The sequence below is a fragment of the Shinella sp. GW835-FHT14H05 genome (assembly GCF_058793575.1).
In genome coordinates, this window is the sequence record NZ_JBXAFY010000007.1 from 273,024 (window position 1) to 328,514 (window position 55,491).

Annotated in this window: 54 protein-coding genes (2 of these 54 running past the window's edge); 21 read left to right on the forward strand and 33 right to left on the reverse strand. The window is 64.9% G+C overall.

Annotated features, from left to right (window positions below; translation table 11 throughout):
* Positions 1-1,055: the 5' portion of a trimethylamine methyltransferase family protein gene (locus AC1Q6Z_RS21845; protein WP_492649255.1), read on the reverse strand. It extends 487 nt beyond the left edge of the window; 1,055 of the gene's 1,542 nt are visible here — the first part of the coding sequence; the start codon lies at positions 1,053-1,055; the stop codon falls past the left edge of the window.
* An 88-nt stretch (positions 1,056-1,143) separates the two neighbouring features.
* Here AC1Q6Z_RS21845 and AC1Q6Z_RS21850 point away from each other — a divergent pair, with 88 nt between their 5' ends.
* Positions 1,144-2,070, forward strand: coding sequence for a LysR substrate-binding domain-containing protein (locus AC1Q6Z_RS21850; protein WP_256118514.1), 927 nt, complete (start codon positions 1,144-1,146; stop codon positions 2,068-2,070).
* Here the strand turns inward: AC1Q6Z_RS21850 and AC1Q6Z_RS21855 are convergent.
* The 3 genes from AC1Q6Z_RS21855 to AC1Q6Z_RS21865 form a co-directional block, all read right to left on the reverse strand.
* Positions 2,067-2,402, reverse strand: a complete 336-nt coding sequence (locus AC1Q6Z_RS21855) for a PilZ domain-containing protein (RefSeq protein WP_435267478.1) — start codon at positions 2,400-2,402, stop codon at positions 2,067-2,069. The two genes, AC1Q6Z_RS21850 and AC1Q6Z_RS21855, sit on opposite strands and share 4 nt — an antisense overlap.
* A 112-nt stretch (positions 2,403-2,514) precedes the next feature.
* Positions 2,515-3,873: a putative bifunctional diguanylate cyclase/phosphodiesterase gene (locus AC1Q6Z_RS21860; RefSeq protein WP_492649256.1), complete on the reverse strand. Its 1,359-nt coding sequence runs from the start codon at positions 3,871-3,873 to the stop codon at positions 2,515-2,517.
* Between the two features lie 139 nt (positions 3,874-4,012).
* Positions 4,013-5,710, reverse strand: coding sequence for a response regulator (locus tag AC1Q6Z_RS21865; protein WP_492649257.1), 1,698 nt, complete (start codon positions 5,708-5,710; stop codon positions 4,013-4,015).
* A 308-nt stretch (positions 5,711-6,018) separates the two neighbouring features.
* On the opposite strand from AC1Q6Z_RS21865, the gene mutL reads away from it, so the two are divergent.
* Both mutL and AC1Q6Z_RS21875 read left to right on the forward strand, forming a co-directional pair.
* Positions 6,019-7,821, forward strand: coding sequence for a DNA mismatch repair endonuclease MutL (mutL, locus tag AC1Q6Z_RS21870; RefSeq protein ID WP_492649258.1), 1,803 nt, complete (start codon positions 6,019-6,021; stop codon positions 7,819-7,821).
* Positions 7,822-7,897: 76 nt separating this feature from the next.
* A complete protein-coding gene (locus AC1Q6Z_RS21875) occupies positions 7,898-8,128 on the forward strand; it encodes a DUF2093 domain-containing protein (protein ID WP_256118739.1) in 231 nt (76 codons plus the stop codon).
* A 3-nt stretch (positions 8,129-8,131) separates the two neighbouring features.
* Here AC1Q6Z_RS21875 and lpxK read toward each other — a convergent pair whose 3' ends face one another.
* The 6 genes from lpxK to AC1Q6Z_RS21905 all read right to left on the reverse strand — a co-directional run bounded on the left by lpxK (position 8,132) and on the right by AC1Q6Z_RS21905 (position 14,138).
* Positions 8,132-9,172 (reverse strand): tetraacyldisaccharide 4'-kinase, encoded by a 1,041-nt coding sequence (gene lpxK / locus AC1Q6Z_RS21880; RefSeq protein WP_492649259.1) that lies wholly within the window; start codon positions 9,170-9,172, stop codon positions 8,132-8,134.
* Positions 9,173-9,503: 331 nt separating this feature from the next.
* Positions 9,504-10,238: an HAD family hydrolase gene (locus AC1Q6Z_RS21885; protein WP_492649260.1), complete on the reverse strand. Its 735-nt coding sequence runs from the start codon at positions 10,236-10,238 to the stop codon at positions 9,504-9,506.
* Positions 10,239-10,260: 22 nt separating this feature from the next.
* The gene (waaA, locus tag AC1Q6Z_RS21890) at positions 10,261-11,574 is read right to left on the reverse strand and encodes a lipid IV(A) 3-deoxy-D-manno-octulosonic acid transferase (RefSeq protein ID WP_492649261.1); all 1,314 of its coding nucleotides are present in this window, start codon (positions 11,572-11,574) and stop codon (positions 10,261-10,263) included.
* Positions 11,575-11,684: 110 nt separating this feature from the next.
* Entirely contained in the window at positions 11,685-11,921 is a 237-nt protein-coding gene (locus AC1Q6Z_RS21895; protein ID WP_256118506.1) for a DUF4170 domain-containing protein, read from the reverse strand.
* Between the two features lie 59 nt (positions 11,922-11,980).
* Positions 11,981-12,787: a 3'(2'),5'-bisphosphate nucleotidase CysQ gene (locus tag AC1Q6Z_RS21900; RefSeq protein ID WP_492649262.1), complete on the reverse strand. Its 807-nt coding sequence runs from the start codon at positions 12,785-12,787 to the stop codon at positions 11,981-11,983.
* 4 nt (positions 12,788-12,791) lie between these two features.
* Positions 12,792-14,138, reverse strand: coding sequence for a TldD/PmbA family protein (locus AC1Q6Z_RS21905; protein ID WP_492649263.1), 1,347 nt, complete (start codon positions 14,136-14,138; stop codon positions 12,792-12,794).
* Between the two features lie 108 nt (positions 14,139-14,246).
* Between AC1Q6Z_RS21905 and AC1Q6Z_RS21910 the strand changes: the two genes are divergently transcribed.
* Both AC1Q6Z_RS21910 and AC1Q6Z_RS21915 read left to right on the forward strand, forming a co-directional pair.
* On the forward strand, positions 14,247-16,040 hold the full coding sequence (locus AC1Q6Z_RS21910; RefSeq protein ID WP_492649264.1) for a monovalent cation:proton antiporter-2 (CPA2) family protein: 1,794 nt from the start codon (positions 14,247-14,249) through the stop codon (positions 16,038-16,040).
* 156 nt (positions 16,041-16,196) lie between these two features.
* Complete coding sequence (locus AC1Q6Z_RS21915; protein ID WP_492649265.1) at positions 16,197-16,574, forward strand: hypothetical protein; 378 nt, start codon at positions 16,197-16,199, stop codon at positions 16,572-16,574.
* Between the two features lie 5 nt (positions 16,575-16,579).
* On the opposite strand, the gene AC1Q6Z_RS21920 is transcribed toward AC1Q6Z_RS21915, so the two are convergent.
* The 3 genes from AC1Q6Z_RS21920 to AC1Q6Z_RS21930 form a co-directional block, all read right to left on the reverse strand.
* The gene (locus tag AC1Q6Z_RS21920) at positions 16,580-17,455 is read right to left on the reverse strand and encodes a patatin-like phospholipase family protein (protein WP_492649266.1); all 876 of its coding nucleotides are present in this window, start codon (positions 17,453-17,455) and stop codon (positions 16,580-16,582) included.
* A gap of 85 nt (positions 17,456-17,540) precedes the next feature.
* Positions 17,541-18,101 carry a 16S rRNA (guanine(966)-N(2))-methyltransferase RsmD gene (gene rsmD / locus AC1Q6Z_RS21925; RefSeq protein ID WP_256118501.1) on the reverse strand — a complete coding sequence of 187 codons (561 nt, stop codon included), beginning with the start codon at positions 18,099-18,101 and terminating at the stop codon, positions 17,541-17,543.
* Between the two features lie 6 nt (positions 18,102-18,107).
* Positions 18,108-20,033: a pseudouridine synthase gene (locus AC1Q6Z_RS21930; protein ID WP_492649267.1), complete on the reverse strand. Its 1,926-nt coding sequence runs from the start codon at positions 20,031-20,033 to the stop codon at positions 18,108-18,110.
* A 70-nt stretch (positions 20,034-20,103) separates the two neighbouring features.
* Between AC1Q6Z_RS21930 and AC1Q6Z_RS21935 the strand changes: the two genes are divergently transcribed.
* On the forward strand, positions 20,104-20,547 hold the full coding sequence (locus tag AC1Q6Z_RS21935) for a nucleoside deaminase (protein WP_492649304.1): 444 nt from the start codon (positions 20,104-20,106) through the stop codon (positions 20,545-20,547).
* On the opposite strand, the gene AC1Q6Z_RS21940 is transcribed toward AC1Q6Z_RS21935, so the two are convergent.
* The 5 genes from AC1Q6Z_RS21940 to AC1Q6Z_RS21960 form a co-directional block, all read right to left on the reverse strand.
* Positions 20,548-21,033 (reverse strand): GNAT family N-acetyltransferase, encoded by a 486-nt coding sequence (locus AC1Q6Z_RS21940; RefSeq protein ID WP_492649268.1) that lies wholly within the window; start codon positions 21,031-21,033, stop codon positions 20,548-20,550.
* 4 nt (positions 21,034-21,037) lie between these two features.
* Complete coding sequence (locus tag AC1Q6Z_RS21945; protein WP_435268639.1) at positions 21,038-21,652, reverse strand: hypothetical protein; 615 nt, start codon at positions 21,650-21,652, stop codon at positions 21,038-21,040.
* Positions 21,653-21,824: 172 nt separating this feature from the next.
* Positions 21,825-24,716, reverse strand: a complete 2,892-nt coding sequence (gene ileS / locus AC1Q6Z_RS21950; RefSeq protein WP_492649269.1) for an isoleucine--tRNA ligase — start codon at positions 24,714-24,716, stop codon at positions 21,825-21,827.
* Between the two features lie 234 nt (positions 24,717-24,950).
* A complete protein-coding gene (locus AC1Q6Z_RS21955; RefSeq protein WP_492649270.1) occupies positions 24,951-25,931 on the reverse strand; it encodes a bifunctional riboflavin kinase/FAD synthetase in 981 nt (326 codons plus the stop codon).
* Between the two features lie 14 nt (positions 25,932-25,945).
* Positions 25,946-26,794: a TIGR01459 family HAD-type hydrolase gene (locus AC1Q6Z_RS21960; RefSeq protein WP_492649271.1), complete on the reverse strand. Its 849-nt coding sequence runs from the start codon at positions 26,792-26,794 to the stop codon at positions 25,946-25,948.
* 318 nt (positions 26,795-27,112) lie between these two features.
* On the opposite strand from AC1Q6Z_RS21960, the gene groES reads away from it, so the two are divergent.
* The 3 genes from groES to AC1Q6Z_RS21975 all read left to right on the forward strand — a co-directional run bounded on the left by groES (position 27,113) and on the right by AC1Q6Z_RS21975 (position 30,068).
* Positions 27,113-27,409: a co-chaperone GroES gene (groES, locus tag AC1Q6Z_RS21965; RefSeq protein ID WP_256118493.1), complete on the forward strand. Its 297-nt coding sequence runs from the start codon at positions 27,113-27,115 to the stop codon at positions 27,407-27,409.
* A 56-nt stretch (positions 27,410-27,465) separates the two neighbouring features.
* Positions 27,466-29,106 (forward strand): chaperonin GroEL, encoded by a 1,641-nt coding sequence (gene groL, locus AC1Q6Z_RS21970; protein ID WP_256118492.1) that lies wholly within the window; start codon positions 27,466-27,468, stop codon positions 29,104-29,106.
* Positions 29,107-29,621: 515 nt separating this feature from the next.
* Positions 29,622-30,068 carry a hypothetical protein gene (locus tag AC1Q6Z_RS21975; protein ID WP_256118491.1) on the forward strand — a complete coding sequence of 149 codons (447 nt, stop codon included), beginning with the start codon at positions 29,622-29,624 and terminating at the stop codon, positions 30,066-30,068.
* Positions 30,069-30,074: 6 nt separating this feature from the next.
* On the opposite strand, the gene AC1Q6Z_RS21980 is transcribed toward AC1Q6Z_RS21975, so the two are convergent.
* The 3 genes from AC1Q6Z_RS21980 to AC1Q6Z_RS21990 form a co-directional block, all read right to left on the reverse strand.
* The gene (locus tag AC1Q6Z_RS21980; protein WP_492649272.1) at positions 30,075-32,873 is read right to left on the reverse strand and encodes a bifunctional diguanylate cyclase/phosphodiesterase; all 2,799 of its coding nucleotides are present in this window, start codon (positions 32,871-32,873) and stop codon (positions 30,075-30,077) included.
* 187 nt (positions 32,874-33,060) lie between these two features.
* Positions 33,061-34,278 (reverse strand): NAD(P)/FAD-dependent oxidoreductase, encoded by a 1,218-nt coding sequence (locus AC1Q6Z_RS21985; protein WP_492649273.1) that lies wholly within the window; start codon positions 34,276-34,278, stop codon positions 33,061-33,063.
* Positions 34,279-34,369: 91 nt separating this feature from the next.
* Entirely contained in the window at positions 34,370-35,077 is a 708-nt protein-coding gene (locus AC1Q6Z_RS21990; protein WP_256118488.1) for a glutathione binding-like protein, read from the reverse strand.
* A 95-nt stretch (positions 35,078-35,172) separates the two neighbouring features.
* Here AC1Q6Z_RS21990 and AC1Q6Z_RS21995 point away from each other — a divergent pair, with 95 nt between their 5' ends.
* Complete coding sequence (locus tag AC1Q6Z_RS21995; protein WP_435268631.1) at positions 35,173-35,541, forward strand: VOC family protein; 369 nt, start codon at positions 35,173-35,175, stop codon at positions 35,539-35,541.
* A 3-nt stretch (positions 35,542-35,544) separates the two neighbouring features.
* Here the strand turns inward: AC1Q6Z_RS21995 and hisG are convergent, their stop codons facing one another.
* The 4 genes from hisG to AC1Q6Z_RS22015 form a co-directional block, all read right to left on the reverse strand.
* Positions 35,545-36,240: an ATP phosphoribosyltransferase gene (gene hisG, locus AC1Q6Z_RS22000; RefSeq protein ID WP_256118486.1), complete on the reverse strand. Its 696-nt coding sequence runs from the start codon at positions 36,238-36,240 to the stop codon at positions 35,545-35,547.
* Entirely contained in the window at positions 36,237-37,370 is a 1,134-nt protein-coding gene (locus AC1Q6Z_RS22005) for an ATP phosphoribosyltransferase regulatory subunit (RefSeq protein ID WP_492649274.1), read from the reverse strand. The genes hisG and AC1Q6Z_RS22005 overlap by 4 nt, the downstream gene beginning before the upstream one ends.
* Before the next feature lie 187 nt (positions 37,371-37,557).
* Positions 37,558-39,141 (reverse strand): histidine--tRNA ligase, encoded by a 1,584-nt coding sequence (gene hisS, locus AC1Q6Z_RS22010; RefSeq protein ID WP_492649275.1) that lies wholly within the window; start codon positions 39,139-39,141, stop codon positions 37,558-37,560.
* Between the two features lie 114 nt (positions 39,142-39,255).
* Positions 39,256-39,891 carry a helix-turn-helix domain-containing protein gene (locus AC1Q6Z_RS22015; RefSeq protein WP_439616527.1) on the reverse strand — a complete coding sequence of 212 codons (636 nt, stop codon included), beginning with the start codon at positions 39,889-39,891 and terminating at the stop codon, positions 39,256-39,258.
* A gap of 266 nt (positions 39,892-40,157) precedes the next feature.
* Here AC1Q6Z_RS22015 and AC1Q6Z_RS22020 point away from each other — a divergent pair, with 266 nt between their 5' ends.
* The 3 genes from AC1Q6Z_RS22020 to copM all read left to right on the forward strand — a co-directional run bounded on the left by AC1Q6Z_RS22020 (position 40,158) and on the right by copM (position 41,390).
* Positions 40,158-40,580, forward strand: coding sequence for a hypothetical protein (locus tag AC1Q6Z_RS22020; RefSeq protein ID WP_492649276.1), 423 nt, complete (start codon positions 40,158-40,160; stop codon positions 40,578-40,580).
* Positions 40,581-40,619: 39 nt separating this feature from the next.
* The gene (locus AC1Q6Z_RS22025) at positions 40,620-40,940 is read left to right on the forward strand and encodes a hypothetical protein (RefSeq protein WP_256118481.1); all 321 of its coding nucleotides are present in this window, start codon (positions 40,620-40,622) and stop codon (positions 40,938-40,940) included.
* 69 nt (positions 40,941-41,009) lie between these two features.
* On the forward strand, positions 41,010-41,390 hold the full coding sequence (gene copM, locus AC1Q6Z_RS22030; protein ID WP_492649277.1) for a CopM family metallochaperone: 381 nt from the start codon (positions 41,010-41,012) through the stop codon (positions 41,388-41,390).
* Positions 41,391-41,454: 64 nt separating this feature from the next.
* Here the strand turns inward: copM and AC1Q6Z_RS22035 are convergent, their stop codons facing one another.
* The gene (locus AC1Q6Z_RS22035; protein ID WP_492649278.1) at positions 41,455-41,676 is read right to left on the reverse strand and encodes a hypothetical protein; all 222 of its coding nucleotides are present in this window, start codon (positions 41,674-41,676) and stop codon (positions 41,455-41,457) included.
* Between the two features lie 158 nt (positions 41,677-41,834).
* Entirely contained in the window at positions 41,835-42,464 is a 630-nt protein-coding gene (locus AC1Q6Z_RS22040) for a DNA-3-methyladenine glycosylase I (protein WP_492649279.1), read from the reverse strand.
* A gap of 220 nt (positions 42,465-42,684) precedes the next feature.
* On the opposite strand from AC1Q6Z_RS22040, the gene AC1Q6Z_RS22045 reads away from it, so the two are divergent.
* Positions 42,685-43,428 carry a L,D-transpeptidase gene (locus AC1Q6Z_RS22045; protein ID WP_439616523.1) on the forward strand — a complete coding sequence of 248 codons (744 nt, stop codon included), beginning with the start codon at positions 42,685-42,687 and terminating at the stop codon, positions 43,426-43,428.
* A 199-nt stretch (positions 43,429-43,627) separates the two neighbouring features.
* The gene (locus AC1Q6Z_RS22050; RefSeq protein WP_256118476.1) at positions 43,628-44,338 is read left to right on the forward strand and encodes a L,D-transpeptidase; all 711 of its coding nucleotides are present in this window, start codon (positions 43,628-43,630) and stop codon (positions 44,336-44,338) included.
* A 54-nt stretch (positions 44,339-44,392) separates the two neighbouring features.
* On the opposite strand, the gene AC1Q6Z_RS22055 is transcribed toward AC1Q6Z_RS22050, so the two are convergent.
* From AC1Q6Z_RS22055 to AC1Q6Z_RS22075, 5 genes are read right to left on the reverse strand one after another with little or no spacing between them, the layout of a single operon-like run.
* The gene (locus AC1Q6Z_RS22055; protein WP_492649280.1) at positions 44,393-44,857 is read right to left on the reverse strand and encodes a hypothetical protein; all 465 of its coding nucleotides are present in this window, start codon (positions 44,855-44,857) and stop codon (positions 44,393-44,395) included.
* A gap of 51 nt (positions 44,858-44,908) precedes the next feature.
* Positions 44,909-46,207 (reverse strand): glycolate oxidase subunit GlcF, encoded by a 1,299-nt coding sequence (gene glcF / locus AC1Q6Z_RS22060; protein WP_492649281.1) that lies wholly within the window; start codon positions 46,205-46,207, stop codon positions 44,909-44,911.
* An 11-nt stretch (positions 46,208-46,218) separates the two neighbouring features.
* On the reverse strand, positions 46,219-46,638 hold the full coding sequence (locus AC1Q6Z_RS22065; protein WP_492649282.1) for a hypothetical protein: 420 nt from the start codon (positions 46,636-46,638) through the stop codon (positions 46,219-46,221).
* A gap of 2 nt (positions 46,639-46,640) precedes the next feature.
* Positions 46,641-47,855: an FAD-binding protein gene (locus AC1Q6Z_RS22070; protein WP_492649283.1), complete on the reverse strand. Its 1,215-nt coding sequence runs from the start codon at positions 47,853-47,855 to the stop codon at positions 46,641-46,643.
* Complete coding sequence (locus AC1Q6Z_RS22075; protein WP_492649284.1) at positions 47,852-49,288, reverse strand: FAD-linked oxidase C-terminal domain-containing protein; 1,437 nt, start codon at positions 49,286-49,288, stop codon at positions 47,852-47,854. Before AC1Q6Z_RS22075 ends, AC1Q6Z_RS22070 begins: the two co-directional genes overlap by 4 nt.
* A 106-nt stretch (positions 49,289-49,394) precedes the next feature.
* On the opposite strand from AC1Q6Z_RS22075, the gene AC1Q6Z_RS22080 reads away from it, so the two are divergent.
* Both AC1Q6Z_RS22080 and AC1Q6Z_RS22085 read left to right on the forward strand, forming a co-directional pair.
* On the forward strand, positions 49,395-50,291 hold the full coding sequence (locus AC1Q6Z_RS22080; RefSeq protein WP_435268617.1) for a LysR family transcriptional regulator: 897 nt from the start codon (positions 49,395-49,397) through the stop codon (positions 50,289-50,291).
* A 60-nt stretch (positions 50,292-50,351) separates the two neighbouring features.
* The gene (locus AC1Q6Z_RS22085) at positions 50,352-50,858 is read left to right on the forward strand and encodes a hypothetical protein (RefSeq protein ID WP_492649285.1); all 507 of its coding nucleotides are present in this window, start codon (positions 50,352-50,354) and stop codon (positions 50,856-50,858) included.
* Position 50,859: 1 nt separating this feature from the next.
* On the opposite strand, the gene AC1Q6Z_RS22090 is transcribed toward AC1Q6Z_RS22085, so the two are convergent.
* Positions 50,860-52,137: a DUF3422 family protein gene (locus tag AC1Q6Z_RS22090; RefSeq protein ID WP_256118468.1), complete on the reverse strand. Its 1,278-nt coding sequence runs from the start codon at positions 52,135-52,137 to the stop codon at positions 50,860-50,862.
* 199 nt (positions 52,138-52,336) lie between these two features.
* Between AC1Q6Z_RS22090 and AC1Q6Z_RS22095 the strand changes: the two genes are divergently transcribed.
* The 4 genes from AC1Q6Z_RS22095 to AC1Q6Z_RS22110 form a co-directional block, all read left to right on the forward strand.
* Complete coding sequence (locus AC1Q6Z_RS22095) at positions 52,337-53,131, forward strand: FadR/GntR family transcriptional regulator (RefSeq protein WP_492649286.1); 795 nt, start codon at positions 52,337-52,339, stop codon at positions 53,129-53,131.
* Between the two features lie 81 nt (positions 53,132-53,212).
* Positions 53,213-53,725, forward strand: coding sequence for an NUDIX hydrolase (locus AC1Q6Z_RS22100; protein ID WP_439616684.1), 513 nt, complete (start codon positions 53,213-53,215; stop codon positions 53,723-53,725).
* A 69-nt stretch (positions 53,726-53,794) separates the two neighbouring features.
* Complete coding sequence (locus AC1Q6Z_RS22105; RefSeq protein ID WP_435268613.1) at positions 53,795-55,297, forward strand: inorganic phosphate transporter; 1,503 nt, start codon at positions 53,795-53,797, stop codon at positions 55,295-55,297.
* Between the two features lie 10 nt (positions 55,298-55,307).
* Positions 55,308-55,491, forward strand: the start of a protein-coding gene (locus AC1Q6Z_RS22110; RefSeq protein ID WP_492649287.1) for a 16S rRNA (uracil(1498)-N(3))-methyltransferase. Its footprint extends 554 nt past the window's final position; only the first 184 of its 738 coding nucleotides appear in the window; the start codon lies at positions 55,308-55,310; its stop codon lies beyond the right edge, outside the window.

The window sequence follows — 55,491 nt, forward strand, 5'->3', positions numbered from 1 at the left end:
AGCTTGGAGTTGGAAAAATTGCCGGCGCAGCGCAGCGGCAGTTTCAGGCGGCGCGCAAGCTGGCCGACGACCATGGAGCCGATCGCCGGTTCCGGCGTGCCGAAGGTGGGCGAGCCGGAGCGTAGCGACATCGACGACAGGAAATTGCCGAAGATGACCGGGGCGCCCTTGCGTTCCAGCTGGGTCAGGGCGCAGCCGGCGAGGGTTTCGGCGAAGGATTGCGCGATGGCGCCGGCATTCGTCACCGGGCCCATGGCGCCGCCGAGGATGAAGGGCACGATGACGGCCGCCTGGTTGGCACGGGCATAGGCGCGCAGCGACTTCGTCATGGTGCCGTCCCAGACGAGCGGCGAGTTGACGTTGACATTGCCGAGGATGACGCAGTTTTTATCGACGAAATCGGCGCCGAACAGGATACGCGCCATGTCGATGGAATCCTCCGCGCGCTCCTCCGCGGTGATCGAGCCCATGAAGGGCCGGTCGGAATATTTCATATGGCTGTAGACCATGTCGAGATGGCGCTTGTTCACTGGGATATCGACCGGCTCGCAGATCGTGCCGCCGGAATGGTGCAGCCAGGGGCTCGACTGGGCGAGCTTGATGAAGTTGCGGAAATCTTCCAGCGTCCCGTAGCGCCGGCCCTTGTCGAGATCCATCACGAAGGGCGAGCCATAGGCGGGCGAGAAGACCACCTTGTTGCCGCCGATCTGCACGTTGTTGGCGGGATTGCGGGCATGCTGGGTGAATTCGGCGGGTGCGGAGGAGACGATCTCGCGCAGCATGCCGGGCTCGAAACGCACGAGCAGGCCTTCGACCTTCGCGCCCGCGCGTTTCCAGTGCTCGATCGTCGCGGGATCATCGCGAAATTCGATGCCGACCTCGGCGAGGATGCGGTCCGCGGCACCCTCGATCTTCAGGAGGTTTTCCTCCGACAGCACGTCGTAGGTCGGGATGCCGCGCACGATGTAGGGCACGCCGAGCGGCTTTGCGCTGTTGTCGCGGCGCGTTCCCCTCGTCCGCCGTGCCGGTGCTTCGATCGTCGCTGCCTCGCTCATGCTCGCCTCCATAATTTGAACCGAGGCTAGGCGCGAAAAATCCCGCTGTAACGCTGGAAAAAACTTACCGAGACTATAAGCTAAATTTATGGAAACCCTGCGCCGCCTGCTCCCCTCCGCCTCCAGCCTCATCATCTTCGAGGCCGCCGGGCGGCACCAGAATTTCACCCGCGCCGCAAGCGAGCTCGGCATGACGCAGGCCGCCGTCTCCTATGCGGTGCGCAATCTGGAGGAACAGCTCGGCGTCGCGCTCTTCCACCGCGTCCACCGCGCCGTCGAGCTGACGGACGCCGGCGAGCGTTTCCATGCCGACGTGACGCTCGGCCTGTCGCGCATCCAGAAATCGGCGGAGGATATCCGCGCCAAGGGGCGGGAGGCGAATGTGACGCTCGCCGCCTCCACCGCCTTCACCTCGATGTGGATGCTGCCGCGGCTCGGCAAGCTGCGCGCCGACCTGCCGGACGTCGATCTCAGAATCCAGACCAGCGTGCGCGATCTCGACCTCGACGAGGAGCCGATCCCGCTCGGCATTCGCGGCGGCGATCCGGCAAAATGGCCGCGCTACCACGCCGCGCTGCTGGCGCCGGAGGTGATCACTGCCGTGGCAAGCCCCGCCTTCATCGAAAGCCGGGGGCATCCGAAGACGCCGGAGGAACTGCTGAAACTGCCGCTCATCCATCTGGAGGAGCCGGTCCGGGCCGCCTGCGACTGGCCGGAATGGTTCGCCAGCGCCGGCGTGCGCTATCCGTCACAGGCCCGGCGGCTGTCGATCAACGATTATGTGCTGGTGATCCAGGCGGTGCTGGCGGGGGAAGGTGTGGCGCTCGGCTGGCAGCACCTCATCGAGGGGCAGGTGCGCTCGGGCGCACTCGTCACCGTCGGCGGCCATGTGCTGCGGATGGAGGAAGCGTTCTATGTGGTGTGGCCACGTTCGCGGGAATTGAACGGCCCGGCCCGGCGGGTGCGCGACTGGCTGGTGGAAGAAGGTCGGCAAAGCCGGGCCGGCGAGGCCTAGCGGCGCAGGACCGGGCGCACTTCCTCGTGGAAGAAGCGGAAATAGGAGGTGATCTGCGCCAGCGCATTGGTCGACAGCTTGTACTGGATGCCGAGACGGCCGTTGCGGAACCAGCGGATCGTGCCGCTGAGCCTGCCGAGTTCCTCGCTTTCGATCGTCACGAGCTGGCCCGGTATCGCCTGCACCGGCTTTTCCAGGTCGAGCGCCATGCCGTTTTCCGACAGGTCGACCACACGACCGCGCGTCGACTGGTGCATGACGTTGACCGTCGCAAAAATCCGGACATTGGAACGGTCGGCCGCCCTGACGGGCATGTCCTTGATGGTCGTCATCCGTGGCTCCCTCACGTATTCGTTCTATTGAACCACCATAGCGCGAAGTGTTTGCTATCCCGCTAATCGGAAACGGAGAAGTTTAGCGAATTGGCCTATTTGGGGACGGATCTCAGGCGGTGGCCGCGCGGCCTTCGATGCTGACATAGCGGTCGGAAAGGTAGCGCATGGTGGCGACCGCATCGGCCGGCTTGCCGTAGAAATAGCCCTGCCCCATGCCGCAGCCAAGCGCCTTCAGCTTCAGCGCCTCGGAGAAATCCTCGATGCCCTCGGCGACCACGGCGAGGTCCAGGCCTTCGCACATGGCGACGATGGCCTTGATGATGTGCTCGGAGGCCTTGTCGTTGGAGATGCGCGAGACGAAGGCGCGGTCGATCTTCACCTTGTCGAAGGTGAAATCGCGAAGCCGCCCGAGGCTCGACTGGCCTGTGCCGAAATCGTCGAGCGAAATGCGAACACCGGCAGCACGCAGCTCGCCGACGATCTTCTGGGCCGTGTCGGCGTCGGTCATGACGGCCGTCTCGGTGATTTCCAGCTCCAGCCGGCGCGGGTCGAGCCCGACGCGGTTGAGGATCGCCAGCGTGTTGAAGGCCGTCTTCGGGTCCATCAGCTGGGCGGAGGAGAGGTTGAACGACAGGAACAGTTCGCGCGGCCAGGAAAGCGCCGCTTCCGCTGCCTTGCGCAAGAGCGTGTCCGACAAGGCATCGATGAAGCCACGCTCTTCGGCGAGCGGCACGAAAACGGCGGGCGAAACGTAGCCAAGATCGGCATCGCACCAGCGCGCCAGCGCCTCGAAACCGACCACCGTATCGTCGCGCAGGCTGACGATCGGCTGGAAATGCACGTCCACCTCGTTGGCGATGATGGCATTGCGCAGCGCCTGTTCGAGCTGCGTCGCGCGCTTCATCTCCTGGGCGATTTCCTGCGAATAGACGGTGATCTGGCCGCGCCCGCGGCGCTTCGAACGATAGAGCGCGGTGTCGGCGCTTTTCAAAAGCTCGGTGAAATCCTCGCCGGCGAAGGGATAGATGGAAAAGCCGAAGGAGGCGGAGAGGCGCACGTTGCGGTCGCCGAGATCGAAGGGAGCCGACAGCACCTCGCGCAGCATCTGGCCGATCTTCTCCGCGCCCTTGCGCTCGAAGACCAGCGGCAGCACGAAGGCGAATTCATCACCGCCGTGGCGGGTGACGGTGGCGCCATCCGGAATGCAGGCCTTCAGGCGATGGGCGACCTGGCAGAGGATCTCGTCGCCGGCACGCGGGCCGAACAGGTCGTTGATAGGTTTGAAGCCGTCGAGATTGGCGATGCCGACGGCGAAGGGTGCGGGATCTTCCTCGCGCTCCTTGGCGATCTGGCGGACCTTGTCGCGCAAGCGATAAAGATTGCCGAGCCCGGTCAGCGGGTCGGTATAGGCCATGGCATGGAGGTCAGTCTGGGAAACATCCAGCGCCGCATGATTAGCAGACTTCATCAATGATTTCCCGTACTTGCCTCGACCTCCGACGACCGCTTCACGATGAGGCATGATCGTTAACAAAAGCATATCAAACGATCGTCACTCCTGTCCTCACGCCTCCCCAAATCTGGGGAGTTGACCGGTCCTTTTCAACTTATGCGACAGATTTCTCCAGTTGCGGGATGGCATAGCGCCGATAGATCGCCTCGATCATGTCGGGGCTGACGGGCTTGGTGATATAGTCGTCCATGCCGGCGTCCATGCAGTTCTGCATGTCGACATTAAGCGCCTGGGCGGTGACGGCGACGATCGGGGTGTGGGTGCCGGTCAGCTTCTCGGCGGCGCGGATTTCCATCGCCGCGTCGATGCCGTTCATCACCGGCATGGAGATGTCCATCAGCACGAGGCGCGGCTGGTGCTTGCGCCACAGCATGACCGCCTCCTCGCCGTTTTCGGCGATTCGGTGCGAGATGCCCATGCCTTCGAGGATCTGCGAGAAGACGAACTGGTTGATCTGGTTGTCTTCCGCGACCAGCACCTCGATATCGCCGACGGCGCCGGGCAGCATGGTGGAAATGTCGGTGGCGATGTACCAGTCGTCGGTGAGCGAGACCGGCGTGACGATGTCGCCGAGCGGCGACTGGTTTTCCGAGAGCAGCTCGTGCTGTTCGACAAGCCCGCGCATGAAATCTGGGCCTATGCCATCCGGCGCGATCACCCGCGTGGCGATGCCGCGGCCATTGTCGATGATGGCTTCGTGGTCCGGCATGTTGGCGTCGATCACCACCGCGTCGAGGGTAAAACCCTGGCGGGCGGCAAGGGCGAGGAAGGCATCGTGTTCGCCGACGCTGCGCACCGCACAACAATCGGCACCGCGCGCCTTGAACTCGCCGACGAGGATTTCCTCGATGCGCGGATTGGGGGTCGCGATCAGCACGCGCTTGCCAGAGAGAGCGCGCAGTTCGTCCGGGTTCATCTGGTCGAGCAGCAGGCGGCGTTCGGCGTCGTGCACGGGGTCGAAGCAGTTCTGCGCCTCGACGAAACCGCCGGGCACGCGCAGGAACGCGTCCTCGTCGTCCGAGACGGCCTTGTCGCCGGCAACGAGCGCGCTCACGTCTTCCATGACCGTCACCAGCGCGTGGTGGCCAGGGGCGCCGATGCGGTATTTGCGGGTAAGGACGTAGAGGTCGGAGCCGTCGGCGCGGATGACGTGTTCCGGCACGCTGAAGGGTTCGCCGGTCTCCAGCACGGCGCGGTCGCTGCGCTCGATGCGCTCGGCATTTTCCGCATCGGCGAGATCCCAGACCGTGCGGCCGAGGACGCCGTCGGCATTGACGTCGTAGATGGCGCAGAAGGCCCGGTTTGCCGCGATATAGGCGAGGCTGCGGTCCTTGATGATCACCGGCGACGGCAGGGTCTCGAGGATCTCCTCGGTCAGCGCGATGCGCTCGAGGTCCGAGCGCCACTGCTCTTCCTGCTTCTTCTGTTCGGAAACGTCGACCAGCGTCGTGACATTGTAGCCGTTCGGCAGGCGGCGCTTGCGGAAATGGATCCACCGGTCGCGGCCGAGCCGCTCGACGGCATCGTACTGCTCGCGCCAATGGGCGGAAATGCGGTTGGAAATCCATTCCTCGCGGTTGACCGCCTTGTGGCGCTGTTCTGGCGGAATGCCGTAGCGCACCCCGCTGTCGAAGATCGCGCCGAGCACGTCACGCAGGCGCGTTCCGGCCTTCAGCGTATCGGCGGGGATCGGGAAATAACGGAGAACCTGGCGGCTGGCGAAGACGAGGCAATCGTTCTTGTCGTAGACGATCACGGCGGCGGCGAGGATATCGCACGCGGCTTCAAACATTCCCAGCCGGATGTTCGCGTCTGACGACGCTACATCATTCATAGTGGCAGACCTCGCCTGTCTGGCATTCCCGGTATCATGCTGATCGGTGCGGTTTGCACCTTCGGACGTGCGGGAATGACAGCGGCCAGCGACGCTGAAATTGTCCACCGGAGGACCCGGCCGGCTTGTGTTCATACAAGCGTCTGGGCACGTTCGCAGCATTTTATTAAAGCCTGATTAAACGATTTCAGAAGGCCCTTCGACGCAAGCCGGGATAAGGCAAGTTGGCCCTTCCAAGGCCGCGCCGAATCCGCGAAAATGGCGGCATGACCATCAGGCAGCTTTCCGAAACCCTCATCAACCAGATTGCCGCCGGCGAAGTGATCGAACGGCCGGCAAGCGCTGCCAAGGAATTGATCGAGAACGCGCTGGATGCCGGTGCGACGCGCATCGAGATCGCCACGGCCGGCGGCGGCAAGACGCTGCTGCGCGTCACCGACAATGGCAGCGGCATGGCGCCTGCCGAGCTGGAACTGGCGATCCGCCGGCACTGCACCTCCAAGCTCGAAACGGATCTCCTGGACATCCGCACGCTCGGCTTCCGCGGCGAGGCGTTACCCTCGATCGGCTCCGTCGCGAAACTCTCGCTGCTCAGCCGCACGGCAGAGGCCGGCGAAGGGGCGGAAATCAGCGTGACCGGCGGCAAGGTGCAGCCGGTGCGGCCGGCGGCGGCCAATCGCGGCACCGTGGTCGAGGTGCGCGACCTGTTCTTCGCGACACCCGCGCGCCTCAAGTTCCTGAAGAGCGAGAAAGCCGAGGCGTCGGCGATTTCCGACGTGGTGCGGCGCATGGCGATCGCCTTCCCGCAGGTGCGCTTCGTGCTGTCGGGCTCCGATCGCACGACGCTGGAATTTCCCGCGACCGGCACGGACCGGCTCGCCCGCATCGCCCAGGTGCTCGGCCGCGATTTCCGCGACAATGCCATCGAGATCGATGCGGCGCGCGAGGATGTGCGGCTGACCGGCTTTGCCGGCGTGCCGACCTTCAACCGCGGCAACAGCCTCAACCAGTTCGCCTTCGTCAACGGCCGGCCGGTGCAGGACAAGCTGATCTGGTCGGCGCTGCGCGCAGCCTATGCCGAGACGATCCCGCACGGGCGCTATCCGGTCGCCGTGCTGGCGATCGACATCGATCCCGCGCTTGTCGACGTCAATGTGCATCCGGCAAAATCCGACGTGCGCTTCCGCGATCCCGGCCTGGTGCGCGGCCTGATCATCGGCGCCATCCGCGAGGCGCTTGCCCGCGAGGGCGACCGCGCCGCGACGACGGGCGCCGCCGGCCTGATGCGCGCCTTCCGGCCGGAGGCCGCCCGCCCCGCCGCACCCTGGACGCCGTCCGCCTCGCCTTACCGCCCTTTCGAGACGGCGGGCGCCGCGTCGAACCATTTCCGCGAGCAACAGGCGGGTTTTGCCGATTTCGCCGCGCCCTCGGCGCGCAGCGAGCCGGTCTTCCCCTCGCCGGCAGCGCGGGAGGAGGAGCCGCCGCAGCGCCACCCGCTGGGTGCTGCCCGCGCGCAGCTTCACGCCAACTACATCGTCGCGCAGACCGAGGACGGGCTCGTCATCGTCGACCAGCATGCGGCGCATGAGCGTCTGGTCTTCGAGGAAATGCGCAATGCGCTGCATTCGCGCGCCGTGCCGGCGCAGGCGCTGCTCATTCCCGAGATCGTCGATCTCTCCGAGGACGATTGCGACCGGCTGGTCGCGCATGCCGACGAATTCGCCAAACTCGGCCTCGGCATCGAGCGCTTCGGCCCGGGTGCCGTTGCGGTGCGCGAGACGCCGGCCATGCTCGGCGAGATGGACGCGGCCGGCCTCATCCGCCAGCTTGCCGACGAACTGGCGGAATGGGACACGGCGAGCGGGCTGAAGAACAAGCTGGAATATCTCGCGGCGACCATGGCCTGCCACGGCTCGGTGCGCTCCGGCAGGCGCATGCGGCCGGAGGAGATGAACGCGCTGCTGCGCCAGATGGAGGCGACGCCCGGCTCCGGCCAGTGCAACCACGGACGGCCGACCTATATCGAGCTGAAGCTGTCGGATATCGAGCGGTTGTTCGGGCGAAGCTGAGAGGGAAACCTCTGGAAATTTAGCCTATGCCGAGATATGGCATAGGCGTCACATGAGATGGATATTGAAATCGATGATGAACCGTTTTGAAGGCCGCGGCAGCCGCGAAGCGAAGATCCGCTATCTCGATGGCGATTTCCAGATCCTGATGCCGGGTTCGCACGTCACCTGCGCGATGACCGGCGAGACGATCCCGGTCGATGAACTGCGCTACTGGAGCGTGCTGCGCCAGGAGCCCTACATCAGCTGCGAGGCTTCTCTGGAGGCCGAAAAGCGCGCCGGCGCGCTACCGACGCAGAAGCGCTGAACCTTATTTCTCCGCCAGCCGGTGCAGCTTGCGCCGCCGTGCGCTGGCAATCGCCGCGTCGATGATCGCATCCGGCCCCTTCGGGTCGTCGAAGCGGATTTCCACCTCGATCACCCGGCTTTTCGCCTTCAATTCCTCCGAGCGGCCATGCCCGCCGGCAAGGCGCACGCTGTCCTTCGCCGTCGTGACGAGCTGGTAGCCTAGCCCTTCGGCGTGATCGAGAATATCCGCGGCCTCGTCGTCGCTGAGATAATGATGATCGGGAAAACCGCGCGTGACGTAGAGATGCGCGCCGGTCTCGGTGACGGTGCGGAAGAACTTTTCGTTGTCGGCAATGCCCGACCAAGCCATGACGACCTGGTCGCGTAGGTCGTCCGCGCCGACGGTGGCGAGTGTTGCGGAATGGATCGCCTTGCCGGCGCGGGCCGCCTGGCGGATCAGCCGATCGGCCGCATTGCCGTCGCCGATCGCCAGCAGCGCGTTGGCCTGCCGCATCTGTTCGGCGAGCGGTGCGCGCACCGGGCCGCTCGGCACGAGATAGCCGTTGCCGATGCCGCGGCGGGTGTCGATGACCAAAAGCGCATAATCGAAGGTCAACTGCGCGCTCTGGAAGCCGTCGTCCATGATGATGAGGTCGGCGCCCTCCTCCACCAGTTTCCTCGCCCCTTTGGCGCGGCGGCGCGCGATCACCGTCAATGCCTCGCGGGCGAGCAGCAGCGGCTCGTCGCCGACGGCGCGGGCGCGGTGATGGTGCGGATCGACAATGGTGGTGACATCCAGCGAGCCGCCATAGCCGCGCGACAGGAAACCGGGTTTCAAGCCACGAGCCTTGGCGGCACGGGCAAGCGCGATCGCCGTCGGCGTCTTGCCGGCGCCGCCGACGGTGAAATTCCCGACGCAGATGACGGGCACCGAAATCTCGGCGCGGCGGCCCTTGCGCATGCGCCGGCCGGCGATGAGCCCATAGAGGCGCGAGACGGGCCAGAGCGCATAGGCGCGCCAGTCAGCCTTCGTCCACCAGAAAGGCGGCGCTTCACTTACCATTCAGTCCCCCGCGGGCGTCCCGACCCGGTCGCGTCCAAGAAACGCGAGATGCTGCGGAAAATCAACCGGGGGAATTGCGGGCGTGCGGCTCGCGGTGGCAGCCTATCGCCGCAAAGCGCGCGCGATCGCTTGTGAACGATCGAGAGGTCATGACATAGCCGCATACCCCCCTCTGGCCTGCCGGCCATCTCCCCCTCAAGGGGGGAGATTGGATGAAGCAGCGTTCCGCTCATCTTTGACGTGGCGATTTGAGCGAGGTTCAAGCCTCTTGTCGATCTCCCCCCTTGAGGGGGAGATGGCCGGCAGGCCAGAGGGGGGTAGTTCAACCCGCTCACGCCGCAGGGCGGGCGGTGGCCGCTTCGGGGAAGAGGGGCACGAGTTCGGTGATGTCGTTGAGGCAATAGTCGGAGGCGTCGGCCAGCGACTGGCGGGAGCCGGTGCCCGTCAGCACGGCGACGGTGAGGCCGGCGCCGGCGTTGCGGCCCATGTGCATGTCGTGGTTGTTGTCGCCGACGACAGCGATCTGGTGCGGTTCGAGGCCCGTCGCCGCGCAGAAGCCCATCACCATGCCGGGTTCGGGCTTGGTGCCGAAACCGCTGTCGTAGCCGGCGACATAGTGGAGGTAATCCTCAAAGCCGAAGCGTTTTGCGGTCGCGCGGATCGAGGCCTCGTTGTCGCTGGAGGCGACGCCGAGCCAGTAGCCGCGGGCATGCATGGTGGCGAAGAACTGCGCGAGATCCGTGACGGCGACGGCAAGCTGCGCGGAATTGGCGAAGAGCCCGTCGAGATGGGCGGCGAGCGCCTCCACCGTGAAGGGCGAGCCGGCGGCGACCATGCCTTCCGCAATCTCGACCGTGTTGCCGGCGGCCAGCAGGCTGTCGGGCGTGACATAGCCGGTGTCCGGGTTCATGCCGCCGGCCAGGAGCAGCACGCGGGCCAGGTCCTCGTCGCCGGCGGCGGCGATGCGGGCAAGCTCGTAGTTCACCGGCACCCAGCTCTTGGCATAGTCGAGCAACGTCCCGTCCTTGTCGAAAAGGATGCCGGAGATGGTCTGCGCCTTGGTCATGGCTTGCCTTTTGGTCTGGTTTTCAGGTGGTCTGGCGCGGATGCAGCCGCGCCTTCACGGTGAGCGGATTGATATAGGGTTCCAGCCCCTTGATGGTGGCGCGTAGCGCCCCGCGCATCTCCTGCACGGTCTCCTGCCCCGCCTCGATCATCTGCTTGCGCATGTCGTCGTTCATCATGAGGTAGTGCACGCCCTTGGCCAGCATTTCCACGTCGCGCACCATCTTGGCGCTGCCGTTGCGGGCGAGCTGCTGGTAGGACTCGCGAAAATTCTGCACGTTGCCGCCGGACAGGATGGCGCAGCCGAGCATGGCGGGCTCCAGCGGGTTCTGCCCACCTTCGGCAAAGAGCGAGCGGCCGACGAAGGCGATCTCCGTCATGCGCAGGTAAAGCCCCATCTCGCCGATCGTGTCGCCGAGGAATATGTCGGTATCAGGCGTGAGCGGATCGTTCAGCGTGCGGCGGGCGACCTTGAGGCCGCGCGCCGTCAGCATGTCGGCAATGGCGTCGCCGCGCTCGGGATGGCGCGGCACGACGATGGTGAGCAGGCCGGTCCGCTCTTTCAGGGCGCGGTGCACGTTGCCGGCGGCGGCCTCCTCGCCCTCGAATGTCGAGATCGCCGCCCAGGTGCGCCTGTCGCGGATCTGGTCGAGATAACCCCTGAGCACGGCGGAATCGGCCGGCGGCGCATCCGTGTCGACCTTGAGGTTGCCCGAGACCATGACCGGCAGCGCACCAAGCGTGCGAAAACGGTCGGCATCGAGTTCCGACTGGGCGACGACGAGGGCGAAATTCTCGAAGATCGCATCGGCGATCGACATGCGCCGCTTCCAGCGCGGGAAAGAGCGGTCCGAAATGCGGCCGTTGACCAGGACCTGCGGAATGTGGCGCTTGCCGAGTTCCAGGATGGTCATCGGCCAGATTTCCGATTCCGCCATGATGGCGAGGTCGGGGTGCCAATATTCGAGGAAGCGGCTGATCGCCGGCTTCACATCGAGCGGCACATATTGGTGGATGACATCCGGCCCCAGGCGCTCGCACACCACCTTGGCCGAGGTGATGGTTCCGGTGGTGAGCAGGACGGCGATGCCGCGGCGGCGCACTTCCTTGATGAGCGGAATGACCGCCATCGTCTCGCCGACACTCGCCGCATGGAACCAGACGAGCGGGCCGGTGGGGCGCGCAACGCTGGCAAAACCGTAGCGCTCACGGCGGCGGGAGCGGTCTTCCTTGCCCTTCGCGGCGCGGAAGCCGAGATAGGGGCCGACGATCGGATAGAGCGCGACGCCGCCCCAGCGATACAGCGACAGCGCGAAACGGGCGAGCCGCCTGCTCATGCGCAGGGCACCGTCGTTGTAAGCTTGGGGCTTTTCGGCATCATGGAAGGTCCGGTCTTTCTGTTCGGCGCGGCCTCAGGCCGCGCGGAACGGTGTCGGGGGAACGTGGCTCAGCCGTTCTGCGGGTCCAGAAGGCGATGCATGTGGACGATGAAATAACGCATATGCGCATTGTCGACAGTCAGCTGCGCCTTGCCCTTCCACGCGGTGAGCGCGGATGCATAATCGGGGAAGATTCCGACGATATCGAGATTGTTGAGATCACGGAACTGGGTGTCCGTGAGCGTCTTCAGCTCGCCGCCAAAGACGAGGTGGAGGAGTTGTTTCGGTTCGGTGGTTTCGGTCATGTCTTCTCTCTTTTTCTTACCGATTTCGGCAGGTGGTTTGCGGTATTCCGCACCAAAGGTCAATGGCCGGCAAGGTGCCGGGAGGCGTCCACAAGCCCGGAAAGCCGGGACAAACCGGCGGCCGCCAGCGTCTCGTGGCTGACGGTCGGGCGGTTGTAGAGGAGTGCCTCGCCATCGAGCGTCACGAGCGCGCCGCCGGCGCGCGAAAGGATGAGGTCGGCCGCCGCCAGATCCCAGTCGTGGGCGTTGCGCTTGACCAGCGTCGCATCGATGCGCCCATCCGCCACCATGGCAAGCCTGTAGGCGAGCGACGGCACATGCGAGATGCGGTGCACGCCGCCGGAAAGGCCCCGGTGCAGGTCCTGCGTCATGTCCTCGGGGATCGCCATGCGCGTCGAACGGCTGGCATCCGGCTCGGTGACATGGATGGGCTCGCCGTTCTTCAGCGCCACGCCATCGGCGGCGGCGGTGAACAGTTCGTCGAGGGACGGCGCGAAGAGCACGCCCGCGACGGGGCGGCCCCGGTGCACGACGGCGGCGCTGACGCACCAGATGTCCTTGCCGGCGATGAAGGCGCGCGTGCCGTCGATCGGGTCGATGACAAAAACCGTCTCGCAGTCGAGCCGGCCGGCATCGTCGTCGGTCTCTTCCGACAGCCAGCCATAGTTCGGCCGGGCGGAGAGCAGCTCCTTCTTGAGGATATCGTTGGCCGCGAAATCGGCGGCACTCACCGGCGAGTGGCCGCCGTTCTTCCACCAGACTTCCGGCCCCTTGCGGAAGAAATCGAGCGCGCGCGCCCCCGCCAGCCGGGCCGCGCCGACGAGGAGGTCGAGGTCGGCGGTCCAGGTGTTGGCGGGGTTCGGCATGGTGTCACGTCCCGGCAAGCGTCATGCCTTCGATGGCCAGCGTCGGCGCGGCCACTCCGAACGAGCGGTCGATGTCATTTGCCGGCGTGATGCGCATGAACATATCGACGAGGTTGGAGGCGATGGTGACTTCGGAAACCGCGAAGGTCAGCTCGCCATTCTCGATCCAGTAGCCGGAGGCGCCGCGGCTATATTCGCCCGTCACCATGTTGACCCCCTGGCCGATCAGCTCGGTGACGTAGAAGCCAGTGCCGACGGAGCGGATCAGGTCTTCCGCCGAGATTTCGCCGGGCTCCAGCGCGAGGTTGGTAGAGGCCGGGTTGACCGAAGTGCCGCCGCGCACGCCGCGGCCGTTGGTCTTCAGGCCGAGTTCGTTGGCGGTGGAGGTGGAGAGGAACCAGTGCTGCAACACGCCGTCCTCGATCATCGCGAGGCGCTTGCCGGTGACGCCCTCGCCGTCGAAGGGACGGGAGGAGGAGCCGCGCACGATGAGCGGATCGTCGGTGACCGAAAGCCCGGCCTTCAGCACCTGCTTGCCCATGCGATAGCGCAGGAAGCTCGTCTTGCGGGCGACGGAGGCGCCGTTGATGGCGCCTGCGATGTGGCCGGTCATGCCGCGCGCCACGCGCGGATCGAAGACGACGGTGACGTTCTTGGCCGTCGGCACCTGGCGCGGGTTGAGCCGGCGCACGGCGCGCGCCGCCGCCTCGCGGCCGATCTCTTCGGCATCGCGCAGGTTGGCGAAGTAGAGGCTCGAATCGTAGTCGTAGTCGCGCTCCATCTTCGTGCCTTCGCCGGCAATGACGCTGACGGAGCGGCCGAAGCGGCTGGCGCTGTAGGCGCCGGAAAAGCCATGCGAGGTGGCGAGCACCAGGCCGCCCATGCCGGCAGAAGCACCGCCGCCGCCGGAATTGGTGATACCGGAAACCGCCAGCGCCGCGGCTTCGGCGGCAAGTGCTGCCTCGGTCAGCTGTTCGGCGGAGACTTCGGTCGGGTCGTAGAGTTCGAGATCCGGCCAGTCGCGCGCAAGGTCGGCCTCTGCGGCAAGCGACGCATAGGGGTCTTCCGGCGAGGCCTTGGCCATGGCGACGGCGCGCTCGGCGAGCACCGTGAGGTCGAAGCCGGGATTGGCGGAAACGCTGGCGACGCGCTTGCCGACGAAGACGCGCAGCGAGAAGTCGTCGCTCTCTGACGCTTCCGTGCCCTCAACCTTGCCGAGCCGCACGCTGACGGACGAGGAGCGGCCGCGCACGACGACGGCATCGGCCGCATCCGCCCCCGCCTGTATGGCGCGGTCGATGAGTTCGCCGGCGCGCGCGAGAAGGCTTGCGGAATCGATCGTCTCTGACATGACTTGGCCTTTCTTTGCTGACCCATTTATTGTGCAGTAGCACGAGCATCAAGGGCAGCCGCGCCTTTTTTGCCCTCGCGCCCGCGCCCCTCGAAGAAAGCCTTCCGCATGTCCTATACCCACAGCCCGTATAACGAGGTCCTGCTGATGCTCGGCGGCGCGCTTCTCGCCGCGCCGATCTTCAAGCGGCTGGGGCTCGGCACCATTCTCGGCTACCTCGCGGCCGGCGTGGTGATCGGCCCGATCCTGCACCAGATCCGCGACGGCGAGGAACTGTTGGGCGTCGCGGAACTCGGCGTCGTCTTCCTGCTCTTCCTGATCGGGCTGGAGCTGAAGCCCTCCCGCCTATGGGCGATGCGCCACGACATTTTCGGGCTCGGGCTGGCGCAGGTCGTCGTCACCGGCCTGGTGCTGGCGGGGCTGACTATGCTCTTCGGGCTTGAGGCGTGGGATGGGGCGCTGATCATCGGCTTCGGCCTGGCGCTCTCCTCCACCGCGTTCGCCATGCAGATCCTCGACGAGAAGGGCGACACCAACACGCGCTTCGGCCAGCGCGCCTTTTCCATGCTCTTGTTCCAGGACCTCGCCATCGTGCCGCTGCTGGCGCTGATCCCGCTGCTTGCCGAACAGGCGCCACAGGACACGACGACCGCCTTCCAGGACTTCCTCGTCGCCGTCGCCGCCATTGCGGCACTCTTCGTCGCCGGCCGCTATCTGCTCAATCCGTTGTTCCAGATCATTGCGCGCACCGGCGCGCGCGAGGCGATGATCGCCGCCGCGCTCTTCGTCGTGCTGGCCGCCGCGATGCTGCTGCAGATGGCCGGCCTCTCCATGGCGATGGGCGCCTTCCTTGCCGGCGTGCTGCTGGCCGATTCTTCTTATCGCCATGAATTGCAGGCGGATGTCGAACCGTTCCGCGGTATCCTGCTCGGCCTGTTCTTCATGGCCGTCGGCCTGTCGCTGCATCTCGACGTAATCTTTTCGAGCTGGCTGACCATCCTGATCGCCACGCCGGCCGTCATGCTGGTGAAGGGCTTCGTGATATACGGCCTTTGCCGTTTCACCGGGTCCTCGCACAATGATGCCGTGCGTATCGCACTGCTGCTGCCGCAGGGCGGCGAATTCGGCTTCGTGCTGTTCACCGCTGCCGCCGCCGCCGGCATCTTTTCAGGCGGCCTTGCCTCGCTGCTCATCGCCATCGTGACGACCTCCATGGCGCTGACGCCGATCGCGGCAGCCCTTTCGCGCTTCCTGCTGGTGGCGGATGTCGAGGAGGAGATGGAGGAGGATTTCGAGGGCGCGGGGGCAGACGTGCTGATGATCGGCTTTTCGCGCTTCGGCCAGATCGCCGCGCAGATCCTGCTTGCCGGCGGGCGCGAGGTCACGGTCATCGACCACTCGACCGACCGCGTGCGCCAGGCCGCGAATTTCGGCTTCCGCATCTATTTCGGCGACGGCACGCGCAAGGACGTGCTGCGCGCCGCCGGCATCGAACGCGCCAAGATCGTCGCCGTCTGCACGCAGGGCAAGGCCTCGACGGACCGCATCGTCGATCTCGTACAGTCGGAATATCCCAACGCGACGATCTTCGCGCGCTCCTACGACCGGGTGCACACCCTGTCGCTGCGCGCCCGCGGCGTGCAGCACGACGTGCGCGAAACCTTCGAATCCGCCCTCGTCTTCGGTCGGGAAACGCTGGAGGCGCTCGGCGTCGAGCCGGACGACGCCCTGGCCATCGGCGACGACATCCGCCGCCGCGACGTAGCGCGGCTGGAGTTGCAGGCGGCCGAAGGGATTTCCGCCGGGCGGCACATGCTGCATTCCAAGCCCGTGAAGCCGGAGCCGCTGCTGAAGCCAAGAAAAAAGAGAGAGACAGAAGTCGACGAGGAGGAAGGTGCTTAGATCTGTTATAAGACGCCGACTCGACAAGAAAGGAATTCAGTTGAAGGAAGAAAGCAGTGCGCCGGTCGAGAACGCCAACCGGAACGTCGCCCTCACGGTTGTAGAGCGATCAACCCCACTGGAACTACAAGCGATGTATCAGTGGGCGCAGGGTTGTTGGAAATTCGTGACAAGCCTTCGTCCAAGCTTGACAAAGCAAGACAGGCAATCCGGTTAACGTTGTCTAGCAAGATTATCTGGCCGACTGTAAGAATTCTCGCGAATAGGACTAAAGAAGTTGGCTGGGATAATCGCAGCCGCACAAGCCGCCTCGGCATTGCCGGCGCCGCAATAGGGATCGCTTTATTTGGAGGGCAAAGCGCAGGCATCGCGGCGTTGGGTACCGCTGTGGGCGTCCCGCTATGGATTGTCCTGGGAGCCGGCGCATCATTCGCAAACCTTCTTATTGAAGAAATTGTCAGGCGGCGCCAAGAGACGGATGACTGCACCTTTTCGGTTATTGAGGCAAAACGTGTCGATGTCGAAGACCGCTGATATGTTTACGCAGCATTTCCCTTAATCGCAGCAGACAGCTTTTCATCGAGCGCGCGCTTCAGCTCGTCGCGGATGCCGGCGGAGGTGGCGAGGACTTCGCCGGCCTTGACGAAATCGAGCACCCGGAAGCGGCCGACATCCGGGCGCAGATAGATGTCCGGCGCGCCCTTTTCGAGCTTCAGCGTGACGATGGAGCGCATGGTGAGCTGGGTCGCGCCATAGAGGCTGTCGACGCTGTTGGGCAGTTCCGCGGTGCCGGCCGCCGGCTGGCCGATCACGTCGACGCCGATGGTGATGTCGGCGTGGCCGATGAGGTGGTCGAAGGGCACCGGGTTCCACAGCCCGCCGTCGATCATCACCCGCCCGTTGATCATCACCGGGCGGAAGACGGCCGGCAGTGCGGCGGAGGCGGCGATTGCCGGAAACAGCGGGCCACTCTCGCAGACGCATTCGCATTGTCCATAATAATCCGACGTCACGACCTTCAGCGGGATCGCCAGGTCCTCGAACGTCTCCGGCAGGCGATCCGGCAGGAAGGCCTTCAGCACGCGCTCCAGGTTGAACTGCCCGACGCGGAAGCCGACCTCGGAGAGCCGCGTGGGCCTGAGGCTCCAGAGCCGGTTCATGATGCGGCTCGGATGGCCGATCGCGGCAAGCGTGTGCTCGCGGATTTCCCTGCCCGACATGCCGGCGGCCATGGCGGCACCCAGGATGGCGCCGATCGAGGCGCCCGAGATTAGCACCGGGCGGATGCCGAGTTCGTCCAGCACCTCAATGACATGGATATGGGCAAGGCCGCGCGCGCCGCCGCCGCCTAGCGCGATGGCGACCGTCGGGCCGCCTGGCGGCGATACGTCTGCGGAAACGAGGGCATCGGTCATCGCGGCGGTCTCCTGCTCGCTTTTTGTTTCCGCCGCATTATCCGACGGCGAAGCGATGCCGCTTCCGCTGGACATGCTCTACGGTTCAGCCGGACCGGTAGCGGTAGAAATGCATGCGCGTGTCGCCGAAGGTGCGGACTTCGAGAAGCTCGTAACCATCGACGGCGGCAGGCTGAATATCGGCACGCTCTTCAAGGATGGCAAGGGCGCCATCGACGAGCCAGCCGCCGCGCGCCGCCGCATCGAGCGCCCGCTCGCCAAGCCCCTTGGCGTATGGCGGATCGGCGAAGAGGAAGTCGAATGGCTCCACCGTGCCGACGCTGCCGAGCGCCGTTGCATCGCGCCGGAAAATCTTGGCGCGGCCGATGAGGCCGAGCGTTTCGATGTTGGAATGCAGGAGCCCCCTGCCCTCGACGCTCTGCTCGACGAAGAGCGCCGCGCGCGCACCGCGCGACACCGCCTCCAGGCCGACGGCACCGGTGCCCGCGAAGAGATCGAGCACCCGCGTGCCGTCGAGCGCCTCGGGATAGGCATGCGACAGGATGTTGAACAGGCTTTCGCGCGTGCGGTCCGTCGTCGGACGAATGTCATCCGACTTCGGCGTCGCAAGCGCGCGGCCGCGAAACTCTCCGCCGACGATCCGCACGGGCGCTTACTTGCCCTTGCCGCGCGGACGGCTGCCACCGGCGGGCTTGCCGCCAGCAGGTTTTCCACCCGAGGGGCGTCCACCCCCCGGCTTGCCGCCAAAGGACTTACCGCCGGACGGCTTTGCGCCGAAAGGCTTGCCGCCATCGCGGCGCGGCGGGCGATCGGAGAAGGTGCGTTCGCCCTCGGCACGGGGCTTGCGATCCGTACGATCGCCAAAGGAGCGCTCGCCTTCCGCGCGGGGTTTGCGGTCGCCACGGGCCGGACGGTCACCGAAGGAGCGGTCGCCACGCGGCGGGCGATCACCGAAATCGTGGGGGGCGCGGTCGTCGCCGGCGCCGGAACGCTTGCGACCGAAGCCGCCGCGACCGCCGTCGTCACGATCCTGCTTTTCCGGCTCGGAGGCGCGGATCCACTCGCCGTCCTCGTCGCGCGTCTTCAGCACGCGCAGCTTGTCGGCGCGGTCGTCACCCGGGCGGCCCCGGGCCGGCCCCGCCTTGCGATCGGGATCGAACTTCTTCGCCGTGCGGGTCGGCGCGCCATCGGCGGTGCGGCCGTAGCGCTTGGTCTTCGGCGCCCCTTCCGGCCGTTCGCGCGGCTCGCGCTTCACGCCTTCGGCGGTCTCCGCCTTCTTTTCGGCAACCGGACGGGCGCCGGGCGCCATCCAGACATTGGACTTGCGGGCACGCACGGCGGGCTCGCGCTTCGGCTTGCCTTCGAAACGATCGTCGGTGCGGTCGCGAGGGCCGCCGCGCGGCTTCTCGCCGAAGCGGTCGTCGCGCTTGGTGTCGAGGCGGGCGCGGGCCTTTTCGCGGCGGTCTTCCGGCTTTTCGCGACGGCCGGCGGGCTTTTCGCCCCAGGCGGGCTGCGCGGCCTCACGGGCCTTGGCGGCCGGCTTCTCGTCCGCATCGTCGACCGCGTGGTCGAAGAGTGGCGCATCGAAATTCGCCTTGGCTTCCTCGATGAGGCGGGGGCCGAGCTGGTCGCGCAGCGTGCGGCCGCGGATCTCCTGGGCGTGGCCTTCCGGCAGTTCGCCGAGCTGGAACGGGCCGTAGGAGATGCGGATCAGGCGGTTCACGTCGAGGCCGAGCGCGCCGAGCACGTTCTTGATCTCGCGGTTCTTGCCTTCGCGAAGACCCATGGTGATCCAGACATTGGTGCCCTGCACCTTGTCGAGCGTCGCGTCGATCGCGCCGTAAAGCACGCCGTCGACGGCGAGACCTTCCTTCAGCTTGTCGAGGTCGGCCTGTTCGATCTTGCCGTGGGCGCGCACGCGGTAGCGGCGCAGCCAGCCGGTCGTCGGCAGTTCCAGCATGCGGGCGAGGCCGCCGTCATTGGTCAGCAGCAGCAGGCCTTCGGTGTTGATGTCGAGGCGGCCGATGGACATGACACGCGGCAGGTCTTCGGGCAGGTTGTCGAAGACCGTCGGGCGGCCTTCCGGGTCCGCATTGGTGGTCACGAGGCCCGCCGGCTTGTGATAGAGCCAAAGGCGCGTGCGTTCGATGCCGCGGATCGGCATGCCGTCGACCTCGATGCGGTCGGCGAAGGTGGCGTTGAGCACCGGCGTGTCCAGCACCTTGCCGTTCACGCTGACGCGGCCTTCCATGATCATGCGCTCGATATCGCGGCGCGATGCGACGCCCGCACGGGCGAGCAGCTTGGAAATGCGCTCGGGCGCGAGGTCGGCGCTTGCCGAGGCGGCCGGCGCCGCCTTGGCGGGCTTCGCGTCGCGGGCCGGCTTTGCATCACGCGCGGGTTTTCCGTCACGCGGCGCGGATTTGCCGGCGAAGGGTTTGCCGCCCGGCTTCTTGCCTGCCGGCTTGCCGGCGGCAGAGTATGGCTTGCCCTCGGCGGCCGATGCGGCGGCACGGGGCTTGCGGTCACGGCCCGCGGGCTTGTCACCCGGCCGTTTTGGCTTGTCTTTGAATGTCATTTGTGCTGCCTGCGTTTTGGCGTGTCCTATCAGGTCACACGCCCCGGGTTAAGAGGAATTCGTGCCGCTCATGACAAATCGCTTCATGGAGATCGCGCTGGCCGAGGCGCGTGCGGCAGGAGAAAGGGGCGAAGTGCCCGTCGGCGCCGTGCTGGTGCTCGACGGCGCGGTCGTCGCGCAGTCCGGCAACCGCACGCGGGCGGAGAGCGATGTCACCGCCCATGCCGAGGTCGCCGTCATCCGCGAGGCGTCCCGCAAGCTCGGCCAGGAGCGACTGACGGGCGCCGATCTCTACGTGACGCTCGAACCCTGCACGCTCTGCGCCGCCGCCATTTCCTTCGCCCGCATCCGCCGGCTCTACTACGGTGCGGAGGACCCGAAGGGCGGCGCGGTGGACAATGGCGTGCGCTTCTTCGCCCAGCCGACCTGCCACCACGCGCCCGATATCTATTCCGGCATCGGCGGCCTGGAAGCGGCGGAAATCCTCAAGGATTTTTTCGCCGAACGGCGCTGATCAGCCTTCAGCGAACTGCCTGAGCTTGTCGCCGCTCAGCCGGTAGCGAACCCATTCGGACTGCGGCTCGGCGCCGATCGCGTCATAGACGCGGATCGCCGGGGTGTTCCAGTCGAGCACGCTCCATTCGAACCGGCCGCAGCCCTTCTCGATCGCGAGGCGCGCGAGATGGCGCAGCAGCATCTTTCCGACGCCGGCGCCGCGGTGATCGGGCGTCACATAGAGGTCTTCGAGATAGAGGCCGTTCTTCGCCTGCCAGGTGGAATAGGACAGGAACCAGACGGCGGAACCGGCGGGCTCGCCCGCCTCCGTCTCGCAGATCACCGCGCGGGTGACGGAGCCTTCGCCGAACAGCGAGGAAGCAATGGTCTCCTCGGTCGCCGCAACTTCGTGCAGCGCCTTTTCATAATCGGCAAGTTCGCGGATGAAACGCAGGATGGTGCCGGCGTCGCTGACCGACGCCGGGCGAATTCTGTAAGCCGTCATCGGCTTAGAAGGGCCACCAGGCGGAGCCGCTCTGCTTGGCTGCCTTCGCTTCCTTCTTGCGGCGGCGCTCCTTGGTGCGCTCCGGCTCGCCGAGATCGGCCGAGGCCTCTTCCGGAAGGCGGCGATAATCGACCGGCGGATCGCTCAGGTAACGGCGCTTGTCGGAATAGGCGCCCATCTGCAACCGGCGTGCGTCGCGATAGGCAGCGGTCTGTTCAGCGGCGGAAAGCTTGCGGTTCGTCGTGCTCTGCGCGGCGAGCGGCGAACGATAGTTCCCGTCGTCGCTGTTGGCCGCAGCCTCGGTGCGCAGACGCTCGCGCATCTCCTCGGGGCTTTCGATCCACTCGGGATTGTCCTTGCTGGAGACGGACTGCTGCGGCGTGGTCAGGGCGACCTCGTCCTTCGGCACCACCAGGCCACCGCGCGGCTGGTAGCGGATGTTCTTCTTTTCCGCGTCGTCAGGCCGGAGCGTCACCGCATTGCCGATATCATCCACAAGCTGCTCGCCGGCGGTCTTGCCGGTGCCGTAGGTCGGCCCCATGCAGCCGGTCAGCAGGAGGCTTCCACCGAGGAGGCCGATCAAGCCGGTACGCAGCCGAATATTTCGCGTCATTCCCATGAATACCCTTCCAGCAGAGCCGGCGCCCAAAGCCCGAACACGGCAATAGATCGCCGTGCCATGGCGGAAAAATCCGACCATTTTCAGGCAGCAATACCGGATGAAGACCGCAAGCGCAATTCATCCGGAATATTGACGGCCGGAAAGCCCCGGCCGTCAACAATGCTGTGCCTTATGCTGCGCGGCGAAAACCGATCTCACGCAGCGCCGCCGCGTCGCGGGCCGAGACGTCCGGATAGTCCGGATCGGTGCCGACATCCGTGGTGATGCGCCAGGAGCGCGCGCACTTCCTGCCCTCGGCAAGCTGCGGCTCGACGGAGACCTTGGCAACATCCGCAAGACGGAAGGCATTGGCCGGGCCTTCGCCGGCAACCAGCGTGATGGCCGAGGTGATGCAGATTTCCGCAAAGTCCTGGCCTTCGAGGGCTGCGAGCAGCTCCGGATCGTCGATGTGCACGACCGGGGCAGCCTCCAGCGAGGCGCCGATGCGCTTCTCGCGGCGTTCGATCTCCAGCGCGCCGGTGACGACCGAGCGCACGGCGCGGATCTTCTCCCACTTGGCTTCCAGCGCATCGTTGCGCCACTCGGCCGGCACGTCGGGGAACTGTTCCAGATGCACCGAAACGGCATCCGGCTTCAGCGACAGCCAGGCCTCCTCCGTGGTGAAGGGCAGCATGGGGGCGAGCCAGGTGACGAGGCACTCGAACAGCTTGCGGATGACCGCGAGCGAGGCGCGGCGCTTCAACGAGGACGGGGCGTCGCAGTAGAGCGCATCCTTGCGGACGTCGAAGTAGAAGGCCGAGAGCTCGACATTCGAGAAGTCGATGAGCGAGCGGGCGATCTTCTTGAAGTCGAACGCGTCGTAGCCTTCGCGCACGACGGCGTCGAGCTCGGAGAGCCGGTGCAGCATGAGCTTTTCGAGCTCCGGCATGTCGGCGTAAGCGATCTCCTCGCCCGTGTCGTGCGCCAGCGTGCCCAGCATCCAGCGCACCGTGTTGCGCAGCTTGCGGTAGGCGTCGATGTTGGTCTGGATGATCGTCTTGCCGAGGCGCTGGTCTTCCCAGTAGTCGGTGGTCATCACCCAGAGGCGCAGGATATCGGCGCCCGATTCTTTCATCACGTCCTGCGGCGAGACGACGTTGCCCTTGGACTTCGACATCTTCTCGCCCTTCTCGTCCATGGTGAAACCATGGGTGATGACGGCGTTGTAGGGCGCACGGCCACGGGTCGCCGCCGATTCCAGCAGCGAGGAGTGGAACCAGCCGCGATGCTGGTCGGAGCCTTCCAGATAGACGTCGGCCGGCCATTTCAGGTCGGGACGGTCTTCCAGCGTGAAGGTGTGCGTCGAGCCCGAGTCGAACCAGACGTCGAGGATGTCCATGACCTGCGTCCACTTGGCCGGGTCATGGTCATTGCCGAGGAAACGCTCCTTGGCGCCTTCGGCGAACCACGCGTCGGCACCTTCCTGTTCGAAGGCTTCGAGGATGCGGGCGTTGACGGCCTCGTCGATCAGCACTTCGCCCTTCTCGTCGGCGAAGACGGCGATCGGGACGCCCCAGGCGCGCTGGCGCGACAGCACCCAGTCCGGGCGGCCTTCGATCATGGCACGCAGGCGGTTCTGGCCGGCGGCGGGCACGAAGCGTGTCTCGTCGATGGCGTTCAGCGAGCGCGAACGCAGCGTAGTGCCGTCGCCGAGTTCCTTGTCCATATAGACGAACCATTGCGGCGTGTTGCGGAAGATGACCGGCTTCTTGGAGCGCCAGGAATGCGGATAGGAATGCTTGATGCGGCCGCGGGCAAACAGGTTGCTGGCGGCGATCAGCGCCTTGATGACGCGCTCGTTGGCGTCGCCCTTCTTGCCGTTGTCGTCCATGACGCGGGCGCCGTCGAAACCGGGAGCGTCGGCCGTGTAGAAGCCGGCATCGTCGACAGTGAACGGGATCTTCGACGAGATGCCGCGCGCCTCAAGGGCACGAGCCGCTGCCGTCCAGGCGTCAAAGTCCTCGCGGCCGTGGCCGGGTGCGGTGTGCACGAAACCGGTGCCGGCATCGTCGGTGACGTGATCGCCATCGAGCAGCGGCACCTTGAAGTCATAGCCGAGGGCGGCCAGCGGATGGGCGCAGACGACCGCCTCCAGTTCTTCCGGCGCGATGTCGCGGAGGAACTTGAAGGTGAGCTTTGCCTTGGCCGCCGATTCATCGGCAAGACGGGTGGCGAAGATCAGCTTTTCGCCCGGCTGCGGGCCGAAATCGTTCTGCGCGCTTTCCACCTCGTAGAGGCCATAGGGATAGCGCGACGAGAAGGCGATGCCGCGGTTGCCGGGGATCGTCCAGGGCGTGGTGGTCCAGATGACGACGGAATTGCCGAGCAGGTCGGCCGGACCTTCGGTTACCGGGAATTTCACCCAGATCGCATCGCTCTCGACATCGGCATATTCGACTTCGGCCTCGGCCAGCGCCGTGCGCTCGACGACCGACCACATGACGGGCTTGGAGCCGCGGTAGAGCTGGCCGCTCTTGGCGATCTTCAGGAGCTCGCCGGCGATGCGGGCTTCCGCGTGGAAGTTCATCGTCGTGTAGGGGTTGTCGAAGTCGCCCTCGATGCCGAGGCGCTTGAACTCTTCCGCCTGGATCTTGATCCAGCCGGCGGCGAAGTCGCGGCATTCCTGGCGGAATTCGTTGACCGGGACCTCGTCCTTGTTCTTGCCCTTCTCGCGGTATTTTTCCTCGATCTTCCACTCGATCGGAAGGCCGTGGCAGTCCCAGCCGGGCACGTAGTTCGAGTCATAGCCGCGCATCTGGAACGAGCGGGTGATGACGTCTTTCAGGATCTTGTTCAGCGCGTGGCCGATATGGATGTTGCCGTTGGCATAGGGGGGGCCATCGTGCAGCACGAATTTCTCGCGGCCGGCGGCAGAGGCGCGCAGCTTTTTGTAGAGACCCATCTGCTGCCAGCGGGCCACCGTTTCCGGCTCCTTCGTTGGCAGGCCGGCGCGCATCGGGAAATCCGTCTGCGGCAGGTAGAGGGTGGGCGAATAATCGACTTTTTCGGGCGTATCGGTCATGGATATGGCTATCGTCTTTTTTTCGCGCGCGTTTGCGCATGCGGGGATATTGTCAGGCTCCGACGGCGGGGGCGCTTTTCGAAAACGCCCAAAATCCCGGACCTTCCGGCCTCGCTCAGAGCGCGCGGAAGGCCGGGCCACTAATTCGCAGATCGATGGTCAGCCGGTTGAGCATCATGCGCGCGGTATTACGGCCTTTTCGCCATTTTGAAAAGACGCCAGAGTCGTTTGTTCCTAGAAACAGATGCGCCGGTCGATCGGCCCCAGCGGCGTGACGCCGGAAAGCAGCGCGCGCGCCTCCTCCTCGTCGCGCTTCATCTGGATGACGAGCGGGTCGAGGCCGTCGAATTTCAGCTCGTCGCGCAGGTGGCCGAAGAAGGAGACGGCGGAAACTTCGCCGTAGAGATCGCCGGAGAAATCGAAGAGGAAGGTTTCGAGCAGCGGCGCGCCATTGGACGTGACCGTCGGGCGGCGGCCGTAGCTGGCAACGCCGTCGTGCAGGCTGCCATCGGGGCGGCGGAAGCGCACGGCGTAGATGCCGTTGCGCAGTTCGACTTCCGGGGGGAGCTGCATGTTGGCGGTCGGATAGCCAAGCGTGCGGCCGAGCTTCTTGCCGTCGATGACCTCCGCCTCGACCGTGTAGCGGTAGCCGAGCTGGCCGGCCGCTTCCACGACCGCACCTTCGCCGAGCAGGGCGCGGGTAAAACTCGACGAGATGACGGAGGCGTTCTCGTCGCGGAAGGCATCGACCAGCGTCACGCCGAAACCGTTGTCCTGGCCAGCGGCCATCAGGAAGGCCGGACCACCCTCCCTGCCCTTGCCGAAGTGGAAATCGAAGCCGGTGACGACCTCGGAGGCGTGCAGCCACTCGATCAGCACCGAGCGGATGAAATCATGCGCCGACATTTCGGAAAAGCCGCGGTCGAACGGGTACTCGATGACAGCGGCAAAGCCCATGCCTTCGAGGATACGGGCCTTCAGCGGCGCCGGCGTCAGGCGGAAGACCGGACGCTCGGGGCGGAAGACGGTGCGGGGATGCGGCTCGAAGGTCAGCACGAGGGCCGGGATGCCGCGGTCGCTCGCGAGGTCGAGCGCGCGTTGCAGCACGGCCTGGTGGCCGCGGTGCACGCCGTCGAAATTGCCGATGGCGATGACGCCGCCGCGCAGGTGTTCCGGCAGCGGCTGCTTTGTCTCGTTCCTGTGAAATACCGTCATGACGACCGTCTCCGTCACTGCAGCCGGGGCATCCACCATTTGGGGTGGGAGCCTTCGCGCGTCAGGAAAGCCGCGAGCTTCGCCTCGTCGGTGCGGCCCGCTTCGACATATTCCTGCGCATGGATGCCGCCGGAAATATAGAGCACATCGAGGCCGAAGGCTTCCGCGCCGCGCACGTCCGTCGGCATGCCGTCGCCGACCGCGATCACGCGCGACAGGTCGAAGTCGCCGCGCACGTCCCTCGCCTCGGCGATCGACTTTTCATAGATCGGCCGGTGCGGCTTGCCTGCGATCAGGCTGGTGCAGCCGAGCTCCTCGTAGAATTTCGCCAGCGCCCCTGCACATTGGATGAGCCGGTGGCCGCGCTCGACGACGAGGTCCGGATTGGCACAGATGAAGGGCAGCTTTTTCGCGGCGAGCCGTTCCAGCTCCTCGCGATAGTCCTCGACGGTCTCCGTCTCGTCGCTGCGCAGGCCCGCGCAGACCACGATGCCGGCCTCGTCAAGGCCGACGGTCTCGACGCCGAGGCCGTCGAGCAGCGGCAGGTCCTTTTCGGCGCCGATGAAATAGACCTTCTTCGGCCCTTCGGCGATCAGCGCGCGGGTGACGTCGCCGGAGGTGACGATGCGGTCGTAGGAATCGTCGGCGACGCCGAGGCCGCGGATTTGCACCTTGACGCCCGGATGCGGGCGCGGCGAATTGGTGATGAGCACGACGGTGAGGCCGGCGGCGCGGGCGTCGGCGAGCGCTTCCGATGCGTAGGAGAAAGCTTCGACGCCATTGTGCAGGACGCCCCAGACGTCGCAGAGCACCACGTCATATTGCGAAGCGATGTCGCGGAAGGATTGGATGCGTTCAGCCATCAGGTAGTCCTGTTCGAAATCGAGCCCGGCTGACATTGCAAAGCGAGGCCAAGAAAACAAGCCTCTCCACACAATTTTGCCCCATCAACAGGCAAACTGCCGGAAATTCATGGCCCTGACTTGATGGCGTGCGATTTCACTCCCATCTGCCGGCTGCGGTAACCATCCGGGGCAAAATAATTTCCGGGCGTCGTCCTTGACTCGAAAAGCGCCGACGCCTATCTCCGGGCCGCTAGCACTCCTAACCAGTGAGTGCTAACATCCATCCATCGGGTCCATACCGGGATCCGCAATGTCATTCGATCGAGGGATAAGACAATGGCAAGCACCACCTTCCGCCCGCTTCACGATCGCGTCGTCGTACGTCGCGTCGAATCCGAAGCCAAGACCAAGGGCGGCATCATCATTCCGGACACCGCCAAGGAAAAGCCGCAGGAAGGCGAAATCGTCGCCGTCGGTTCCGGCGCCCGTGACGATTCCGGCAAGGTCGTTCCGCTGGACGTCAAGGCTGGCGACCGCGTTCTGTTCGGCAAGTGGTCGGGCACCGAAGTCAAGCTCGACGGCGAAGACCTTCTGATCATGAAGGAAGCCGACATCATGGGCATCATCGGCTGATCTAGCCGTTCATCCCCTTCCGAAATTCGCTGATACCTCTTTCAGGAGTTCACACAATGGCAGCCAAAGAAGTCAAGTTCGGCCGCACCGCGCGCGAAAAGATGCTGCGCGGCGTCGACATTCTCGCAGACGCAGTCAAGGTAACGCTCGGCCCGAAGGGTCGTAACGTTGTCATCGACAAGTCCTTCGGCGCACCGCGCATCACCAAGGACGGCGTTTCCGTCGCCAAGGAAATCGAACTGGAAGACAAGTTCGAGAACATGGGCGCCCAGCTCGTTCGCGAAGTCGCTTCCAAGACCAATGACATCGCCGGCGACGGCACGACGACGGCAACCGTTCTTGCCCAGGCCATCGTTCGCGAAGGCAACAAGGCTGTTGCAGCCGGCATGAACCCGATGGACCTGAAGCGCGGCATCGATCTCGCCGTTGCCGAAGTCGTCAAGGATCTCCAGGCCAAGGCCAAGAAGATCAACACTTCGGAAGAAGTCGCCCAGGTCGGCACGATCTCCGCAAACGGCGACAAGCAGGTCGGTCTCGACATTGCAGAAGCCATGCAGAAGGTCGGCAACGAAGGCGTCATCACGGTTGAAGAAGCCAAGACCGCCGAAACCGAACTCGAAGTCGTCGAAGGCATGCAGTTCGACCGCGGCTACCTGTCGCCCTACTTCGTGACCAACCCGGAAAAGATGGTCGCCGACCTCGAAGACGCTTTCATTCTCCTGCACGAGAAGAAGCTCTCGAACCTCCAGGCGATGCTCCCGGTTCTCGAAGCCGTCGTCCAGACCGGCAAGCCGCTCGTCATCATCGCTGAAGACGTCGAAGGCGAAGCTCTTGCTACGCTCGTCGTCAACAAGCTGCGTGGCGGCCTCAAGATCGCTGCCGTCAAGGCTCCGGGCTTCGGCGACCGCCGCAAGGCCATGCTCGAAGACATCGCCATCCTGTCGGGCGGCACCGTGATCTCCGAAGACCTCGGCATCAAGCTCGAAAACGTCACGCTCGACATGCTCGGCCGTGCGAAGAAGGTCTCGATCACCAAGGAAAACACGACGATCGTCGACGGTGCCGGCCAGAAGTCGGAAATCGAAGGCCGCGTCGCGCAGATCAAGGCCCAGATCGAAGAAACCACCTCCGATTACGACCGCGAGAAGCTGCAGGAACGCCTTGCCAAGCTCGCTGGCGGCGTTGCCGTGATCCGCGTCGGCGGCTCGACGGAAGTCGAAGTCAAGGAAAAGAAGGACCGCATCGACGACGCCCTCAACGCGACGCGCGCTGCCGTTCAGGAAGGCATCGTACCGGGCGGCGGCGTTGCCCTGCTGCGCTCCTCCGTCAAGATCACCTCCAAGGGTGAGAACGACGACCAGGAAGCCGGCATCAACATCGTTCGCAAGGCGCTGCAGTCCCTCGTTCGCCAGATCGCGGAAAACGCTGGTGACGAAGCTTCGATCGTTGTCGGCAAGATCCTCGACAAGAACGAAGACAACTACGGCTACAACGCCCAGACGGGCGAATACGGCGACCTGATCGCACTCGGCATCGTCGACCCGGTCAAGGTTGTCCGCACGGCTCTGCAGAACGCAGCTTCGGTTGCTTCGCTGCTGATCACGACGGAAGCCATGATCGCCGAACTGCCGAAGAAGGATGCACCGGGCGGCATGCCTGGCGGCATGGGCGGCATGGGCGGCATGGACATGATGTGATAGGCGCAAGCCTTCACATCTGAGCCAGCTGGTTCAGTTCGGAAAGGGCGGTCTTCGGGCCGCCCTTTTTGTTTTTCCGGCAAAGGGACGCATTTCAAAGAGGTTCACCGGACTGCATCGTTTCCGTGAAAAGAATTTTTCCGTTTGTACAATAATTCTCAAAAAGCCGTTGCTGGCATCAAAAAACCAATTATAAAGACGCCCCAAGTGAACTGTAAGATTCACCCGGGGTACAGGTGCTGGTTTTGGACAGGAACATGTCGATAAACCGCGCAGCCAGTTCTCCCTGAAATATATTGATAGAACCGCCGGAAGACTTGAAAGAAGGGTCAGCGGCGGTTTTCACGCGTACGTCCGATCCGATACGCATAGCAGGATCCGGACGAAGTTCAGTACATGGGAAAGTGGTTCGGCGGACTTCGAGGGTTGTCGCCGGCGCTCTCTTTTAACGTGTCGCGTGCCCGAAACGGGGCGTGACATGTCGGCCAAATTCGAGCAACTGCCTGAGGTCGTAGGTGTTCAAGATAATCAAGACTGATCTCTCGTCGCCCTTTCTTCCGGGCTCGATGGGGTTCGACGAGACGGACAACGAACTGCTGACGCAATATTGCGTGACGGAGCGCTGGACCGGCGATCTTTCCAACGGCCTCTTCACGCTTGGCGACAAGGCGATGCAGGCGCATGGCCTGCCGCAGCGCGCCTGCGGGCTGTTGAACCTCATCCGCTGCTACGAGCCGCTCGACCGCACGCGCGTGCTCGAACTCTTCGAGCAGGCGGCCTCCTCATCCTCGTCCTTCTGCTTCTCAACGACCATTCACCTCGACGGCGCGCCGCGCCAGCCGGTGTTCTGCGTTGGGGAATCGACGGGCCTGGAGGAGAAATACGCCGGCACGATCATCGGCGTCTTCATCTTCCCCCGCTTCCAGATCGACCTCGCCGGCCGCCGCTTCAAGCGGCAATAGGCCGCTTCAGGCGGCCTTGCTGGCCTCGACGCTGGTACGGATGCTTTCCACCGGCATCGGGCGACCCAGGAAATAGCCCTGCGCCTCGTCGCAACCCTCGTCGAGCAGGATGGCAAGCTGGTTGCTCGTCTCCACGCCCTCCGCCAGGACCGGCACGCGCAGCGTCTGGCCGAGCGCCAGGATGGCGCGGATGATGGCCTTGGCCTCCGGGCTTGCCTCCACCTCGCTCATGAAGCTGCGGTCAAGCTTGATCTTGTCGAAGGGGAAGGCGCGCAGCGTTTCCAGCGACGAATAGCCGGTGCCGAAATCGTCGATGGCGATGGTGACGCCGAAGGCCTTGATGCGGCGCAGCGTCTGGAGCGCCCGCTCCTTGTCGGCGATGATGGTCGATTCGGTGATTTCGAGCTCCAGCCGGCGGGGGTTGAGGCCCGTTTCCAGGAGCACCCGGTGCACGAGGTCCGCGACATCGGCATTTCCAAGCTGGATCGGCGACAGGTTGACGGCGATCTTGTGGTCGTTGTTCCATGTTGCAGCCTCGCGGCATGCCTCGCGCAGAACCCATTCACCGATCGGCAGGATGGCGCCGCACTCCTCGGCAATCGGGATGAAATCGCCCGGAGGGATCTTGCCGCGCAGCGGATGGTGCCAGCGCAGCAGCACCTCGTAGCCGATCGTCTCGCCGGAGGTAACAGCTTTTTGGACCTGGTAGTGCAGTTGCAGTTCTTTGCGCTCCACGGCCTGCCAGAGGTCGTTGGCGATGAGGCGGCGGCTGCGGGCGGCCTCGTCCATCGAGACCTCGTAGAAGCAGACCGTCTGGGTCAGCGCATCCTTGGCGCGGTACATGGCAAGGTCGGCATTGTTGATGAGCGCTTCGACCGTGTCGGCATCCTGCGGGTAGATCGCGACGCCAAGGCTGGCGCCCGGCTTGATATCGTAGCCGTCGATGCGGATCTCCCCGTTAAGGCAGTTCTCCAGACGCTGGATGAAGTCGGTGAGGTCAGCCACGTCCGAAAAACGCTTGGCGGCGGCGAATTCGTCCCCGCCGAAGCGGGCGACCGTCTCGTCGGCCTCCAGGCAGGCCTGCATGCGCTTCGACAGCGTGGTGAGCACTTCGTCGCCCGCCGCGTGGCCGCGCGTGTCGTTGATTTCCTTGAACTTGTCGAGGTCGATGCCGATTGCTGCGACCTTGCCGCCGGAGAGGCGGGCGGCATCGAGGTCGGCTTCGAGACGGTTGTTGAAGCTCGCACGGTTCGGCAGGCCGGTCAGTCCATCGTGGCGGGCGAGGAAGGAGATCTGCTCCTCGGAGCGCAGGCGCTCGGAAATATCCTCATAGGTCGCAACCCAGGCGCCGTCAGGCAGCGTGCGGTAGCGTAGTTGCACCGAGGTGCCGTTCGGTAGCTTCTCGACCATCGCGCCGCCGTCGTTCGCGAGAATCGCAGCGCGGCGACGCGCATAGACGTCCCGTGCCTTCGCCTGGCGCACATCCGGATCGGCAAACAGGTGGGTGACGCCCTGGTCGACGATCTCGCGCAGCGTCATGCCGGGCTGGACGCGGCCTTCCGGGAAGCCGAAGATCTCGCTGTAGCGCTTGTTGGCGATGAGCAGGCGTTCGTCCTTGTCGAACAGGCAGAGGCCCTGCGACATGTTTTCGAGCGCGAGGTCGAGGTTCTTCGTCACGGCAGCGAGCCGGTCGGCGTCGGCCTTTTCCTTCGTGACGTCCTTGGTAATCTTGGCGTAGCCGACGAGTACGCCGCCGGCATCGTAAATCGGATCGATGACGACATTCGCCCAGAAGCGGCCGCCGTCCTTCTTGTAGCGCCAGCCCTCGCTCTCGTATTTGCCTTCCGCGCGCGCAAGCGCCAGCGCGCGCTCGGGCAGGCCGGCCGCGCGGTCCTCCTCGCTGTAGAAATGCGAGAAGTGCTGACCGACGATCTCATGGGCCTTGTAGCCCTTGCTGCGCTCGGCGCCCGCGTTCCAGTTGGCGACCCGGCCTTCCGGGTCGAGCATGTAGATGGCGTAATCCTTGACGCCCTGCACGAGCATGGCGAACTGGCGTGTGCTCTCGCTGGCGGCAAGCTCCGACTGCCTGGCGAAGACGGCGGCCGTCAGCCCTGCGAAGAGCAACGAGAAGGCGACGACGGCAATCAGCGGCACCATCAGGCTGGTGGAGATCAGCGTGTCGTCGCTGACCGGCATCAGGCCCGGCTCGATCATCACGGCCGCCATTGCGGTGAAATGGAGCGAGACGACGCCGAGCGCCATCAGCACGGTGGCAAGGGCGCGACCCCGTGCGCCAAGCTGCGGGCGCATGCAGACGTCGAGCGCCAGCATGCCGAAGAGACCGGCGCAGACGACGGAGGCCGCTACATAGACATTGTCCCAGACGATGCGGCCCGGAAGTTCCAGCGCCGACATGCCGATATAGTGCATGGAGGTGATGCCCGCGCCGAGCAGCAGGCCGCCCGCCACGACCGCGCTGCGACCGGGAATGTAGCTTGCGAGCGCCAGCCCGATCGTCGTGACGACGATCGCGACGGCCAGCGACAGCAGCGTCGGCTCCATGTCGAAGCCCATGGCGACGCCGGGATCGTAGGCCAGCATGGCGATGAAGTGGGTGGCCCAGATGCCGAAGCCGCTCGATGTGCCGGCGGCACCGAGCCAGAGGCCGCGCGCCTTCCCGTCGGAGACCTGTGCCCTTTGCGTCAGCGAGACCGCGACATAGCAGGACAGGAAGCATATGAACGCCGCGAGCAGCACGAGGCGGAGGTCGTGCTCGACGGCAATGCAGGTCAGGATACGAAGCATGAAGGGGCACCGGAGTGGGAGCGAAGTGGCCCCACTCAGCCGGAGAACCCTAAAAAATCAGTGAATTCAGAAAGCTTAACGCCGAACCGCTATATTTCGCATCAGTTCATACTTAACAAAGATCAAAACAGTACAACTGTTTCATTCAGCGACGAAAATGCAGCTCAACCTTCGGGCTATACACCTTTCAGAGCGTCAGGGCCTTGAGGTCCGTCGCTGGGTCCTCCAGTGCTTCCCGCGCGGGCGTGCGGCCCATCTCGATCAGCTTCTTGCCGACCACATAGGCCTTCGCATCGTTGACCGCGTCCACCGCGATCAGCCGGCCTTCGCGGAAATACCAGACGGAGACGCTGCCTTCGCGCTGTCCGGGGCGCACGAACGTATCGTCGAAGCCCATGCAGAAGCCGGCGATCTGCAATTTCACGTCATACTGGTCGGACCAGAACCAGGGTTTCGGCTCATAGGGCGCATCGCCGCCGGCGATGACGGCAGCCGCCGCTTCCGCCTGGTCGACGGCATTCTGCACGGATTCCAGCCGCACGCGATTACCCTCGAAGGGCAGAACGGCGCAGTCGCCCATGGCGAAGATCGCGGGATCAGACGTGCGGGCATGGGCATCGACGACGATGCCGTTGGTGACTTCAAGACCCGCATCGCGGGCGAACCCATCATTCGCCGCCACGCCGATGCCGGCGATCACCACGTCGACCGGCAGCACGAAGCCGTCGGAGAGTTCCGCGCCGGTGACGCGGCCATTCTTTCCCAAGAGGCGCACGAGGCCGGTCTTTTCGCGCACGTCAACGCCGCGCGCATTGTGGATGGCCTTGAGGATGGTGGCAGTGGCGGGCGAAGCGACGCGGGCGAGGATGCGGTCGGCCATTTCGATGACGGTGACGTGCAGCCCCCTGCCCCGCGCGACGGCCGCGGCCTCCAGGCCGATATAACCGCCGCCGACGACGAGCGCGCGGCGGCCTTCCTGCATTTCGACGCCAAGGCGGTCGGCATCGCGGTAGTCACGCACCGTGAACACGCCGTCGAGGTCGCCGCCGATCTCGGCCGGCAGGCGGCGCGGCGTCGCGCCGGTGGCGAGCGCCAGATAGGCATAGTGCAGCGTCGAACCGTCGCTGAGCGTCACGGCCTTGGCCGAACGGTCGATGGCGGTGACCTCGGTCGACAGGCGGATGTCGACATTGTTGTCCGCATACCAGCTTTCCGGGCGGAACTTCAGGCGTTCGAGATCGGCCTCGCCGAGCAGGTATTTTTTCGAGAGCGGCGGTCGTTGGTAGGGGTGGCTCGCCTCGGCGGCGATGATCGTGATCGGCCGTTCGTCCTTCAATGCGCGCAATTTGGCAACGAGGGCAAATGCGGCCTGACCGCCACCCACAACAACCAGTCTTCCCGTCACGATGTTTCCCCGTCTTTGGTTTTACCGACAGGTAGCGCGCTCCGGCGGGCGGCGTCAACTCGTCGCCGCGCCGCCGGATTTTTCGTTTGCGTCAGGCTTTTGCCGGAATATCGAAGCCCTTCTGGGCCGCCGGGCGGGCCGACGCGCGCTCGACCCAGTCCACGACGGACGGGAAGCTCGCATAGTCGAGCGCCTCGCGGCCGCCATAGAAAATATCCGCGCCGCGCACCCACGGATAGGTCGTGATGTCGGCGATGGTATATTCATCGCCCATGATCCACGGACGATCTTTCAGCCGGTCCTCCAGCACCGAGAGCAGGCGCTTCGATTCGTCCCGGTAACGCTCCGTCGGATAGGAATTGTTGGCGACCTTGTCGGCGGCGAATTTGTAGAAATGGCCGAACTGGCCGAGCATGGGCCCGACGCCGCTCATCTGGAACATCACCCAGCTCAGTGTCTCGTAGCGCAACGCCGGATCGGCGGGGATGAGTTTTCCCGTCTTTTCCGCGAGGTAGACAAGGATGGCGCCCGATTCGAAAAGGCCGATCGGCTTGCCGCCGGGGCCGTTCGGATCGATGATCGCCGGGATGCGGCCGTTCGGGTTGAGCGAGATGAATTCCGGCGACTTCACGCCATCAGGCCCGAACTCGATGCGGTGCGGCTCATAGGCAAGGCCGAGTTCTTCCAGCGCGATCGATACCTTCACGCCATTCGGCGTCGGCAGCGAATAGAGCTGGATGATATCGGGGTTCTTGGCGGGCCACTTTTTGGTGATGGGGAAGGACGACAGATCTGCCATGGAGGACTCCTTGCGATGGGAGCTTTTAGATAGGACACTCAAACAGGGTTTGTGAGGGTCGGGCCGAAACAATTCAACGGGAAAACGGAGGGCGCATGACGATCTTTCAGGGCATCAATGTCGTTTCGGTTTCCGTGACCGACCTTGACGCGGCCCGCAACTTCTATCGCGATACGCTTGGGCTCGGAGAGCCAACCTTCGACCTGCCGGATGCCGGGTGGATCGAATTCTCGACCGGCGCTGCGAGCGGCAATCTTTCGCTCACTCTGGCTGAAGAGGGCTGGCAGCCCGGCTTCGGCACGACCATCGTCTTGAATGTCGCGGATTGCCGGGTGGCGGTGGAGGTCTTGCGGAGCCGAGGCGTACGGTGTGACGATGCGCAGGATTTTCCCGGCTTCGTCACCTTTGCAAGCTTCTACGATCCGTTCGGCAATCGGCTGCAAATGTGCAGCCCGGCGCCGTGAAGCTCACAGCGCCTTGCGCACCGCCTCGATGATTTCCGCCACCACCGCATTGCCCTCGTGCTCCGGCTTGCGGGCGCGCACGAGGCAGGCTTCGGACTTCAGGATCACGCCATCCGAGAGGATCTTCAGGTGGTTGGCGTGGAGCGTCGAGCCGGTGGAGGTAATGTCGACGATGATATCGGCGGAGCCGGAAGCCGGCGCGCCTTCCGTGGCACCAAGGCTTTCGACAATGCGGTAGAGCTGGATGCCGTGGTTGCCGGAGAAGAACTGCTGGGTCAGCCGCCAGTACTTCGTGGCGATGGTGAGCCTGCGGCGGTGGCGGGCGCGGAAATCCGCGGCAACGTCGCCGAGATCGGCCATGGTATCGACGTCGAGCCAGATTTCCGGCACCGCGACCACGACATCCGCATGGCCGAAGCCGAGGCGGGCGCAGAATTCGACGCGGGCATCCGCCTCCGCCAGTCCCTCGCGCACGAGATCCTCGCCGGTCACGCCGAAATCGACGGTGCCGTTGGCGATCTCACGGGAGATTTCGGAGGCCGACAGGAAGGCGATCTCGATATCGTCGCGCCCTTCGACGCGGCCGCGATAGGAGCGGTCGTTGCCGACGGCGACGACGGAAAAACCGGCGCGGGCGAGCACGGCGGAGGAATCCTCCTTCATGCGGCCCTTGGAGGGCAGACCGATGGTGATGGTCATGCGGCGGCTCCCTTCACGCTCGCGATACGGTCGAGCCAGAGCGAGAAGCCGACCGCCGGAATGCGTTCCTTCGCGCCGAGCAGCGTCAGCAACCGGTCGAAACGGCCGCCGCCGGCGAGCACCAGCGCGTCGCCGTCCGGCGTGACCTCGAAGACGAGGCCGGTGTAATAATCGAGCGGGCGGCCGAAGGCGGCGCGGTAGGTGATCGAGGCAGGATCGACACCGATATCGCGCAGGGCTGCCACGCGGCTTTCGAAGCGGGCGAGTGCTTCGCCTAGTGAAAGGCCCGACTTTTGCGCGAAGGCGGCGAGTGCACGGGGCGCGTCCGCAAGGCTGAGTTCGAGGGCCAGGAATTCGCGCAGCAGCGCCAGCGTGCGCTCGTCGAGCCGCGTGTTGGCGAGTTCCATTTTTTCGCGCAGCCGCCTTGCGATATCGGCGGGGCTGCGGCTGGCATTGGTGGAATAGCCGGTCGCTTCCATGGTCTCGTCGATATGGGCGACCAGCGTCGCCTCGTCGTCGAGTTTTCCCAGAATGGCGAGGCGCTCAACCTCGGGACCGAAGACGCCGGAGGGGGCGGGATCGGACAGATCGGCCATCAGCTTCTGCAATTGCGCCTGGTTGCCGAAGGCATGCACCAGCCGCTTCTGCCAGCCGGCCGGCAGGCCGCAGGCGGCAACCACCGCCTCGAAAACCGACTGGTCGCCGAGCACGACCGAAAGGCCGACGCCCGGCAGGCGGTTCTTCAGCACGGAAAGCGCATCGCAGACCGCGCGCGCATCGGCGCGGGCGACATCCTGTTCGCCGAGGTCTTCGATGCCGGCCTGGTAGAACTCGTTCGAGCCCTCGCGGCGCTGGCGGAAGACCTCGCCGAGATAGGCGTAGCGCTTCGGCGTGCCGGTGGCGGTCTCGATGTGGCGCAGGCAGACGGGAATGGTGAATTCGGGGCGCAGGCACAGGCTCTTGCCCGTCTCGCTCTCCGTCATGAAGATGCGCCGCCGCAGGTCCTCGCCCGCCATGTCGAGGAAGGGTTCGGCCGGCTGGATGACCGGCGTATCGACGCGCTCCGTGCCGAGCTTTTCCAGATCGGCGATAAGGTCGGGTGCGAAAACCGGGAGGTTGATCAGTGGCATGAGACGTTACCCCCCTCTGTCCTGCCGGACATCTCCCCCTCAAGGGGGGAGATCGGATGGCGCACCGCTTTGCCCATCACGGACGACGCGGTCTGGGCAATGTCCCTGCGCCTTGCCGATCTCCCCCCTTGAGGGGGAGATGTCCGGCAGGACAGAGGGGGGTGCAGCAGGAAAACACCCATCGCCGTCAGCCAGCCCGCGCCCGGTCTTCAGCCTGCGCATCAAGAATTTCGCGGACCTTTGCGACGAGTTCGGCTTCCGGAACGGAGACCTGCGCCACGCGGGCCTCGCGCCAGGAGGTGTTGTCCTCGATCTCGCCGGAGAGGCGCTTGCCCTCGATGAGGTCCTTGATCTGCACGAGGCTTTCGGCGCGTTCGTCGCCGCCCTGGATGATGGCGACGGGGGCGCCGCGGCGGTCGGCATATTTCAGCTGGTTGCCGAACTTCTTCCAGTTGCCCTGGTACATTTCGGCGCGAATGCCGGCCTTGCGCAGTTCCTGCGTGAAGCGCTGGTAGCGGCCCATGCTCTCGATATCGCCGTCCATGACGGTGACGAGCACGGGAGCGACCACTTCGTTCTGCCCGAGCTTGCCGAGGTTCTTCAGCGCCGTCATCAGGCGCGAGACGCCGATGGAAAAGCCCGTCGCCGGCACCGGCTGGCCCATGAAGCGCGAGACGAGGCCATCATACCGCCCGCCACCGCCGACCGAGCCGAAGACGACCTTTTCGCCCTTTTCGTTGGTGACGGCGAACTGCAACTCGGCTTCGAAGACGGGGCCGGTGTAATATTCGAGGCCGCGGACGACCGAGGGGTCGATCTTGATGCGGTCCCTACCGTATTTCGCCGCTTCGCATAGAGATGCGATGGTCTCCAACTCGTCCAAGCCGGCCGACAGCAACGCTCCGCCGTGGCCGAAGACCTCACGGAGCCTTTCGACAACCGCTCTGTTAGAAGACTGCGAGTCCTCTTCCAAATTGAAGCTGCCTGGGTTTTCTTTAGAGGGCGTTAGTTGATGGGGCGCCGACTGAACGTATTGCATGATATCGCCAATTTGCGCGTCATTCAGCCCCGCACCCTTGGTAAAATCGCCGGACTCATCCTTGCGGCCTGCGCCCAGCAGCAGCTTCACGCCCTCGGGGCCGAACTTGTCGAGCTTGTCGATGGCGCGCAGCACGTTGAGGCGAGCGCCCGCCTTGTCCTCGCCGCCGAGACCGATCGCTTCCAGAACGCCATCCAGAACCTTGCGGTTGTTCACCCGGATGACGTAGTCGCCGCGGGCGATGCCGAGGGCTTCCATCGTGTCGGCCATCATCATGCACATTTCGGCATCCGCCTGCACGCCGGCAGCGCCCACCGTATCGGCGTCGAACTGCATGAACTGGCGGAAGCGGCCCGGGCCGGGCTTCTCGTTGCGGAAGACGTAGCCGGCGCGGTAGGTGCGGTAGGGAAGCTGGATTTCGTTGAAGTTTTCCGCGACATGGCGGGCGAGCGGCGCCGTCAGGTCGTAGCGCAGCGACATCCACTGCTCGTCGTCGTCCTGCAGCGAGAAGACGCCCTCGTTCGGGCGGTCGGCATCCGGCAGGAACTTTCCGAGCGCGTCGGTATATTCGAAAAGCGGCGTTTCCACCGGATCGAAGCCGTAATGCTCGTAGACCTCGCGGATCTTCGCGGTCATTTCGTTGACGGCGCGGATATCCGCGGCATCACGATCAACGAAGCCGCGCGGCAGGCGGGCTTTCAGCTTCTGCGGTTTTTTCTGCTTTTCGCTCATCGGGATGCCCGAAATTCCTGTATTTCCGTTGCGGTTTCCCTAGCGGATTGGGGGTGCCGCGGCAAGGGCGAGATCACCGCCGATATAAGCGCGGCCCAGTATCGCAGCCCAGTATCAAGGCCGGCGCAGCAGCGTATCCCAGCTATGCACGATGACGGCGGAGGCGGTCGGGGCTTCCGTGGCGGGAATGAGCACCGAATGGGTATCGCCGCGGATGATGCCGCGCATCTCCGACTGGAAGGAGAGCCGCTTCATCTGCACGGTGCCGTCGGGGATCGACGTCGTGGAGAGCGCGGTGCCGCCATAGATCTGGATGCTGGCGATCTCGCGGGCATAGAGGCTGGCGACCAGCGCCTTGTCTTCCAGGCAATCGCGATAGTGGCCGGTGAGGTAGCCGCGGATGCTGGTGCCGACGACAGCGCGCATTTCCGGGCTTTCGCGATATTCCTGCTGCGAGCCGCCGAGATAGCGGATGTCGCGGCCTTCCCAGAGATTGCGGCTGTCGCGCGCCGTCAGGATCGCCTTCAGCAGGCGCCGTTCGGTCTGCGCATCGGCGCGGCGCAGGAAATCGACGATGGCGCCGGTCGCGCGCAGGTCGGGTGCCGCGACGCCGCGCTCCCAGCGCGAGACGGTGGTGGGGGAAAAGCCGAGTTTCCAGGCGATGTCGTCCTGCGTCAGCCCGACCTTGAGGCGGTAGGCCCGGAGCTGGTCGACGAGGTCGTGGCCGGTGGTGAGGACGAAATGGGGCAAATTCAACCTTGCGGAGTGAGAAAGATCAGTTCCACGCCCTGTGGTCGAGTAAACGACCAGTTGCCTCGCTTTCAGCCGCCCTCGATGTCGGCTACCTTTGAGCTCAGCTAACCTTGGGTAGCTGTACTTGGATAAGCGGGAACGTAAACCCGTACTTTTACCGATTGGCGACAGCCGAAAATGGCTGATAATTTACGCGCCGCGACCGTGCCGGGCAGGGTTGGTCGAACGCTCTCGGACACCACCGAATGGCATTGAAATCGACAATGACATCCAACCGTCTCGCCTCCGTGGCGCAGTTCATCGGTATCGATCCCCGCGAGTTGGAAAATCTCTTCGTCTGCGAGGAATGGAGCGCGGAACTAGCGACGGGCCTCGTGTGGCTGGGGCCGCAGGCGGCAAGCCTGCACGGCACCGCCACCACGCCCTGCGGCATCATGGACCTCATCCATCTCTACGACCCTGCCGACTGGCAGAAGGTGTTGCAGGCGCTGGAGGATGCGGCGACCGCCTCCACCACCTTCAGCTTCTCGACCACCATCCGGCCGGGGCCGGGCCTGCATCGGCCGGTCTTCTGTTTCGGCCAGTCGGAGACGATCGACGGTTCCGACGGCACGATCCACGGCACCTTCGCCATCGCCCGCGTCTGCATGGAGACGGTGCCGGATCGGCGCGGCAGGCTGAACTGACCCTTTTCTTTTCGGCTGCGAGCGCCTATCTCTCGGGGCATGAGACAGATCCTCTTCGTCTTCGCCATTCTGGGCGCCGTTCTTTCCGGCTGGGTGCCGGTGGTCGCAGCGACGCTGAATGCCGGGCAAACGGCCGGCATGCATGCGATGCACCAGATGGCCGGGGACGACGGCGGCAGCGAGCACGGCAAGGCGAAACCCGCCGCCCATCCGCTTGCCTGTTCCGCCTGTTTCGCAATCGAGGCCGCGCGGCTGGAACCGATGAACCGCACGCTCGACATTTCGGGCCGCGTCTCCGCCGCCACGCCGCAGCTTGCGGGCCTGGCGCTTCCCCCGCTCGATCCGCCTCCCCGGGCCTGAACGACGCTTGAGTGAACAACCGGGTGCCTAGCACCCGGCCATCAACCGTTTTCAGAACTGGAAAAGACAATGAACGCAAAAACCCTGTTTTTCGGCGCAGCGCTGGCGCTCGCCTTCACCCTGCCCGCTTTCGCCCAGGAGGCCGACCACTCCGCCCATCAGGCCATGACGATGAGCGGCCCCAAGGGCGACCAGAGCGCGCCCAGCAAGGCCTTCGTCGAGGCCAATGCGAAAATGCATGCGGGCATGGACATCGAGTTCACCGGCAATGCCGATGTGGACTTCGTGCGCGGCATGATCGCCCATCACCAGGGCGCCATCGACATGGCGAAGATCGAGCTGGAATACGGCAAGGATGAGGGGATGCGCAAGGTCGCGGAAGACATCATCACCGCCCAGGAAGGCGAGATCAAGATGATGCAGGAGTGGCTGGCGCAGAACGCCCAGTAATCAACGCCAAGTAAAGAAGCAAAACAAGGAGGCCCGCCGGCTACCCGGCGGGCCTTCCGGATACCTATTCGCCGGCCGGCTGTGCCCGATGGGCCGCCGAGGCCTCGACCAGCGAGGCCGCGATGACACGGGCCATCAGGAGGCTCGTTTCGCGAATTTCGGTGTTGCTGCCGTTGCGGGCCGACCGGATGAGGCGAAAACCTTCCCGGAGCATGATCTCCTGGGCCTTGTCGCAGGCCCAGATCTCAAGTGGAGATTCATCGAATGCAGGTGCGTTTGGCGTCATGTTTCCCCTCATGCCAAATCATTCAGCACAAAGCGGCACGCCGCGACTACCCCCGCGCACGTCGACCCCAGACTACCGATGTATGATTTTGCCGCTTTATAATAAGCTACATGATTCGTTGTAGAATCAAAGATATATTTGTGACGGCAATACCGGAATTATGGCCTTTCAAGGTCTTTCCTCTCCGCTTCCACTTCAGCGCGGCAGAAACATCCCTCGATATGGTCGTTGACGAGGCCCATCGCCTGCATGAAGGCGTAGACCGTCGTCGGGCCGACGAAAGTCCAGCCGCGCTTCTTCAGGTCCTTTGACAGGCGCACGGAGGTGGGCGTCGTCGGGTTGGCGGCGATCGTCTCCCAATCCACCAGCGCCGGCCGCTCCTCCGGCCCCGGCTCGAAACTCCAGAAATAACGGGCGAGCGTACCGAACTCGTCGCGCAGCGCCTGCGCGCGCCGCGCATTGTTGATCGTCGAGACGATCTTGCCGCGGTGGCGCACAATGCCGGTATCGGCAAGGCAGCGTGCGATGTCTTCCTCGCCAAACGCCGCGACCTTGTCGAAATCGAAGCCGGCAAAGGCGGCGCGAAAGGCCTCGCGCTTGCGCAGGATGGTGAGCCAGGACAGGCCCGACTGAAAGCCTTCAAGGCAGATCTTCTCGAAGAGGCGCAGGTCACTGACGACCGGGTGGCCCCATTCGCCGTCATGGTAGCGGCGATAGTCCTCCAGATTGCCATGCCACGCGCAGCGCACGCGCCCGTCGTCGCCTTCCACAAGTCCCCGTGCCGTCATTGCTGTCTCCGTTGCCTTTTTGTTCCGGTTTACCACTCATCAACCACATTTGGAAAGCCGGCAATAACCCTACTCAAAGCTTTATCGGCATCGTGCATATTGAATGAACGGCCGTTTACCATTCGCTTCATCCGACAGTGCAAGCATTCTTTCCGAACCGGCGCCGCATCCTTCAATCGTGGCGGCGCATCCCGGCGACGATCAGTAGCGAGTACGTCCGATGTTGTTGATACGAACCCTTCTTGCAGCGACCCTTTTGTGCACCACCACGGTGGCGCAGGCGAACGACCGGTACATGAGCCGCCCGCCGATCGTCATCAGCCCCGATCTCACCGCGCCCTGGGTGATGCAGCTCACCGGCGAAGGCGTGCAGCCCGCTGTCAACACGCGCCGCATCCTCCAGCGCCAGAAGGTGCAGCAGCGCCGCGTCATCCGCCGCGATGGCGCCGCCCGCGTCGAGCAGGCTTCAGTGACGACGCATGCGAAGAACCCGATCAAGTCGAAGTTCGACCCGATGTACCTGCCGCAGATCGTCTCCTACGAGAGCGAGCATAAGGCGGGCACCATCGTCATCGATACCAATAACCGCTTCCTCTATCTCGTGATGGGCGACGGCAAGGCGCGGCGTTACGGCGTCGGCGTCGGCAAGCCTGGTTTCGAATGGGCGGGCGCCCACACGATCACCCGCAAGGCGGAATGGCCGAGCTGGACGCCGCCGAAGGAGATGGTCGCCCGCGAGGCGGAGAAGGGCCATTACCTGCCGGCCTTCATGGAGGGCGGCCCGGAAAACCCGCTCGGCTCGCGCGCCATGTATCTCGGCTCGACGCTCTACCGCATCCACGGCACAAACGCGCCCTGGACGATTGGCTACGCGGTGTCCTCCGGTTGCATCCGCATGCGCAACGAGGACGTCGTCGACCTCTACGAGCGCGTGAATGTCGGCACCAAGGTCATCGTGATTTGAGGCGAGCCGCCGTAAAGACAGACGCCGATCGAGCATCTCCGGTCGCCCCGCGGCCGGAGATCTTTGCTTTTATGGCAAGACTTCGTGCAACAACCCGAAGAAATCCGCCTTCACAATCGTCTTACTGCGCGTGGGCTGGCTTGAATTCGGTCAGGACTCGGCTAGCCTCTCGGAATTGAGGATTGAGAGGGAATACACCATGCGGAAATACGCATCGATCTTGCTGGCGGCCGCCGTCGCGGCCACGGCGATCATGCCGGCCACCTCGGCGGGCGCCTTCCCTGCCGCCCGTCAAGGCGGCCAGGTCGAGACCACGTCGGACGTCACGCTCGTACAGCAGTACCAGAGCAAGAAGCAGGTCGCGGCGAAGTTCAAGCGCACCAAGGTGCGCTTCGTCACCGACCAGGCGCGCGGCACCGTGATCGTCGATACCAACAACAAGTTCCTCTACTATGTCGAGGGCAACAACAAGGCGACGCGCTACGGCATCGGCGTCGGCCGCGACGGCTTCGGCTGGTCGGGCGTGGTGAAGGTCGGCCGCAAGGCCGAATGGCCGAGCTGGACCCCGCCGGCCGAAATGCGCCGCCGCGAGGCCAAGAAGGGCCGCATCCTGCCCGTCACCCAGGCCGGCGGCGAGGACAACCCGCTCGGCGCACGCGCGCTCTACCTCTTCAAGGGCGGCCGCGACACGATCTTCCGCATTCACGGCACGAACCAGCCCTGGACGATCGGCCAGAACATGTCTTCCGGCTGCATCCGCATGATGAACAAGGACGTCGAGCATCTCTATGCCCGCGCCGACATCGGCACCAAGGTCATCGTCGTCGGCCCCGGCAACCGCCAGGGCAGCGTCAGCTACAACGACCGGGGCGTCGATTTCTTCGGCAACCTGTTCGGCTTCGGCGGCTGATCTCGCCACCCCGATTGAACGCCTCGATGCCGGCCTCGCGCCGGCATCGTCGTTTCAGCCGACCGAGCAGGAGACCTTGCCGGTGCGCTCCACGCTGTCGGCGTCGGCCCGGTTGAGGATCAGCTTGTAATCGCCGTCATAGGTGGTCTCGTCATCCGTCATCGTCGTCTTGACGATGATATCGACCGAGCCGAACGGCAGGTCGCCTTCGGTTTCCGCGTGGAGGAGAAGGCGGAGCTCGCCATCGTAGAGCCAGTCGTGCGCCAGATGCGACGGCGCAAGCGTCACACGCTCCAGCCCCTTGGGCGCAAGCTTCTTCGGCAGTTCGAAAGCGCCGCGAAAATTCAGGAGGCCCCCGCCGATGCTGTAGCTGAAGCCGGCTTCCGCATCGAGCGTGAGGTTCTTGTCCTTCACCGCGCAGCTGAAGCCGCCGGTGGCGAAGGCGGGCGAGGACAGGGCCGCAAGGGCGGCGAGCGAAAGCAGGAAGCGGCGCATGGCGATCTCCGGACGGGTTTGCACGCGCTGCTCTAGCCATTTACCGGACGATTGGCTGTTTCGCGCGTGACAGGATCAGGAAAGCACGGCCGGCTTTTCCCCGCCATAGGCCCAGTCGAGCAATTCCACCGTGTGCAGGATCGGGATTGCCGTGCCGGTCGCGATCTGCGTGATGCAGCCGATATTGCCGGTGGCGATGAGGTCCGGCTTCGTCGCCTCGATGTTCTTGACCTTGCGCGCCTTCAGCTTGGCGGAGATTTCCGATTGAAGGATGTTGTAGGTGCCGGCCGAACCGCAGCAGAGATGCCCCTCCGCCGGATCGCGCACCACGAAGCCCGCCTTCTTCAGCAGCGTCTTCGGCGCCATGGTGATCTTCTGGCCGTGCTGCATGGAGCAGGCGGAATGATAGGCGACGGTCAGCCCCCGCGCCTCCTGCTGCGGCAGGTCGAGGCTCGACAGATATTCCGTGACGTCCTTGGCAAGTGCGGAGACGCGCGCCGCCTTGTCCGCATAGGCGGGGTCGAGGCGCAGCATGAAGCCGTAGTCCTTGATCGTCGTGCCGCAGCCGGACGCGGTGATGATGATGGCATCGAGCCCGCCCTTCTCGACCTCGCCGAGCCAGATGTCGACATTGCGCCGTGCTGCCTCCAGCGCCTGCGCCTCGCGGCCCATATGGTGGACGAGCGAGCCGCAGCAGACCTCGCCCGCCGGCGCCACGACCTCGACGCCGAGCCGGGTGAGCAGCCGGATCGTCGCCTCGTTGATCTCCGGCTTCAGCACCGGCTGGGCGCAGCCCGACAGGATCGCCACCCGGCCACGGCGTGGGCCGGATGCCGGGTGCGTACCGGGCTTGGCGCTGTCGGAAGGCTTCGGCAGGGTGCGCGGTGCCAGTTCCAGCATGGCGCCGAAGGGTTCCAGCGCCTCTACGCGCTTGAGGAGGCCCGCAAAGGGGCGGCCGAGCGCGGCGGCCTTCAACGCCAGGCGGAAACGGCCGGGATAGGGCAGCACGGCGGCGAGCACGTTGCGCGTCAGGCGGTTCCAGAACGGGCGCTTGTAGGTCTCCTCGATATGCACGCGCGCGTGATCGACGAGATGCATGTAGTCGACGCCGGAGGGACAGGTGGTGGTGCAGGCGAGGCAGGAGAGGCAGCGGTCGATATGGGTCACCACCTCCGCATCCGCCGGGCGGCCGTTTTCCAGCATGTCCTTGATCAGGTAGATGCGGCCGCGCGGGCTATCGAGTTCGTTGCCGAGCGTCACATAGGTGGGACAGGTGGCGGTGCAGAAGCCGCAATGCACGCATTTGCGCAGGATCTTTTCCGATGTCGCGACATGCGGATCGGCCAGCTGCTCGGCGGTGAAATTGGTCTGCACGGCAATACTCCCTAGCGCAGCATGCCGTTCTTGCGGGCTGCGATGATGTAGTTCTTCTCGGCTTCGGTGACGTGCGCGGCCGCCAGCGCCTGTTGCCCGGCCGACGTGATCGTGAGCACATTGTCGCGCCGCAGGGGATTGGCGGGCATGTAGCTGCCGTGGCGCGCCAGCTTGAGATAACCCTTCCTGATCAGGACGCGCATATCCGGCGTCAAAGGCGGCATCCCTCGCGCGCCGACGGTCGCTGACGGGCCGGTGTCGCCGCACAGCCACCAGAGCAGCGCGATCTGTCGACGCGCCGCGCCGAGCACGGCGAGCGGCGCAGCCGGCAGGCTTCCCCAAGCGGCCTTGTCCTCGCGCGCCTGCCTGACGCGCTCCTTCCATGTCCGTCTCTGCTGCCGCGCAATCGAATCGCCTGCCAGCCGTCCCATGGTCACGCTCCCTGTTTGCTGTCGATTAAGGGAGAGACGTAGAGGCCGGCCGGATCGAAGCTCGCCTTGACGCGCGCCGAGAGTGCCGCGACCGCATCGGCCTGCGGCTCGAAGGTTTCCGTCGCGGCCATGACCTCCGGCCGGGCGCGCAGCAGCGTCGCATGCCCACCACCGATGGCCTTGACGTAACGACGCAGCAGCGCGGCCTCGGGGTCGGCTTCCATGCGCAGCCAGACGAGGCCGCCCTGCCAGTCGTAATAGGCGTCGACGCCGGTTTCGAGGCGAAGTGCGGCGACCAGCTGGTGGCCGGCGGTGGGGGCGACGGAAACACGCCAGAGCGGGCGCGGCGTGCCATCGGCATAGGGCGCGGCGTCGCGGATTTCGCGCCACAGGCGCGCGGTGAGATCGGCATCGAGGCGCGCGACGGGGCCGAAGCTGGCCATACTTGCTGCCAGCTTTTCCGCCCGCACGGCGACGGAGGCGGCGAGGCCTTCGAGGCGGAGTACGGTTGCCGCCCCATCCGGCAGGGCGCCGCCGGCGAAACGGCCGCGCACGCTTTCCGGCAGGTGGGCAGCACCCGAGACTTCCACCGACATGGACATGGCGGTCGCCATGGCCGCGACGGCTTCGGCGTCGTTGAGGTTGGAGATGACGATGGTGACGGCGGTTTCCGGCACCGGCAGGACGCGGAAGGTGACTTCCGTCATCAGCGCCAGCGAACCATGCGAGCCGGCGAGGACCTTTGCGAGGTCGAGGCCGGTGACGTTCTTCATCACCCGGCCGCCGGCCTTCACCACCTCGCCCTTGCCATTGACGAAACGCACGCCGAGCAGGCTGTCGCGCGCGGCACCCGCCACGAAACGGCGCGGACCAGAGGCATTGGTGGCGAAGACGCCGCCGATGGTGGGGATGCCGGAGGAGCCGAGCGCACCGCGCAGGTCGCAGGGTTCGAAGGCGAGCATCTGGCGGTTTTCGGCAAGCGCCGCCTCCACCACCTCCAGCGGCGTGCCGGCGCGGGCGGTCATGGTCATCTCGGCCGGGTTATAGGCGACGATGCCGGTGAGGCCGCGGGTCGAGAGGATGTCGGCACCATCGGGTGCAGCGTTGAGGCCCCGCGTGCCGCCGCCGCGGATGGCAAGCGACGACCGCGACAGGGCGGCAACCTGGACGAGGCGGGCGGCGGCCTCTTCGGAGAGCGGTTCGTGGATCGGCGTCATGCGGCGGGGCGCCCTTCGAGCGGGAAGACTTTTGACGGGTTGAGCAGCCATTGCGCATCGAAGGCGGCGCGCACGGCCATCTGCTGGTCGAGGTCGACTTCGGCATATTGATGGCGCATCAGGTCGCGCTTCTCGATGCCCACACCATGTTCGCCGGTCAGGCACCCGCCGGCATCGACGCAGAGCCGCAGGATATCGTTGCCCGCGGCCTCGGCGCGTGCGGCATCCTCCGGGTCGTTGGCGTTGAAGAGGATCAGCGGATGCATGTTGCCGTCGCCAGCGTGGAAGACATTGGCGACGCGCAACCCGTATTTCGCGACGATCTGCGCCGTGCCGCGCAGCACATGCGGCAGCTGGCCGAGCGGCACGGTGCCGTCCATGCAGATATAGTCGGCGATGCGGCCGGTGGCGCCGAAGGCGGACTTGCGGCCCTTCCAGATGAGGGCCGCTTCCGTCGCCGACTGGCTTTCCTTGACGACCTTCACGCCGTGGCGGCCGGCGATTTCGATGATGCTGGCGAGCATCGCATCCATCTCCGCCTCGGAGCCCTCGACCTCGACGATCAGCAGCGCCTCGACATCCATCGGATAGCCGGCATGCGCGAAGGCTTCGCAGATCTCGATGGCCGGCTTGTCCATGAATTCGATGGCGACGGGGATGATGCCGGCGCCGATGACGTCGGCGACGCAGGCGCCCGCCTCCTCCGATGTGTCGAAGCCGAAGAGCACGGGGCGCGCGCCTTCGGGCTTGGCGATCAGCCGCACCGTCGCCTCGGTGACGATGCCGAGCTGGCCCTCGCCGCCGCAGACGAGACCGAGCAGATCGAGCCCGCCGGCATCTAGCCCCTTGCCGCCGAGATCGACGATCGTGCCGTCGATCAGCACGAGTTTCACGCCGAGCAGGTTGTTGGTCGTGACGCCGTATTTCAGACAGTGCGCGCCGCCGGAATTCATGCCGATATTGCCGCCGATCGTGCAGGCGAGCTGCGAGCTCGGATCGGGCGCGTAGAAATAACCGTCAGCGGAGACGGCGTCGGAAATGTTGAGATTGGTGACGCCGGCCTGCACGGTCGCCGTGCGGTTGGCGTAATCCACCTCCAGAATACGCGACATCTTGGAAAGGCCGATGACGACCGCGTCCTCCTGCGGGATCGCGCCGCCGGAGAGCGAGGTGCCCGCACCGCGCGGCACGACGGGCACGCCGTAGCGGTTGCAGTATTTCAGCACGGCGGCGACCTGCGCCGTCGTTTCCGGCAGCGCAACGGCGAGCGGCAGGCGGCGATAGGAAACGAAGGCGTCCGTCTCGAAGGGCACGAGCTCGCGCGGCTCGTGCACGAGGCAGCCCGGCGGCAGCAGATCGAGCAGATCCGCGACGATCTCCCGGCGGCGGGCAATCACCGCCGGCCGCGGCTCCAGAAACCCGATCTGATCCATGCTTCACCCCCTTAGCGTCAAGTGGTCTGTTTTCTTTACCACTTCCTATTGCAAGGCGCAAATGCTAAGCATTTTCTCCGCTTCGGCAACAATGGAATGCGATGGAATGACCAATCTCGGCGACCTCGAAATCTTCTCCCGCGTCATTGCCATGGGCAGCATGTCGGCCGCGGGGCGGGCCTTGGGACTTTCGCCGGCCGTGGTCTCCAAGCGCGTGAAAAGACTGGAAGAACGCCTCGGCACAAGGCTCTTCCAGCGCACCACGCGGCAGATTTCGCTCACCGAGGCCGGCCAGGGTTTTTATGATCGCATCGTCGGCATCCTTGCCGGCATCGAGGAGGCGGAGGCCTTCGTTTCCGGCCGCTCCGGCGCCGTGCGCGGCACGCTCCGCATTTCCGCGCCCACCTCCTTCGGCCGCATGCATATCGCGCCCAATCTCAAGGGCTTCATGGACACCTATCCGGAGCTCATCGTCAACCTGATGCTGACCGACGATTTTTCCGACATCGTCGGCGGCGGGTTCGATCTGGCGATCCGCATCGGCGAACTGTCGGATTCCTCGCTGGTCGCCCGTAGGCTCGCATCGGTCCGGCGCGTGCTCTGCGCGTCGCCCGATTATATCGCCCGACACGGCATGCCGACCTCGCTGGAAGACCTGAACAACCATATCTGCCTGCCGCCGCATACGCAGGATGTCTGGCGGCTGGAGGGGCCGGAAGGCAGCGTCAACTATCGCCCGCAGGGGCCGCTCTACACAAATTCCAGCGAAGTGGTGCGCGAGGCCGTGTTTTCGGGCCTGGGCGTCGCGCTGCGTTCCACCTGGGATGTCGGGCTGGCGCTGAAGAGCGGTGAATTGAAACAGGTGCTGCCGGACTATGAGGGCTCGCGCAATGTCGTGCTCTCGGCGGTCTATCCGAGCCGGCAGTTCCTGCCGGTCAAGGTGCGGCTGTTCATCGACTATCTCGCCGACCTTTACGGCCCCCTGCCCTATTGGGAACGCTAAGCGCAATTGGCGCGGCAAAAACCTTGCGCTAGGCTGCGGATCTCAAGCGGAGGGCGCGCGATGATCAGCAGGATGACGGTGATCCTATTGGGACTGATGCTTCCGACGGCGGCATTCGCCAAGCCGCTCGATCCGCTGCTCGACGGTTTCGACGATGCCTGCGACTATAGCGATGCGCTCGGCGCCTTGCTCCAATCGAGCTACGCCTTCGCGCGCAAGGAGGGCGAGATCGCGCTTCCGGCCGGTTACGAGGCAGTCTTCGGCGCGCCGACCGTCAAGCCCGACAACGAATATCTCCAGGTGACGCTACCCGTCGTGGATGGCACCTGGCGCGGCGTGCCGGTCAAGGAGATCGAGATCTATATCACGGAACTCGCGAGCGGCTTCAGCTACCAGGCCGTGATCTTCCCGACGGAGGCGCTGAAGGAAGCGGAAGCCGCCTTCAAGGAGCGCGGCATCGCCGCGCAGAAGAAACTCGCGGCCCAGGATGATTCCGGTTTCGGCTGGGACACCGGCTTTGCCGTGATCGAGGGCGCACCGCGCTACCAGTGCGACCTCTCCACCTAAGCTAGTGTTTGTCCTCTTCGGCATGTTTATGCCGGATGGCGCGCACGAGCAGCCACATGCCGACGATGACGAAGGGCACCGCGATGCCGGTCAGCGTTTCCGGCTTTACCGGCACGCCGAGTCCGTGCGCCGCCTTCGCCACATAGCCGAACAGCCCCACGACATAGTAGGAGATCGCCGCAACCGAGAGGCCTTCGACGGTCTGCTGCAGGCGGAGCTGCAATTTCGCGCGACGGTCCATGGAGTTGAGCAGCGTCGTGTTGAGCTGTTCCAGCTCCACGTCGATCCAGCTCCTGAGCAGCGCCGTGGCGCGGGCGAGCTTGCGCGACAGGTTCGCTTGCCGCTCCTCGACGGACTGGCAGGTGCGCATGGCGGGTGCAAGCCGGCGTTCCAGGAAGAAGCCGAGCGTTTCGTAGCCGGGCACCGCGGTTTCGGCGAGCGTGCGGATACGTTCCTGCACGATGCCGTAATAGGCGCGGCTGGCACCGAAACGGTAGAGGCTGAGGGCGGCGTTGGCCTCCAGTTCGGCGGCAAGGCGGGTGATCTCGGTGAGCAGCTCGTCCGCCTTGTCGCGGGCGTGCTGCTTCATGGCATTGGTGATGCCGGTCAGCCCGTCCTCGATGCGGCGGATATCCGGCGAGAGCGACTGGGCGAGCGGCAGGCCCATCATGGCGAGCGTGCGATAGGTCTCGATATCGAGCAGGCGCTGCACGACCGCACCGCGCCCGGCCTCGTTCATGCCGCGGTCGATGACGAGGATCTGCGTCAGCCCGTCGCCGTTCTGGCGGAAGTCGGTCAGGATCATCGCCTGGCCGTTCTTGATCTCGCTATAACAGAGGCTCGTCGGATCGAAGCTCGCAATGGCCTCTCTCGTTTCCGGCGAATCGGGCCGGATTTCCAGCCGGATGCCCGAGATCAGCGTGCCGGGCGGCGAAAAGCTGTCGCCGAACGGATGCACCGCCACCTCGGCGCCGAACTTGTCCGGCACCGGACCATCCCAGAAATAGGTCGAGAATTCCGTGTGCCGCTCCCAGCGCAGCGTGCCCTGCCCCCAGCTCAGCGCGTGGTGACTGGAATCGCGCCCTGGCGGCGAGATGCCGCGCGAACGCGAAAGCTCCGCCATCACGGCATGATCGACCGCCGAGCCGCCCTCCGTCAGGAAGGCGAGCTGGAAGATGACGCGCGGTACCGGCACCAGCGCGTATGGTCTTGCGTGAATTTCCCCGAGCGCCTGCGCACGCGCGGTCGCCTGCGGAAAGGCGAAGCTGCCATTTGCCATGTCTGCACCGTCCCCTCATGTGCAACAGTTCTTTCTTAACAAATGTCAGGGACCGGAAGATAGGACGCATTGACGCAGGTTGAAGAACTCAAGCGTTGCGCAATTCCGGACGGAAAACCGGTTCCCACTTTTCCTGGAATTGCTTTCGACTGGACAAGATTGTTGACCAGTTTCCGGCCGCGTTGATACTATCGCCGCCGTGACCGACACCGCCTTCGACCTTTTTGCCCGCATCAGCCACAGCCGCACCGCCGACGAGGTCGTGCGGCAGATCGAGCTGTTGCTGCTCGAAGGCATCCTGCGCGACGGCGACCGGCTGCCCGGCGAGCGCGAGCTTTCCAAGCGGCTGGACGTATCACGGCCGATCCTCCGCGAGGCGCTGAAGGAGCTGGAAAACCGTGGGCTGCTTATCAGTCAGCACGGCGGCGGCACCTATGTGGCCGATATTATCGGCCAGGTCTTTTCGCGTCCCGTCGTCGATCTCATCGCCCGCCACCAGCGGGCGACGGAGGACTATATCGAGTATCGCCGCGAGCTCGAAGGTATTACCGCCGAACTCGCCGCCCGCCGCGCCACCGCCTACGACCGGCAGATGCTGACGCGCATCATGGAGGCGATGCGCGCGGCGCACGCGACCGGCTCCTTCGATGCCGAGCTTGAAACCGATGTCGAGCTGCACAACGCCATCGGCGAGGCCGCGCACAACATCGTGCTGCTGCACACGCTGCGCGCCTGCTACCGGCTGCTCGCACAAGGGATCTTTTTCCACCGTCACCTCGTTTTCTCGTCCGAAGAGGCACGCGGGCAGTTGCTCGCCCAGCACGAGGCGATCTACGCGGCCATCATGGCGGGTGACGGAAATGCAGCAAGAAATGCCGCACAGGCGCATATGGACTATATTGCTGTCGCAATCCGCGACGCCGAACGCAGCGGCGAATGGCAAAGGATCTCACAACTTCGCATGCAAAAGCGAGGCCAATCCCCACAGGCCTGACTTGCGCCGTAAATCTCGCGCAAGCATGATAGAATATAACGACTCAATGAGCCGTTCCCCATGAAAGGAATCAGGAAGACCTTGAACATTCTCGACCGCATCGTCAGCGACGTCCATCTCATGTTCCGTCGGCCCGCCCGGGAGCAATATGGTGCGCTGTGCTACCGCGTGAAGAAGAAGCGTTCGGGCGTCGAGGTTCTTCTCATCACCAGCCGCGACACCGGTCGGTGGGTTATCCCCAAGGGCTGGCCGATGGATGGCAAGAGTGCCGCCGGGGCAGCCGCGCGCGAGGCCTGGGAAGAGGCCGGCGTGAAGGGCAAGATCGCCGAGGAGCCGATCGGCAGCTATCACTACATGAAGGGTTTGCCGGAAGGCCTGAAGGTCGATTGCCGGGTGCGCGTCTTCGCGCTCGCCGTCGACGATATCTGCAAGAACTTTCCGGAAAAGGGCGAGCGGCGCGCCGAATGGGTCGATTGCACGGAAGCGGCAAACCGCGTGCAGGAACCGGGCCTGAAGAGCCTCCTCCTCGCCTTCGAGGAAAAGATGCTCGCCGAGCTCGCGCCCAAGCCGAAAAACGGCACGACGGGCGCCTGATCCATCATTGCCATATTGCCGCCGATGCCTTGAAGCGATAGTGCGTCTGGGCAAAACGGAGCAGTTTGAATGGCCAATTCACAGGTCCAGCGCGGCAAGCCCACGCTGGACAAGGATCTCGAAAAATTCACCTTCACTGAACAGGCGACGCACTTCGTGCTGAAGTCCTGGACGGGTGTGGGCATTTCGCTGGTCTTCCTGCTGATCACCATGGCCGTCGCCGACAGTTTCGCCACCGGCACGCCGGGCGTGCTGGTGATTGCGGTCACCGCCGCCCTTGCCGCCTACATGGCCATGAACATCGGCGCGAACGACGTGACGAACAATGTGGGCGCCGCCGTCGGCGCGCGCGCCATGACCATGGGCATGGCCCTCGTCATCGCCGCCATCTTCGAGATTGCGGGCGCGCTTCTGGCCGGCCAGGGCGTGGCAGCGACAGTCGCCTCCGGCATCGTCGATCCCGCCATCTTCCCGAGCCCAGAGGTTTTCGCCTGGGCGATGATGGCGGCGCTGGTCTCCGCTGCGCTCTGGATCAACATCGCCACGCTCGCCAATGCGCCGATCTCCACCACCCACTCCATCATCGGCGGCGTGATTGGCGCGGGTGCGGCGGCGAGCGGCTTCCACAGCGTGCAATGGGACGCGATCGCCGTCATCGTGGTGAGCTGGACCGTCTCGCCGATCCTCGGCGGCGTCATCGCGGCGATGTTTCTCTATTTCATCAAGGAATTCATCATCTACCGCGAGGACAAGATCGCCGCGGCCAAGACCTGGGTTCCCGTGCTCGTCGGCGTGATGGCCGGCGCCTTCGCCGCCTTCATCGCCAATGGCGGCACCAACGGCTTCTATTATGTGCCGATCGGCCGGGCGCTCGTCGTCGGCCTCGTCTTCGGCATCGTCACCTATGTCGTCACACGGCCGATCATCCGCCGCCATGCGGAAGGCCTCGACAACCGCAACCAGTCGCTGCGCACGCTCTTTCGCATTCCGCTGATCTGTTCGGCAGCACTTCTCTCCTTCGCCCATGGCGCCAACGACGTGTCGAACGCCGTCGGGCCGCTCTATGGCGTTGTTTCGGCTTTGCACGCGAGTACCGCCGACGGCCAGAACGTGATCCCGCTCTGGGTGATGGTGATCGGCGCCTTCGGCATTTCGCTCGGCCTGCTGCTTTTCGGCCCGCGCCTCATCCGCATCGTCGGCAGCGAAATCACCAAGCTCAACCCGATGCGCGCCTTCTGCGTGGCCCTCTCGTCCGCCGTGGCCGTGCTCACCGCCTCGGCCTTCGCCATCCCCGTCTCCTCGACCCATATCGCCGTCGGCGCGGTCTTCGGGGTCGGGCTGTTTCGCGAATGGTACACGCGCAATTCACAGCGCCGCATCGACTATATCCGCAGCCGCGGCAACGGCATCGCGCCGGAAGAACCGACGGCCAATCCCGACGAGACGCGCCGGCGCTACCTCGTGCGCCGCTCGCATTTCATGACGATCGTTTCGGCCTGGATCGTGACGTTGCCCGTCTCGGCCATCCTGTCGGCCATCGTCTTCCTCGTGCTCAACGCGCTCTTTACTTGAGAGACCAGTCATGCGTGCCAATTACCGGATGCAGCGCCTTTTCGTCGGCGACGCCCTCGTTTCAGGCCATGCCATCGAGGCGTCGAAGGAGCATTTTCACTATCTGAGCAACGTGCTGCGCATGACGGACGGCGATGCCGTGCTGCTGTTCAACGGGCGCGACGGCGAATGGCAGGCGACGCTTTCGCTGCCGA

Coding starts and splice junctions, on each gene's coding strand:
- AC1Q6Z_RS21850 (WP_256118514.1), top strand. CDS start 1,144: ATGGAAACCCTGCGCCGCCTGCTCCCCTCCGCCTCCAGCCTCATCATC.
- AC1Q6Z_RS21855 (WP_435267478.1), bottom strand. CDS start 2,402: ATGACGACCATCAAGGACATGCCCGTCAGGGCGGCCGACCGTTCCAAT.
- AC1Q6Z_RS21860 (WP_492649256.1), bottom strand. CDS start 3,873: ATGAAGTCTGCTAATCATGCGGCGCTGGATGTTTCCCAGACTGACCTC.
- AC1Q6Z_RS21865 (WP_492649257.1), bottom strand. CDS start 5,710: ATGTTTGAAGCCGCGTGCGATATCCTCGCCGCCGCCGTGATCGTCTAC.
- mutL (WP_492649258.1), top strand. CDS start 6,019: ATGACCATCAGGCAGCTTTCCGAAACCCTCATCAACCAGATTGCCGCC.
- AC1Q6Z_RS21875 (WP_256118739.1), top strand. CDS start 7,898: ATGAACCGTTTTGAAGGCCGCGGCAGCCGCGAAGCGAAGATCCGCTAT.
- lpxK (WP_492649259.1), bottom strand. CDS start 9,172: ATGGTAAGTGAAGCGCCGCCTTTCTGGTGGACGAAGGCTGACTGGCGC.
- AC1Q6Z_RS21885 (WP_492649260.1), bottom strand. CDS start 10,238: ATGACCAAGGCGCAGACCATCTCCGGCATCCTTTTCGACAAGGACGGG.
- waaA (WP_492649261.1), bottom strand. CDS start 11,574: ATGAGCAGGCGGCTCGCCCGTTTCGCGCTGTCGCTGTATCGCTGGGGC.
- AC1Q6Z_RS21895 (WP_256118506.1), bottom strand. CDS start 11,921: ATGACCGAAACCACCGAACCGAAACAACTCCTCCACCTCGTCTTTGGC.
- AC1Q6Z_RS21900 (WP_492649262.1), bottom strand. CDS start 12,787: ATGCCGAACCCCGCCAACACCTGGACCGCCGACCTCGACCTCCTCGTC.
- AC1Q6Z_RS21905 (WP_492649263.1), bottom strand. CDS start 14,138: ATGTCAGAGACGATCGATTCCGCAAGCCTTCTCGCGCGCGCCGGCGAA.
- AC1Q6Z_RS21910 (WP_492649264.1), top strand. CDS start 14,247: ATGTCCTATACCCACAGCCCGTATAACGAGGTCCTGCTGATGCTCGGC.
- AC1Q6Z_RS21920 (WP_492649266.1), bottom strand. CDS start 17,455: ATGACCGATGCCCTCGTTTCCGCAGACGTATCGCCGCCAGGCGGCCCG.
- AC1Q6Z_RS21930 (WP_492649267.1), bottom strand. CDS start 20,033: ATGACATTCAAAGACAAGCCAAAACGGCCGGGTGACAAGCCCGCGGGC.
- AC1Q6Z_RS21935 (WP_492649304.1), top strand. CDS start 20,104: ATGACAAATCGCTTCATGGAGATCGCGCTGGCCGAGGCGCGTGCGGCA.
- AC1Q6Z_RS21940 (WP_492649268.1), bottom strand. CDS start 21,033: ATGACGGCTTACAGAATTCGCCCGGCGTCGGTCAGCGACGCCGGCACC.
- AC1Q6Z_RS21945 (WP_435268639.1), bottom strand. CDS start 21,652: ATGGGAATGACGCGAAATATTCGGCTGCGTACCGGCTTGATCGGCCTC.
- ileS (WP_492649269.1), bottom strand. CDS start 24,716: ATGACCGATACGCCCGAAAAAGTCGATTATTCGCCCACCCTCTACCTG.
- AC1Q6Z_RS21955 (WP_492649270.1), bottom strand. CDS start 25,931: ATGACGGTATTTCACAGGAACGAGACAAAGCAGCCGCTGCCGGAACAC.
- AC1Q6Z_RS21960 (WP_492649271.1), bottom strand. CDS start 26,794: ATGGCTGAACGCATCCAATCCTTCCGCGACATCGCTTCGCAATATGAC.
- groES (WP_256118493.1), top strand. CDS start 27,113: ATGGCAAGCACCACCTTCCGCCCGCTTCACGATCGCGTCGTCGTACGT.
- groL (WP_256118492.1), top strand. CDS start 27,466: ATGGCAGCCAAAGAAGTCAAGTTCGGCCGCACCGCGCGCGAAAAGATG.
- AC1Q6Z_RS21980 (WP_492649272.1), bottom strand. CDS start 32,873: ATGCTTCGTATCCTGACCTGCATTGCCGTCGAGCACGACCTCCGCCTC.
- AC1Q6Z_RS21990 (WP_256118488.1), bottom strand. CDS start 35,077: ATGGCAGATCTGTCGTCCTTCCCCATCACCAAAAAGTGGCCCGCCAAG.
- AC1Q6Z_RS21995 (WP_435268631.1), top strand. CDS start 35,173: ATGACGATCTTTCAGGGCATCAATGTCGTTTCGGTTTCCGTGACCGAC.
- hisG (WP_256118486.1), bottom strand. CDS start 36,240: ATGACCATCACCATCGGTCTGCCCTCCAAGGGCCGCATGAAGGAGGAT.
- AC1Q6Z_RS22005 (WP_492649274.1), bottom strand. CDS start 37,370: ATGCCACTGATCAACCTCCCGGTTTTCGCACCCGACCTTATCGCCGAT.
- hisS (WP_492649275.1), bottom strand. CDS start 39,141: ATGAGCGAAAAGCAGAAAAAACCGCAGAAGCTGAAAGCCCGCCTGCCG.
- AC1Q6Z_RS22020 (WP_492649276.1), top strand. CDS start 40,158: ATGACATCCAACCGTCTCGCCTCCGTGGCGCAGTTCATCGGTATCGAT.
- AC1Q6Z_RS22025 (WP_256118481.1), top strand. CDS start 40,620: ATGAGACAGATCCTCTTCGTCTTCGCCATTCTGGGCGCCGTTCTTTCC.
- copM (WP_492649277.1), top strand. CDS start 41,010: ATGAACGCAAAAACCCTGTTTTTCGGCGCAGCGCTGGCGCTCGCCTTC.
- AC1Q6Z_RS22035 (WP_492649278.1), bottom strand. CDS start 41,676: ATGACGCCAAACGCACCTGCATTCGATGAATCTCCACTTGAGATCTGG.
- AC1Q6Z_RS22040 (WP_492649279.1), bottom strand. CDS start 42,464: ATGACGGCACGGGGACTTGTGGAAGGCGACGACGGGCGCGTGCGCTGC.
- AC1Q6Z_RS22045 (WP_439616523.1), top strand. CDS start 42,685: ATGTTGTTGATACGAACCCTTCTTGCAGCGACCCTTTTGTGCACCACC.
- AC1Q6Z_RS22050 (WP_256118476.1), top strand. CDS start 43,628: ATGCGGAAATACGCATCGATCTTGCTGGCGGCCGCCGTCGCGGCCACG.
- AC1Q6Z_RS22065 (WP_492649282.1), bottom strand. CDS start 46,638: ATGGGACGGCTGGCAGGCGATTCGATTGCGCGGCAGCAGAGACGGACA.
- AC1Q6Z_RS22070 (WP_492649283.1), bottom strand. CDS start 47,855: ATGACGCCGATCCACGAACCGCTCTCCGAAGAGGCCGCCGCCCGCCTC.
- AC1Q6Z_RS22075 (WP_492649284.1), bottom strand. CDS start 49,288: ATGGATCAGATCGGGTTTCTGGAGCCGCGGCCGGCGGTGATTGCCCGC.
- AC1Q6Z_RS22080 (WP_435268617.1), top strand. CDS start 49,395: ATGACCAATCTCGGCGACCTCGAAATCTTCTCCCGCGTCATTGCCATG.
- AC1Q6Z_RS22085 (WP_492649285.1), top strand. CDS start 50,352: ATGATCAGCAGGATGACGGTGATCCTATTGGGACTGATGCTTCCGACG.
- AC1Q6Z_RS22090 (WP_256118468.1), bottom strand. CDS start 52,137: ATGGCAAATGGCAGCTTCGCCTTTCCGCAGGCGACCGCGCGTGCGCAG.
- AC1Q6Z_RS22105 (WP_435268613.1), top strand. CDS start 53,795: ATGGCCAATTCACAGGTCCAGCGCGGCAAGCCCACGCTGGACAAGGAT.